The organism is SAR324 cluster bacterium, from assembly GCA_015232315.1.
GTDB lineage: Bacteria > SAR324 > SAR324 > SAR324 > NAC60-12 > JADFZZ01.
This window is the reverse complement of the sequence record JADFZZ010000021.1, coordinates 1-57,671: the sequence shown is the minus strand read 5'-3', so window position 1 is coordinate 57,671 and position 57,671 is coordinate 1. Positions and strand designations below refer to the sequence as shown.

The window sequence follows — 57,671 nt, the reverse complement described above, 5'->3', positions numbered from 1 at the left end:
GGGGTGATGGGATCCAGCATTTCAGTGCCCGTCGGCAAGCACATTTCATTGAGGTCGATGAGCAGTTTTCTGGCAAGGCGCAAACCTTTGTCAATGTTGTAGGTTTCATTCAGATCAGGGTCATTGATCAGGCCTTTCCAGCCTACCGTGGTTCTTGGTTTTTCAAAATATACCCGCATCACTACAAAAATTCGGTCCTGAATGTGATCAGCCAGTTTTTTCAAACGTTTGGCATAATCCATCGCGGCATCCACGTCATGGATGGAACAGGGGCCGATGACCGCCAGCAAACGTCGGTCTTTACCATCAAGGATATTTTCAACGATTTCTCGCGAGGTTATGACCGTGGAATTAGCGGTCTCACTCATCAGAACTGAAGCTTTTAAATGTGTTGGCGTGATGATGGGTTCTGTGCCTGTAACGTGCAAATCACTTGTTGGTCTCATGTGGATTTTCCTGATAAAACGTGAATCAAGAACTATGTTAAAGGAACTTGGTAGTTTGGGAAGGAACGTGAACAAGGAAGGAAAAAATGGTCGGAGCGACTGGATTTGACAAAACAAAAAATATCTTCCACAAAACCATTGATTTCGTTCAATTTATCCAAAATTTAGTTTAAAACTGTTCCTATAATGTTTACTACTTTGTTACATAAAACAAGGTAATTTTTATGTTTTCATTTGTCACGTTTCTTTTCAGCAAAAGGAAAGATTCACAAAAACATCTTGATTACCAAAATCAAAGAATCTACTATTTGTATAACACTGTATAACTTTTGTTAAAGGATTATTTATGATTGCCTTGCGTCTTGATTCAACCATCGAAGCACAAATATCCGCTTTGGCGGTAGCCAAAGGTAAAACGAAAAGCTCCATCGTTCGAGATGCTATTCTAAGAATGCTGGAAGATGAAGAAGATTTAGCCTTAGTGGAAAAAGCAACATCTCAACAAAAAACCACAAAATCATTAGCGGAATTAAGGAAAGAACTTGGGTTGGAAAATTAAAATCGGAACCGTTGCCGAAAAGCAAATCAGAAAAATGGATCGTTCCACCCAAAAACGGATTTTGGATTTTCTCAGTGAACGAATAGAAGATTGCAAAAATCCACGCCACTTTGGAGAACCGTTAAAAGGTGACAAAAGCGGATATTGGCGTTATAGGATTGGTGATTATCGGGTTCTTTGTGAAATTTTTGATGAAAAACTCATTGTATTAGTCATTGCGGTAGGACATAGGAGAGAAGTTTATAAAAAAAGTTGAATCATCTCATACAAAAGGTTTCTCAACCATTTTTAAATATCTTACCCCCGTAATATCTTTTGTTTGCCTGACAAAATCCTGAATATTCAACCTTGAAAAATCTCCCATAGCACAGATTCCGTCGTGCTCAGGGGATATTACCAATAAATCTGTTTGTGTTCCAATCAAGTTAGTCAATGTATGAATGAAAAAGGATTCTTTTCCTTGAATGATATGAGCTGACACTTTTCTATAAGAAGCCTTTTGGTAAAAAAAAAGTTATTTTTTAGATTCTTCATCAATTGTCATAAAGATGGTATAAAGGGGGTATTTCCAACCTACTCCCTACGAGGTACTATGTATCCCAGCGACGTTACCGATGCCGAATGGTCCGTGATCGAACCCTTTCTCCGTCCCAAGGATGGTCGGGGGTCTTCCCATATTCACAGCCGACGAACGATTATCAATGCCATCTTTTATATCAACAAAACGGGTTGTCAATGGGAGTATCTTCCTCATGATTTTCCGCCTTGGCAAACGGTCTATGACCACTATCGCAAGTGGTGTCGGAATGGAACATGGCAAAAAATCCTGGATGCTCTCAACTCCCTTGCCCGTCAAAAACAAGGGCGTTCCGCCACACCTTCCTATGGAATCGTCGATTCCCAAAGTGTGAAAACCCCATATGATAGCGACGATCGTGGCATTGACGGCGGGAAAAAAGTGAAAGGCCGCAAACGCCATATCTGTGTCAACATTCTGGGAAACCTGCTCCATATCATCGTACATGCCGCCAATAAATCCGACACGGTGGAGGGATGCCGTGTCTTCCAGGAAGCGCTGGAACGTTATCCTTCGCTTGACGCTTTTTCCGCCGATGGCGGCTACCAGGGAACCTCCGTGGACTTTGTCCGGGAACAACTGGGAAAACGCCTTGATATTTCCAAAACCGTCAAGGATCAACCCAAAAACTCCAACGATGGGAAAATGACCATTTTACCCAAACGTTGGATTGTTGAACGAACTCTCGCCTGGTTTGGAGGATTCCGACGACTTGCTAAAGACTTTGAAATTCTTATTGAAACTGCTGAAAACATGGTACGAATTGCCATGATTCGGCTTACTGTCAGAAAATATATCTAATTTTTACAAAAAGGTTTCTGAAAGCTGAACGCTTACAAAAAAACTGAAAACTGAACGCTGAGAACTTACCACTGTCGAGATGAGGAATGCTATGTCTGAATGGCAATTACCCCGAGGATATCAAGGTTTGATATTTGATTGCGATGGCACCCTGGTTGACTCAATGCCCTTGCATTACCAGGCGTGGAATACTGTTATGACTCGTCACCAGTTGGAATTCACTGAAACCCGATTTTATCAATGGGCCGGTGTTCCCGTAGATGAGATCATTCGGCGTCTGGCTGTTGAACAGGGAAAAACCGTGGATATCGGTGCTCTTGCCGCGGAACGGGATGCCTGTTTCCACAGTCTGCCTGCCAGTGAATTGCGCCCGGTAACATTTGTGGTTGACATTGTGCGCTGTTTTTATGGAAAACGCCCCATGGCCGTTGCGACAGGCAGCACCAAAGAATCCGCAGAAGCTTCCTTGCGGGCAATCGGAATTCTGGCCTTCTTTGACGCGGTGATCAGTTCACGGGGCACGTGTCCTCCCAAACCCGCACCGGACGTGTTTCTGATAGCGGCAAAACAGCTTGGGATTGCCCCTGAAAAATGCGTGGCGTTTGAAGATGCGGAGGCCGGACTGCAAGCGGCCCGTTCCGCGGGGATGCATGTGGTGGATGTTCGTCCCTGGATTCAGCGATAGGATGAACGAACATGTTGAACTCCGGATCAACAGCCAAATTGACCCTTCAGCATTAAAAACCGTGCTCCCTTGAAAAGAGCCTCTTTTCCATAACATTCGCAGAGAGTTTCACATGAGAATACATCATTTGAATTGCGGTACCATGTGTGTGCGTGGACGTTTTCTGGTCAATGATTCAGGCGGCTTGTTCGCCAAAGCCCACCTGGTTTGTCATTGTCTGCTCATTGAAAGTGACGAAGGATTGATTCTGGTGGATACCGGCATCGGAATGCAGGATATTCTGAAGCCCGAAAAACGAATTGGCCGATTGAATCTCAAAATGCTGCTACCCGCGCTGAAACCTGAAGAATCCGCCTTGAAACAGGTGGAGACTCTCGGTTTTAAGGCCAGTGATGTCAGGCATATCATTGTGACCCATCTGGATCTCGATCACATCGGTGGTATTGCGGATTTCCCCCAGGCGCAGATTCACATTTTCAAAACAGAATATGAGACGGGCGTTGTCTCACCGGGACTCATGCAGTTATTGCGTTATCGGCGCCTTCAGTGGAATCATCATCCTGTGTGGGACCCCCGTTCGTTGCATGGGGAACAGTGGTTCGGACTGGAAGCGGTTCAGGCCCTTCAGGATAAGTTGCCCGAAATCCTGATCGTTCCCCTTGCCGGTCACACTCCGGGACATTCAGGAATTGCGGTCAAGACAGACAATGGTTGGTTGTTCCATTGCGGCGATGCTTATTTTTATCATGCGGAGGTTTCCGTAACGCATCCCCACTGCACACCGGTTCTGACGATACTCCAGCAATTCAACGTGATGGACCGTGACACACGAAGGGCCAATGTGGAACGGTTGAGACAATTAAAACAGGAACATCCCGGAGAAGTGGATCTGTTTTGTTCGCATGATCCGAGCGATTTTGAGCGTCTTCAACACAAAAATTCACAGTAAACCGCTATTGCGCAGAGAGAATTCTATGAGCCTGACCCCTGAAGAATTACAGCACATTAAAAACGTTGAAAATGATAACAAGACCCTGCAGAAAATCATTGAAGGCATGGAAATGATTTACGGGAACATGCATGAAAAGACAAATGACGAAGTGGATGTCAACAAAATCGTATTTCAAAAATTTATCAAGCTTCTGGATGACCATGAAAAAGAGTGGTTTGCTCATGCGATTGTAGGAGTCGTCTGTGCTGATGGCAAGATCACGCCGAATGAAATCACTTATTTGAAATATCTGCTCGCCTTCATTGAAGACAAAGCCATGCTGAACCGCATCATGTCGTTCATCCAGAGAAAGGAAAAACCCAAACTGGAAATTCTTAAAACCAGCCGAACCAAAGCCTCTCAACTGATCATGTATCTGGCTTCAGTGGTGATCACGGATGACCGCTTGACACGCGAAGAAGTGGACTATTTCAGATATGTGGGCAGTCGGCTGGGCTTTGATCCAATCTTTTCTACAGAATTGATCAAATGGGGACAGGAATTCATCAAACTCAACCAGTTGAAAAACAAACTCATCAAACTTTCGCTCGATATGACACCCGTGTATAAACATGTGTAGAAACCCTTAAAAAACGGGGTTGATCCTATTTGGGACCACAAATCTTATACCAGGCCTATCATCAACTTGACATTGAATTGGGAATTGAGGATTTGGAAGAAATACATATCCCGTATCAAGCGTTAAAAGCATCTGATGTACCTTTACTTTAGGGAGAACCTGCTATGCTTCCAGCAATATTGATTTTAGGCGGATTGGCTTATGCCGGATATTCCGCCTACAAAGAAGGCGAAAACCCAACCTCCAAGCCCATTCTGGTTTCTGAAAAACTCTCTTTATCCGATTCCGGAGAACAAGAACCGAACATTCCAATCATTCCGGAATCTTCAAAGGTTCTGTCCCATAAGGAGACTGAGGAGGAACTCGATCATTATATAAAAGTCGCTGGCGTTACTTTGGGAACAGCAACACTGGGCGCATTGGTTTATACGCCCATCAATCTGATTACCCTGCCCTTGCTCATCTATGTCAGCCTGCCCATATTCAAAGACACCTTTCATAATCTGATACATGAAAAACGGATTCGAGCCAGTGCGGTGGACAGCATTGCCATCGTAGGAACCTTTGCTACCGGATATTACTGGATTGGATCACTGGCATCCATTGCCTTTTTTTTAAGCAACAAACTGTTGCTCAAAACAGAGGATATGTCCAAAAAACAAATGATAAATATTTTTGGTCAGCAGCCTCAATTTGTCTGGTTGTTCAAGGAAGGGACAGAGATCGAAATTCCGTTTGAAACCCTGAAGTCGGGAGATATCATTATCCTTCAGGCTGGTGAAATGATTCCGATTGACGGGATCGTGGTGCAGGGCTTTGCTTCGGTCGATCAACATATTCTGACAGGAGAGTCTCAACCGGTAGAAAAAGTATCCGGTGATTCCGTGCTTGCCGCCACGATGGTGATTAGCGGAAAAATTCAGGTAAAGGTGGTTCATGAAGCCAGTGAAACCTCGGCGGCCAAGATCGGCAGGATTTTACAGAATACGGCTGATTTCAAGTCCTCTGTGGAAGCCAGAACCATCCAGTTCGCGGATATGCTGGCAGGTCCAACCATTGCGATGGGTGGGGTGACATGGGCGATGATGGGACCGATCAGTGCCACAGCCATGGTCAGTTGTAACTTTATGGAGACCACCCGAATGACGGTTCCCCTGGGAGTATTGAATTATCTGAGACTTGCGTCCGAGCAGGGGATTCTGGTGAAGGATGGACGCTGTCTGGAATTATTAAAGGACGTGGATACGGTTGTGTTTGACAAGACGGGAACCCTGACCCTGGAGGAGCCTCAAGTGGGTCAGATTTACCTCCTGAATGATGAACCGGAAGAAGTGATTCTGCAATATGCGGCGGCGGCAGAACATAAACAGTCACACCCCATTGCCAAAGCCATTGTCAAACAGGCTAAGGCGTGCCAGATCATGATACCGGAGATTGAGGATGCTCTTTATGAAATCGGGTACGGCATTAAGGTGAAAGTGGGAACCGCTCAGATTCATGTGGGAAGTGAGCGTTTTATGACGAACGAAGCGATCTCACTCTCTCCCGGCGCACTGGTTCAGAAAATCCGACAAACGGCTGAAGACAATGGTTACGGACTGGTGTATGTGGCCTGCAACCAGCAATTGATTGGCATTCTGGAACTCCATGTTTCCTTACGTCCTGAAGCACAATCTGTGATCGGGCGACTCAAGGAACTGGGACTCGCCACCTATATTATCTCCGGAGATCATGAAGCACCTACCCGCAAACTGGCTCAGGAGCTAGGCATTGAGCATTATTTTTCAGAAGTATTGCCCCAGGATAAAGCAAAAATTATTCAGGAACTTCAACTACAGGGAAAATCAATATGTTTTATAGGGGATGGCATCAATGACACAGTCGCCTTAAAAACGGCTAATGTGTCGGTTTCCATTCAGGGTGCATCGACTGCGGCCCTGGATACTGCCGGTATCGTTTTGATGGATCATACGCTGAAACATGTTCCGACTCTGTTTGAACTGGCTACGGAAATGGCTGACAATACACGTCATGGTTTTTTAACCGCCATCATTCCCGGTGCCATCGGAATTACCGGAATATTCCTGTTTAACTTCAAAATTCTGGCTTCGGTGATTTTGTTTATAACCAGTGTGGGCGCAGGATCTGTCAATGCGATGCTTCCTCTCATGAAGAATCGTCAGAAATCATCAGAGCTCCTGGTGGAGGAAGATTCCCATTCCGCGTGACGCCTGGGACTGAAACCCGGAACCTCTTCGCCAATACCCACAAGTCATCCTCTTTAGAAATTCTTTGCTGGAAAATCCTTCTGAACATTGGTCAGTACCCCTAACATGCACTGACCAACTCAGGATGACATGATTTCAAAAAGAATCTTAACCCGTGCAATTTAAATATGAGGTGACTCGTTAAAAATATTTTTCCATGCCACCGGCCCGAACGGTATCCAGGGTAAAACAATGAAAACCGCCACTCACCAGTTGGCGATGGCGATGGCGTACCGGAATGGTGGTAAATTTGTGTTTGTCAAGCAACTTGATTAATTCAGGGTACAAGGAATTAACAATCATTTTATCGCCATCCACTGAAAATACATTGGCATCAATCAGATTACTGGATAACACCAAATCATCGTCATCGTATTGGGGAAAGTTTTTCATATCGGGCTCAGGGATATACAGAATATCCCATTTCTGCAGGGCCGCAGGCAATTTTTTGACATCCTGGGGGTAGCGCATTAACAGAGTGCCTGGCCGTAGAGGGATCACGGTGGTATCAATATGATTGTCAGTGATTTTATCCAGTTTGTGCATCCTGATTTTTCCTTCAAAATGTCGTTGAAGCCACTGAAAACCCAATTCATGGTTGTAGTTGGAAACATCAACGATCCAGTCCTCACCAAAACGCATACATTGAGCGCCATCGAACAGCAATTCGTATCCTATATCGTAGGGAGAAGACGGCTGTGGGTAATCACGGGCAAGGTTATTAATATCATAAGCGTTCTTAATACCCTCTTCAGGATGCGCCACATAGGATAAATCAAACGATTTTTCCAGCATCATCGGTCTGGGCATCAGTGTCCATTTGGAACCGGCCTTGAAATACTCGTAAAAAACAGGTTTGAGCAAATCATTTTCAAAATATCTGGAACGTAGCATCGGAGCGGTTTCAATGATTTCATTACCAGCGATAATCGCCTGATCACGGATATTCAGTGCGGCCAACGCGGTTGATTCCCAGTAAGGCGTGCGAATGACAGAGGCTTCAGGCAATTGTGCAGGACGGTGTACTTTGACTCCCAGTTGTTCAAAAACCGCGACCAGATTATTGAGATCCTCCTCCAATTCCTCGACATATTGTTGCTTGAGTACGCGTGTGCCTTCGAGAGGGAATTTGGGATTGATCAGATCATGATAAAATAATTTGAAGGACTGATCAATCGGCGGCAATGTGTAGTTATAGGCCGAACCTACAATGACTTCCTTTAAGGGGGACCATTCATTATAACTGTTGACAGCAACACTCATTTGTTAACTCCTCTTTGCATTATTAAAAAATCAAGGGTGATCATCACTTTATTAATATTACGCAATTAATTCTTTGCATTGCGTAAGGCAATTTCAAATTTATCAAGTGTCTCGGCAATATCCTCGGTGGTATGGGCGTCACACACATACCAGGTTTGCTGGGGATCAGAATCAGTCATGATACCGGCATTGACCAATTCCATGAGGAGTTTCTCTGATAACTCCAGATTGGTATCCACCACCTGACGCCAATCCGTGGGATTGTTTGTGGACAACGTCAATCCAAATAAAGCGGGCACTCCATGGATATGATGCGGGATACTGTGGCGGGAAAGAATTTCGCCCAGTCCATCCATGAGTTGCCGGCCAATCTGATTGAGATGACCAAATACATCATGAGTCTGCATATATTCCAGGGTTGCGTCAGCGGCGGAAGTGACCACGACGTTTCCGTTGTAGGTTCCCGCATGAACGACTTTGCCAGGCGCCAGTGCCATCATGATCTTGCGTTTTCCGCCCACGGCAGAGACAGGATATCCATTGGCCATTGCTTTGGCATAGGTGACAATATCCGGAATCACGCCAAAATATTCACTGGCGCCACCAGGTGCAATCCGAAATCCAGTTTTGACTTCATCAAAAATGAGGACAATGCCATATTGATCACATTGTGTGCGTAAAAATTCCAGAAATCCTGGCGCAGGCATTAAACCTCCGGCATTAGCCAGGATGGGTTCAACAATAATAGCCGCAATGGCATCACCTTTTTCCTGCAATAAGGCGGTGATCCCTTCGCGATCATTCCATACGGCGGGCAGGAGCAACTGCGCCAGCAGATCGGGCACACCCAAACTGGTTTTATGGGGAATTGGCCGGTTGCGGTTGCCTACCTGACTTTTCATGCTGTCCGGAGTGGTCCATAACATGTAATCGTAATCGCCATGATAGGCACCTTCAAATTTTACCACCAGGTCTCGTCCGGTGTAACCACGGGCAAGGCGTAACGCATGCCGTGTCGCATCGGAACCGGTGTTGTCCAGTCGTACCATGTCAACAAACGGGCACATAGCGATAATGCGTTCCGCGACACTGACTTCATAGGGTTGGGTCGCCGCAAATGTAACCCCCTGCTGGATCGCTTCCATGACTCGCTGATTGACGTAAGGATGAGCGTGTCCCAGAATGACAGGCCCAAACCCCAGACGGTAATCAATATAACGATTGCCATCGAAATCATACACATACGCTCCATTTCCACGTTGCAATACCGGGGTATAATCGCCCCAGTAACGATGACTGGAACTGACACCATAAGGAATAACTTTTTGCGCACGTTCGAAAAAAGCACGCGATTTTGGTGATTTATTCAGCATGTAGATCCACGAGAAGAGGTTGTTAGGGAGCGCTCAAAAAGCCCTGCCGTACAAAATAATTCAAATAGGTTGACAACAAATCCGGTGTTACCGCAGAGCAACGTATAGAACTGTTGCTTAATCCAAGGTGAGTATTATCATGATTAAAGTTCTGACATAAAGAAGAAAATTCCAGGTAGGTTTTGCCCTCAACGCTTTCCGTAAAAATGGGCAACATCGTTCCCAAAGCGTTTTCCTTTGAATCCAGTGACAGGTTTTCAAGTTGATCAATCCATTGAGCATAATTGATCATTTGCAGAGGATATCCCAATTGGTTGAAGAACCGGTATAATTCAAAAAAAGAAGGCGGTTGAGGATTCACAACATGAAAACAGTAGCCATTTTCCGGAGTCTGTTGTGATAAATGGACTATCACCTGAGCTACATAATCAACCGGAGTCATATCCAGTGGAGTGGTCAATTCAGGGATGCGTTTTTGTACCACAAACTGTTTGAGCAGTTTGCACATCATGTCGTTGATATTGGATACGCCGGAACGGCTGTGTCCTGTCAACATCCCCAAACGATAGATACTCACAGCAAGCCCTTTTTCCCGAGCCTGATGCAACAGTTTTTCAGCAACCCATTTACTTTGAGCATAACCGCCGTAAATACGGGCACATTCCTGAATATCAATATTTTCAGGAATCGGCTGTTGTCGATGAAAAAATCCCTGAGCTTCAAAAATGGCTGTGCTGGAAATATAGTGCAAGGTTTTGCAACGTGAATGCGTGGAAAACTTAATAATCTCCTGTGTTCCCTGAACATTGATGGCGTGAAGTACCGGATAAGGGTATAACATGTTAATATTTGCCGCGGCATGATAAACACTGTCAATCAGTTCAGTCAGATGCTTCCATTGTTTTCGGGTTACCCCCAAAAGGGGTTTGGCCATATCACCACACACCACATGCAGTCGTTTGTGGAAATCTGTTGAAAGGGATAACTCACGCTGTTTCTGACTGTCGAGCAAACGTTGTAACGCCTGTGAGGGGTCCTTGCCCCGCACCAGACAATAAATATCAGCATCGGTTTTCTCCAGCAATTCCTGTAACAGGAATGAACCCAGAAATCCCGTCGCACCTGTTAATAAAATATTTTTTGGCTTATTCAGTTCTGTAACTGCCGGAAGCTGAGATTGAAGCGGACAGATAGCATAGCCCTGTAGTTCATTGACTGACAAAGCGGTATGGCTTGGATGCGGGGCCTTATGCTGTAATAAGTTGGCCAGATCGGCAATGTTGAGTTCTTGTAGCAAATCAGCCAGTGGGACATCCGTTCCCAGTTGATTCTTTATCGTGCTGAATAATGTAATCAGCAAAAAGGAATCTCCTCCCAGTGAAAAAAAATCATCATGGATTCCGATCTGTTCAATGTTCAACACGTTTTGCCAGATTGTAGTCAAGGTTTCTTCCAGGGGGGTACGTGCCGATTCAAAACTGTGATCCACTTCCGGACGCACCTGCATAAAAGGTGGTGGTAAGTCACCACGGTTGACTTTGCCGGTTGGCGTCATAGGCAGGCCGTCCAAGAGAATAAACATTGCCGGAATCATGTATTGAGGTAAACGTTGTTCCAGATGTTCATGCAATTGCTGGGTGGATAGTATTTTGTTTTTGTGTAACACCACATAGGCCAGCAGTCGTTTATGACCGGAATCATCTTGATGTGCCACTACCACTGCCTGATCTATATCTTTATGTTGCAGTAAAATCGCTTCAATCTCCCCCAACTCCACGCTGAATCCACGAATTTTCACCGCATGATCAGATCGTCCTAATAATTCTATCTGTCCATCGGTGCCGTATCGGGCTCTGTCGCAGGTTTTATAAAGGCGTCCGATATCTGGTGTGTTGATAAATCGAGCCTCATTCAGTTCCGGCCGATGCAGATAACCACGTGCCAGTCCATCTCCCGCCACATAAAGTTCACCTGTTTCATCCCTGCCTACCGGAGATAACCGCGAATCCAGAATATGGATCTGTATATTATCAATCGCTTTTCCAATGCAGGGGAGTAAGGGCCAATCTTGCGGATCACCTGTCAGATCCAGTGCGGTAACATCCTGACACTCCGTTGCGCCATAGTGATGATGCAACCGGGCACCGGTACGTGTAAAGAGTTCCCGAATTGCCGGAGTAATCTGCAATTGTTCTCCAGCGGTAATCACCTCACGCAATTGCACAGGGTAGTGATCACTGTCGTGTGCGATAATAGACAATTGTTGCAGGGCCGTAAATGGCAAATAGAGTTTTTCTATGGCGTGGGTGCAGATAAAATCCAATAATGCGGATGGATTGCGTCTGACAGAATCGTCTATGATAAACAAACTGCCACCTGAACACCAGGTCGCGAAAATCTCCTGAAAAGAAATGTCAAAATTCAGAGGTGCGAATTGCAATTGACGTGCGGGAGTCACACGATTTTTAAGATGCCAGTGGATTAAATTGGACAACGGTTTGTGTTCCATCAGCACCCCTTTGGGTTTTCCTGTGGAACCTGATGTGTATAAACAATAGGCAAGTTGGTCGTCACGGAAGGTGATATCGGGAGGCGTTGAAGGGAATGACGCAATGATCTCCCAGTTCAATGCCAGATGAATTTTTTGCAGTTCAGAATTGAGGGTTTTTAACGATGAAATCAGATGATCGGTGGCATCATTCAGGAGCACAATATTCAGTTGACTGTCTTCCAGCATGTCTTCCAGACGTTTGCGTGGATAAGCAGGATCTAACGGCACATAAGCCGCTCCGGCCTTTAGAATTCCAAGCATGGCCTCCGTCAACAGGATCGAACGGGGCAGACATAAACCGATCAACTGCTCAGGTTGGATCTTCAGACTCAGTAAATAATGAGCGAGTTGATTAGAACGACGCTCAAGCTGTTCATAGTTGAGTATCTGATTACGGTGATAAACGGCAATATTGTGCGGATTTTTGGAAGCCTGTGTACGAACAAGCTCTATAAAATCAGTCATTGAAGTCTGAGAAAAATTCATGCGAAACCCGGAAGCGATGCCGTTAATAACTTGAGGCGGAAGGATTGTCTGTGTGTTGCAGTTGATGGGATTCAGGGCCTTGTAACGCAGGCGAAAACACACACACCAGACGCATTGTCTTAGTCGCTCGAAGATAATGAATATCGTGTTGATTTGGCGCATACATTGTGCCGGTCTTGATCGGGTAAATTTTACCATCCACCTCAACTTCCCCTTCGCCTTCAATGCAATAACAAGCTTCAACGTGATTACGATATTGCAATCTTGATTCTGAACCCGCCAGAACGACAGTATCCGTCAACGTGAAACCCATTCCGTCACTGGCAATGAGAAATCTTCGGCTTTGTCCATTCCCCCAGGCAACATCACGGTCAGTCTGTTCAATATCGGATAACGTGCGAATAATCATATACTTGCTCCTTTCTTCCAATCGTTACGAATATTTTGTGGTTCCCTACCGCTGGTGGGGAAGCCTCCTTAAAAAAGTCCTAACACTCTCCAATTCAGGCTAATTCTTGCGGAATAAACATCTAATTTCTTATTGATAACCTTGAATTCAAGGGAATTATGAAAAGGGTTATCGCTCCAAAGAGCGTAGGCTTTTTTAGCCTGCTCTTGCACAGATAAAGGAAGTTTTTCAAAGGATTTTTTAAATTGAGATGAGCGATAAGATTTTATCTGTTCCATCCACCCTTCTCTGTTTTCTCTGCGCTGTGTTCAATATCCACTTGAGCAACCATAGCTTCCAACCATGCTTGAGATTGCTCACTTTCGACTAAGTTCGCCCATTCCTGGCTATTCACTTCATTAGCTTTTGATTCAAGCATTTTTTCAAATTCTTGAATCAATCCTTGTACTATCTCACTGGGTAATGTTTCAGGTATGTGAATGGTCGCTGTATTCATAAATGCTCCTTTGTGATACCGCGGTGTTTGCATTCATCGAGAATGGTCTCCAGGGATTCCTCGATCCGGTGGTTGTATCCAATCAACGACATCCACCGTTCGGATTCCGGTGGTTGTATCCAATCAACGACATCCACCGTTCGGATTGTGGTCCGTCGTAATGAATGACCAAATTGTCATTTAAAAGCGATACTGGAAAGGTATGGGTTCCGCGACTCCACCATATCATCAACGTGGCCAGGGACAAATCGGATATTGGAGGCCGTAACTTCTTGTGTGTCCGCTTATCTTTCATAATTATCTCTCAATTGCCAGTGTTTTCTCCCGGCTATTCACTTTCATGATATCCCTTCAGGCGCGAATTCATTGCCGGTCAATTTCCGTATTACAGGATAGTGACAATGAAAATGGCCACAAACCTTCTAAAAATTGAATTGGATCAAATTATGGTTTCATTTCACACGTAAAAAAAGGAACACAAATCGCTGGATTGTTACAGAACAGTGATGGTAATTCAGCTCTTGTCAGGGCATCTCTCTGAGAGATCCTTTAAGGAAAACGGAATAATTCAGAATGGTGAAAGATTTTTGATCTGATACTTAGCAGAAGTGTTTCACGAAAATCAAAGCAAAATATAGGGATTCTATGAGACCAATAATTGAACGTGTGCTGTATTTAAAGAACATCCAGGTTTTTTCCGGAATTTCTGATGAAATGCTGGGAGAAATGGCAATCCGGTTTGAAGAATTGAAGGTTTACTCGGAAGAAGTGTTGATCCGGAATGGTGATACCATGACAAACCTGTTTCTGGTTCTCTCAGGACAGATCGGTATATACGGACAGGAAAAATGTCTGGAGGTGCTGGACCGTGGCGCATACGTAGGACAATTGGCGATTCTGGCTCCTCACGAAAGCAAAATAACCATGATAGCGCATGAAGATAGCGAATTGCTGACTTTAAACGCTGTCGCGTTTCTGGATTTCGCCAATGAATATGTGGAGGTTGGACTGAATATTATCACTATCCTTTGTGAATGCATTCAGGGTTCCAGAAAAATTATGAAAACCTTTTAATCTCTGGATTTTTGTTGCTGTAAATTTTCTGGTGACGGCAACCGATTCAAGCCATCGCACGGTGTCATTCCGTGCTTGACACGGAATCCATCGGCGCACTCATGGATCCCCGTTTTCACGGGGATGACATCGTGGAGGGCCACAGGATTTCATCACCAAATTATTTACAGCAGGGGATTCTTCGTTACGTTTACCCCCTGGTTTTCCTGAAAAATATTGTGATTGTATGAATCTGACAAATCTGTTTGGCAAAGAGAATCAGAAAGAAAAAATCAAATTGTTGAGTTTGTCCGCGATCGCGGGGATCTCCGGTGGCGGACTGGTGATTGTTATTAATGATTCCACAAGAGACCTGCAGTGGGATGTATCTGATATTTATTTTCTAGGAGTGTATCTGGTATGTTCCATCATTTATGTAAGCAGTAAATGGTTTGCGCTGAACAGGAATACGCGATTAATTCATTTTACGATGCAGCAAGTGAGACAACGCATCGGGAACGCGTTACGCCAGTCGGAACTGTCTGAGTTGGAACGGTATCAGATTTCAGATCTCTACATGACCATGACCAAGGACGCACGGTCCATTTCCCGGGCCGCGCGTTATCATATCAATCTGCTACAGACCTATACGCTTGTGGGATTCTGTTTCCTGTATGTTGTCCATCTTTCCTCTTCTGTCGCGATCGCGGTGTTCATTACTTTTCTCATGGGTCTGGGGGTTTACTCAGGAAGTCGATATTTGATAGCGGGTGAGCAGAAATCCATGTCAGACACCGAATCCCGCTTCTTTCATGTGATGGGGCAGTTGCTGGATGGCTTTAAGGAACTCAAATTAAGCGAAAAAAAAAGTAATTTCTTTTTTTCCAATGAATTGATGCCCCTGGCCAAGCAACTAAAAAATCAGGGAATAAATTCTTCACGGTTATTCGGTAAAACTGAATTATTTCTGGATGGCGCCTTTTTTATGTTTCTGGCTACAGAAATTTTCATTTTTTCCATATTTCTGCCATTACAGACTGTAACTGAAATCATGACAGCGATTGTCATGTGCTGGGGGCCTGTCAGAATGTTCAATACGTCCTTGCCCTTTATCACAACGGGCGATGCCGCACTGGATCGGTTGTATAAGCTGGATGAAATGTTACGCAATCAGAAACCCGAACTGTCGGACTATGTCTCTATCCGTCCCAAAATCAATCCTGAGATCCATTCACTGCGTCTGGAGAATGTTCAGTTTCAATATCCGGAAGAGGAAGGCTTTGTCATCGGACCAGTCAATATGACATTGAGATCGGGTCATATCACCTTTCTGGTTGGGGGGAATGGCAGTGGAAAATCGACGCTTGTTAAAATCATCACCGGACTTTATGAACCATCCGCAGGACAGATTTTCTTGAATGAATCCATCGTCTCTTTGCGCGATTATCGCTATTTATCATCCTGTATTTTTTCGGATTATCATTTGTTTGAAGGGTTATACGGCATTGAAAATATTCAGGCAGAACAGATCTATTCGCTGTTGGATGAGATGGCTCTCAACAACAAAACGGATTGGGGAAATGGAAAATTTTCTAATATAAAGCTCTCCGCCGGGCAAAGAAAAAGACTCGCGATGATTGGGGCATTGCTTGAGGATATGCCTATTGTGATTTTTGATGAATGGGCCGCGGAACAGGATCATAAATTTCGTTTGTACTTTTATGAAACACTGCTTCCTCGCTTAAAACAGCAAAACAAAGTGATTCTTGTCATTAGTCATGATGATCGTTTCTTTCATCTTGCCGATACAATATTAACCATGGAGCAAGGGCAAATCAGCAATGGAACTCCTTCGTTTACTTCAGGAACATAATCCTGAAAAATTTCGTTTATTGATAGGATCCTCCATTCTCACCGGGGGATTGATGAGTTGGCTGTTTTCTTTTCTGGCTGGTTCTATCGCCTATTATGAAAATCAGGAAATATCCATACGCCCGAATCTGTTCATTATAGGCTGGATATTGTGGATGGTCAGCTATCGTTTTCAACAGAACCAGCTTCTTCAAATGGTTCACGAAATTCTTGAAAAAATACGCAACGGAATACTGGATCATTTACGAAAAATCTCTTTGCGGGATTTTGAGAAAATTGAAAAATCCCAGATCAACAATGTGTTAACCTATGATATGGATGTTATTCTTGATGCCTCCCATGTATTAGCTTATCTGCTCACCGATTTTGTGATCTTTCTGGGGGTTCTGATTTTTCTGGCCTGGATCTCGTTCAAGGTCGCGCTGATCACTGCCCTTATTATGCTGGTTTGTATCGTTGTTTATTATCTGCATCAGACAAGTATTCAAACCTTTATTGAGAAAGGCCGAGAGCAGGAACGCCAACTCTTCAACGCGATTCAGCATCAGATTTTCGGTTTTAAGGAACTGCGCATGAATGACGCGAAAAATGATGATTACTATCATCTTGAATTGTGTCGTGAACTGGATCAAATGAGGGATGTCAAAATAAAGGTAGGAACCGAATTTGACAAGAATTACCTCTTTACCCTCCTGTTCTGGAATTTTCTGATCATCATTGTGGTGTATGTATTGCCCACGTTCGGCGTTATCACCAAAGAGGTCATGATCGCCGCGGTCGCTATTGTTTTATATATTCCCTTATGGCGTTTGATGGAGGCTGTGCCGCTGGTAACCACTGCAAACCTTTCTGTGCGGAAGATCCTTGAGTTGGAAGATGAAATTATGGACTTACGACAGGAATCCTTGACCGGCACTGAAGCGTTTGTTCAGGAAGAGTTGACTGAGATCCGGTTTGAAGAGATCCAGTTTGAATATCTTGATGCTCAGAAGAAACACCTGTTCACCCTGGGGCCGATAAACCTGACCTTTCAACCGGGCAATATTTATTTCATCACTGGCGGCAATGGCAGCGGAAAATCTACGTTAGTGAAAGTGCTCACGGGATTATATACGCCAGGTAAGGGCGCTGTTTACAGAAACACCCATCTCATACCCGCGGGAGTTCAGCGCGAATGGATTTCCGCGGTATTTTCTGATTATCATCTGTTTGACAGGGTTTATTCTGACCAGCCCGTAAATACCGATCAAATGAAAGAATTGTTGTCTAAAATGCACCTGGATCATAAAACTGAATTTCACGAAGATAAATTTTCAAATTACAGTTTATCTTCAGGCCAGCGACGTCGACTGGCCTTGATACTGGCCTTGATTGAAGAAAAACCGGTCTATGTGTTCGATGAATGGGCCGCCGATCAGGATCCCGTGTTTCGGGATGCGTTTTATCATGAATTTCTTCCACAGTTAAAAGCCAGGGGGAAGATCGTGATTGTGGTTTCACATGATGATCATTATTATGATCTCGCAGATCAACAGATCAGGATGGAAGAAGGAAAGTTGGTGACATGAAATGGCTCGATAAATTGATTCATCCAGAAGAACAATCCACAACACTGTTACTCGTATTGTTCTCTTTTATGTTCATGGGAGTGCCCTGGATCTATACAGGCACAGCCGCACAAACCCTGTTTATTGTCCGTTATGGCGCGGATAAACTGCCACTGGTTTATGCCTCGCTTGCGATTGTCATCCCGCTCACCGGCTGGATTTTTTTACGCCTCAGAAGGAGTTTTTCGGTGCGGACCCTGCTGATGTTATGGATTGGTGGGTTTGCGTTCATGACATTGCTGGTTTTCGGGTTGGTGACGCTCCGTGTTGAGAAATGGACTGTTTTTGTCGCGCTGGTCTGGTTTGAGGTAGAGTTTGTGATGGGATATTTACTCTACTGGGAATTACTTGTTCCAAAAATTTTTAATGTCCGTCAAATCAAAAATCTGCGTCCCATATTGGAAACAGGCGAAATCATCGCGATCATTATGGGCGGACTCAGCATACCATGGCTATTGAAAATCATGGGTACGCCGTATCTGTTTCTATTATCCTTTGTAGGCATCATGATTGGCTGGGGCCTCTCAATTTACCTTCTGAACAGCCACCAGACTCAGCAAATCAAAATCATAAAAAAAGTATCTTATCCGAGCAGAACAGTTCGTGAACTCTTCCGGGATACTTACATTCAAACAGTATTTGCCGTATTGAGTCTGTCTATTATCAGCTATTATCTGATTGATCTTTCTTTCTTCAAAAGAGCTCAGAATCAATTCATATATCCTCCTGATTTCGCGGTTTTCCTCGCTTATTTCATGGCCTCCATTGGCGCTGTCAATCTGTTGTATCATGTGTGGACAACAAAGTGGCCCGCACAATTGAATCTGTTTGTGAAATTGGCAGTGTTGCCCATTTCACTGGTCATCGGGTCCGGAGTGGTAGTATTCCTGGGCTTATTATCCGCGGGTGAAAATCTGATTTTCGTGTTGATTTGTACCATCCGGTTTATGGAGAGATTTCTGCATAGTTCTTTATTCAAACCTTCTTCAGAAAAATTATTTGAGTTTTTATCCCCCGGAGATCGCGATCAAACCCAAACCCTTGCGGAAACAATTGTCATAAGGTTTGCCGCTGGCCTTACAGGAATTGTTTTAATTGCGGTTTCTTACTATTTTTCTCTCATGGTGTATGCCCTGCTGACAGCCGCCCTGGTCATTTCGGTGCTATGGTTAGGCGGGATTTATGATTTGAGCAAAAAATATCAGAAATTATTGAAAGAATCATTTCAGCATCATGGGATTATTGATTCTGAGCTGAAAGACGCCTCCAATATTCAATATCTGAAGGAAATATTGCCTGATTCATTACCAAGTCAAATTGTTCTGATTCTGGGTGCGTTGGGAAATATTAAAGATCCTGAATTAGAATCTTTTCTAAAACACTATCTATCTCATTCTGATCCTGATGTTCGCTTGGAAGTGATCAGACTGATCCAACAATTCGCTGTTACAGGATTGCTCTGGGATCTGGAGTCACTGCTAGACACAGAACCTGAACCGAATGTCAGGGGCGTCATCTTGGAAACAATGGCTATTCTGGGTGATTCCACCAACATGGAGACCTTCAATAAGGTTTTGTCTGCCCTGACTGATTCTTCAGTACACGTCAGAAAAGGGGCTTTTATCGGATTACTCAAAAGCGGCGGCCTGACAGGTGCTGTAGCCGCCGGGGAAAAGTTGAACCAGTTGATTGTGTCCGCGAATCCGTCGGACCGGAAATTTGTGTGTAAAATTCTGGAGAAAGTGGGGATTTCAGGCTACTATCACACCCTGTTGATTTTATTGAAAGATCCGGATATCAACGTTCGGAAATCCGCAATTAGAGCGGCAGGAACCATGGGCCATGAAAAATTATGGCCTGTGGTCATTGACTCGCTGGAAATTCCAGCTTTGTATCATTCTGCGACCAGAGCATTGATCAATGGTGGTAAAACCGTGGTTCCGCTCCTTAAAGAACGGTTTTATAGTCCCGATCAATCGGAAGCACTGCTTTCCAAGTTGGTGTTCCTGTTCGGGAAAATGAAAGATGAGCAGAGTTTGCGAATACTCGTGGAAAATTTTGATTATCCCGATGAAGATGTTCGTCATCATATCTATGAATCCCTGCAAAAACGGGAATACTCTCTACCCAGGAAGAAAATCACTGAGATTCAGGATCGGATTAAGGATGAAGTGAAGGACGCTGTCTGGACATTGGCCGCAATCCGTGACATTGGCGATATCCTTTCTGGAAAATTGCTGGTCAATGCGTTACGGAATGAAATCAGGAAAAATGTTGAACGTATTTTTCTGCTGATGAGCTTCATTTATCCCAGACAAAAAATAAAATCGACTTTCGAGTTGTACCTTTCAGGGAAAGACAACAGGGAGGTCATCCATAGTCTGGCTGTGTTGTTGCCGAAATCCTTGGAAAAAATGTTATTTCCACTGCTGGAGGAGCTGGACGATGAAACCAGGCTGACTCAATTGCGGGCAATATTTCCTACTGAGACTTTGGGGAGAGAAGAACGTTTGCGTGAAATCATTCAACGGTCCGATCAGTATACGGCGTCCTGGACAAAAGCCTGTGCTCTTTATATGATAGGAGACATGCAATTGACACACTTAGGCAATGATATTGTACACGCGTTGAAGGCAAACCATGATATCCAGCAGGAAACAGCGATCTGGGCTCTTGCACGATGCAAGCCCACGGCCCTGGCAGAATATGTTGTGCCTTTACTGGATAACTCGACAGGCCTGGTTTTCAGAATGGCCAGAGATGCCCTGGAAAAAATCACTTTCATGGATTATCTGCGAACTCCGGAATATGTGGCCGCCTATGACTCAGCAAGTGTGGATTGGTTTGTTGAAATTCTGCTTGATGCCGCAGAGCTAAAGGCTAGAAGACTGAAAGCCGCACAGGCCTTAGGCTCTGTTTCCAAACGTAGCCAGCGTGAACTCCTCTTAAAGGGTTCTTCGGTTACGGATGGGACAATACGTTCTGAGATACTGCGTGCCTTGCAACGAACACCTCTGCTCAACCAGGAAATTATAAGAGAACATCTGGAGTCATGGATAAAAATTGAAATAAATGACTTAAAACTTGTGCTTACCGCCTATAAAGATCTCAAAATCGATGATTCGATGTTGGAACTTCGGCGATCCCTGGCAAAGGATGTCACCTATAACCGCACCAGAATTTTTATATTACTGGGAATTGCGGAACCGGACAGTCGCATGAGGGATTGGGAATTTCAGAGTTATCGTTTTCCGAACATTTCATTATCAAAAACAGATAAGAATGACGTGGCAGTCGTATTACGAAAATATTCTGATTTGACTGAGTTTGAATGGCTTGAAGGCGTTTTACTGGAATTTGAATTGGACCTACTGATAAAAAAAATGAAACAATCTTTTCCCAAAAGACAAGCCTCCCAGAAATGGATTCGTCAGATTGCGTTTGACACTCAAAACACTTTTCGTTCCTGGACACGCAGTCTGGCGTTGAAACACCTTGTCAATGAACAACAGACTGATGATATCGCTGACATCCAACAACTTGCCAGAGATTCTGATTCGTTAATTCAGGAAACAGCAATTTGGGGACTATCTGTTCTGGATCCGGATTTGTATAAGCGGGAAATGAAGGAATGGGCCCAGTCCTCCAGTCAGCACCTGATTCGTCTGGCAATTCAAATCTCTCATGAGCAGGAAATACCGGAATGAATGACACCCCGAAATTGCTGAAAATCGATAAAATTGAATGGTTGAAACAAATTCCTCTGTTTCAATGGATTCCAGAGGAATATCTGGTCACAATCAGTGAATTTCTGCATCTGTTAATAATTGAAGCGGAAACCATGGTGACAGAAAAAGACCGAATGAACACAAAACTGTTTATGTTGATTGATGGTCGGTGTCAGATCGGCCTTGAAAATGAATATGGAATCCTGCAAAAGGGTGAGTATTGGGGGTGCTTCGAATTGCTCACCCCCCAACCTGCGAAATATACGATTTTATGCTTGGAAAAATGTACGTTACTGTATCTGGAAAGTGACGATTTTTATCGTTTCCTGCAAGACAATGAAAAACCGTTACAGGATGTGATGTTCTATCTTGGCGAAACACTGCGACGACTCGAGAATGAAGCGGGAGTTTCTTTTGAAAAAAAAATATTGTAACTAAACCAAACCAAGTTAGAAATGCGTAGTTTTTTTCAAGATTTCTCGCCTTCGGTTCGAAATAACACGTTCAGCACGAGAGGTCAGGAACCAGATTAATGTTAAAAAACTTTTGATCGGGTAATTAGAATGCTCAAAACAAATCTTGGGTAGCAGACTCACTTTTTTTAACCTGTGCCATACGAATCCGAAGTTGAAATAAATATTATAAAATCAATGTTGAAATTGGAGTAAAAATTTGTCATGGTGCACTTAATCCGGCTTCCAGAAAACCGGATGCTCATCTGTGTTTTGAATTGAACCCTTTTCTGTTTTCAGCAGTTACGGAAACAGGATTTTTAATATGATGACCTACGAAAAGGAGTTATATGGCTGATAATAATGAAGCGAAAAAATCGAGAACCACATCCAAAACACCGGTTTCTTCCGAAACAGAAACAAATTCGACGGAAACCTCAACCAAGGAAAAGGTGTCCTCAGAAAAAGAAATGAAGGCCGATCTGATCATTCATCGCAATGTTCTCTGGTCGATGGGTGGCGGGGCCATTCCTCTACCTCTTGTAGACATTGTGGCAGTGAGCGCAGTGCAGATAAAAATGCTGTCAGAAATTTCAGCGTTATATGAGGTTTCTTTTAATAAAAATACTGGAAAGAATTTGACTGCGGCACTTATTGGCGGAATTGGAACCGATGCCTTGGGAAAAATCAGCTTTAGCATGTTAAAAGTTTTTCCAGTTTGGGGAACAGCCGTGGGAATTGTTTCTTTTCCAATGTTTGCTGGAGCCTCCACCTATGCGGTTGGTCGGGTATTTGTCCGACATTTTGAATCAGGAGGAGATTTTCTGAATTTTGATCCTGAAAAATACAAAGGCTACTACAAGGATATGTTGGAAAAAGGGAAAACTTTAGTGAAAAAATTAAAACCAAACAAAAAAGAATCCGCGGAGGAGAAGGCCGCAACTCCAGATACCACCAAGCCTGAAGCGTCTGCTGTATGAGCACAGGCGTAAAGTTATGGTTGAAAAATAATCGGGATAACCTGTTTTTTACAGGTATCCTGATTGGATCTGTTTGTTTGTTCCTGCTGGCCTATTTGTTTCAATTTGTCTTTGTAACAGTTGGTTCCGGCGAAGGGGGGGTGTTATACCGTAGATTTCTCGGCGGAACAGACATGACAACGGTGTATGGTGAAGGCACCCATGTCATATTTCCCCTGAACGTCATGCACGTTTATGACACGCGTGTTCAGGAGCGTCGCATTACGACCTCTGTGTTGAGCTCAGATGGTTTGACCATCATTCTGGAGGTTTCAGTCAGATTTTATCTGGAATACGAACAACTCCCCAAACTTCATAAAAAGGTTGGTCCGGAATATGAGGATAAAATTGTGAATCCTGTCACCATTTCATCTGTCAGAGAAATAATTGGACAATATCGGCCTGAAGAGTTGTATAAAAGCCGAATTGATGAATTTCAAAATGACATGCTCATTGAAGCCGTCGAACAAAATAGCGATATGCCGATCGTGTTTGTTGATATCATTATCAGGAATATCCGACTGCCCGACCTCATCAATACAGCCATTGAAACCAAATTACGGTATGAACAGCAGTTTCTGCAATATCAGTTTCTGTTGGAAAAAGAACGGCAGGAATTGAAGCGACTGGAAATTGAAGCTACCGGAATTTCCAGGTTTCAGGAAATTGTGACCAGCACACTGAGTGACCGATACCTCAAATGGAAAGGCATCCAGGCCACACTCAAACTGGCGAGTTCTACCAACAGCAAAGTGATTATTGTTGGAAATGATGGAAAATCGCTCCCTATCATTTTAAGTGCCGAAAATGACCAACAACCGCAGACCAAGACTGTTCCGGATGCTAAAAAAAATGACAACAACACAGATTCCCCTACTGTTCCCGCCAAAGTTGTTCCGTTGCCTAAACCGGACAATACAAAAAAAGCCGCATCAGGGAATTAACGTGTATAACCTATGAAAAATATGCGCGATTTTTTGTGTTTAAGCACATTTATTCTGATAGGGCTGACAGGTATATCAGGAAACAGTCAGATTCATGCGAATGAAACGATTACTGTGAGCGAGATTCTGGAGCAAACCCGGACGATCATCAAGGAGCGGGAACAATGCTTTACGAGTCATGGCGATCTGAATACCCGATTGAGGGATTGCAGGAAGCAATATATGAGAAATATTTTGCTGACGGCGCAGAAAGGCAAAGGAAAACCTCAATTGGGCAAATTTCTTATTTGTTTACGGGAATGCCCGATTGAACTGGCTTTATGCAGAGGTGACCTCGAGCTGGAACTTCACTCTGAACCTTGTGTGAAAGTAGAAACAGAGTGTGTCAAAAAGTGTTTGATTGATTATTACTGGTAGTCTGTGGGAAAAATATTTATTGATCAAAAATTATTCCGAATCGCAATTGCCTTTTGCTGTGCGATAATTCCTGTTTTTACTGGAAATTATCTGTTGTTCGCTCAAGAACAATCAGAATCAATCCCCCCGAAAGTCTATACGATAGCCTATTTTGAAAGTGGCCCTTTAAGTAACTATAAAGCCTTGCTTCAAGTCATCTTTTATGGATTGATGGAAGAGGGGTGGCTTACTCGTACAAAAATTCCAAAATTGGGAAATCCCGTGGATACCCAAGCTTTATGGAAGTGGGCCTCGGCAAATTTGTCCAATGAGAAAATCCGTTTTGCTCCAGACTTTTTTTATTCCTCTCAATGGAAAGAAGAGCAGAAACAACAGGAAATCAAAAAAATTGAAGCACTGAGTCAAAGCACTCAAAAACCAGATTTACTGATTGTGATGGGGCCGGAGGCCGCTCTGGCGCTGACAAATACCGATCCACAAATTCCATTACTGGTGTTGGAAAGCCCGCATGCAAGAAATCTTGGTATTGTAAAAGGCAACAATTTCAGTGAAAGGGACAATGTCTTCTCACTTGATTTGGGGGCTTTCACTGCAAAGAAAGTAACTTTTTTTCATGATTTATATAAATTTAAAACAATGGGGATGATTTATGAAGACTCGCCAACTGGCCGCATTTCAGCCGGATTGAAAGAGATTGAGGATGTTTCTCTGGAGTATGGGTTTCGCATTGTTCCCTGTCATATTCCCAATGCGACCATTCATATCACTCTGGCTAAAACAAAAATGTATGATTGTGTGCTTGAGCTCGCTTCAAAAGAAATCCAAAGCATGTATTTCACGGAACACCGGGGAATCGCTATTGATAACATTGGCAGTTTGGTGAATATTCTCCATAAACAGGGAATTCCTACTTTTTCAGATCAGGGTTCAGAACTGGTGAAATATGGGGTATTGATGACGCTGGAACCATATCGTCCCATAGAATTGGGCGGTATTTACGCAAAAATTATTATACAGGCGATTGATGGAGTTCCCTTGAGAAATATTTCACAACAATATGATTTTCATGAAATCATTGCGTTGAATCGTGCTGTTTCAGAAACGTACGATTTTGAAATTCCATTTGATGTGCTGTCGATTGCTGATACGATTTACCGCACTATTTTACAGCCCTGATTTTCTGATTCAAAGGAGAATATATGACATTAAAATTTGTAATTTTGCTAGGTGGTTGGATATTGTTAAGCGGTTTGGTGGGCTTTTACGGCAGAAAAAGCAAAATCGGCTTCTTGGGAATTTTTCTGCTGAGTCTGGTGCTTACGCCCCCCTTGATGGCGTTTTTCTTTTATTTGTTTCAGCCCAAAAAATCAGGACAACAACTTACCATTTCACAACAAGATTAAAATCAGCGACATCACTTAAAATGTCGGCATCGTTTTTCTTCAAGAAGATCCGCAAGAATTGCCAGGCGTTTGCATTTTCCTGTGGATATTCCAAACCACGTTCCCCATTCTCAAAATTTTTTTATTCACCCGTTGTAGCGTTTACAACCATTCCTTTATTCAGGAGATTTATATGAAACAAATACAATTTAGAATAATCACCTTCATTTCGATTTTTATCTTACTTATCGGAAGTTGTAGTGCGAATACACCAACAACCCCAACAGTCACTCCACAAAATTCCATGATTCCCGCTTTTGATCCTGAAAAGTGGAACATCGTTGAAATGATGCCCTTTTTACCTTTTGCTTCTACAGTGGAGGATTTTCAGGGGGGAAAAAGTCTGCTTCTTCAAAATGGATTGGCTATATTAAAAAATGAGGGACTCGCAAATGGAACAATTGAATTCGATCTAGCCTTCCCTTCGATTAGTTTAGCCACTGGAAGAACAATGGGGGGACTTATCTTCCGTGCCCAGGATTCAGAAAATTTCGAACATTTTTATCTTCGTGGACACCAATCCGGAAATCCGGATGCCAGTCAATATCAGACCTTTTTCAATGGGTTGCAAAGCTGGCAATTATATTCACCTGAAAAGGGATATGGTTCAAACAATCAATATCCCTTGAATGAATTTGTGCATGTCAAAATTCTCCTGGCGGATGATAAAGCTGAAATGTATATCCAGGACATGGCGACACCAGCCATAGCCGTAACATTAAAACGCGAAAGCGCACCAGGTGGCGTTATGTTATGGGCACTAGGACTACCTGTACGTTTCGCCAATTTCAGTTTTACAAAGGGTATGCCCATCCTTAAAGCAACTACCTTCAAAGAAGAAACCAGGCTTGAGGGAGCCGTGGCCTCCTGGTCGGTTTCCAAGGCTTTCCCTCAAAAATTTCTGGAAAATAAAATTGCTCTTGAAAATGCGGATAAACAAGGCCTCAGTTGGAAAACATACGACAGCGAAGGTTCCGGTTTAATCAATCTCGCCAAAGTCCAGGGGCTTGTAAAAGACAACGATACGGTTTTCGCAAAAATAGTCATTTCCGCCAAAACCGCCCAAATCAAAAAACTGAAGTTTGGATTCAACGATGAGGTGAAGGTCTATCTGAATGACCAGTTGCTCTTTTCCGGCAACAATAAAGAGAGTTCAAGAGATTATAGATTTTTAGGAACGATGGGATTGTTCTACGAATTGTATCTCCCACTCAAGGAAGGAAATAATGAACTGTGTTTAGCCGTTACTGAAGATAAAATGCTGTTCAATGGCTGGGGACTTCAAGCCCAATTTGAAAACATGGAAGGAATTTCAATAAAAGCTGAATAATAAACGACTTCACTTTGAAGAGTACGAAGTTTCCCACCCTTCTTCGGCTCTTCAGGGCTGAGTCGTAACAATGTCAAAGTCGTTATTTTCCAGCAGGGTGTAAACAGGATTTCTCCCCTTTTAACTCCTCTAAATTTTGGGGTGAACAATCGAGAAGCGCGTTATTTTCAAGACGAAGCCTTACCAGATTTTTCAGGCCTTTCAATCCACTCACATCGCTTAGCTGGTTATGATCAAGGTCAAGATGCTTGAGGTTTGTTAATGATTTCAATGGACTCACATCCTTCAGTTGATTGAGCGTGAGATAAAGACTGGTCAGCTTGTTCAACCCCTGCAAGGCGCTCACATCGCTGAGCTGGTTTCCACTGAGGATAACTATTTTCAATTCTGATAATTCCTTCAAGGGACTCACATCCTTCAATTGATTTCTACCAAGATCGAGATCCGTGATGTCTTTCAGTCCCTTCAACGGACTCACATCGACCAGTTGGTTACGGCTCAAAAACAGTTTTTTCAGCTTTATCAGCGGTTTCAAAGGACTTACATCGCTCAGTTGATTGAAGTCAAGATCCAGCGAAGTAAGTTGAGTCATTCCTTTTAATGGTTCCAAATCCGCCACCTGATTCAATTGTAAATTGAGTGTCGTCATCTGGGTAAGTTCTTTTAATGAAGTGATATCCTTGATTTGATTTTTGTGAAGATCCAGTTTGCTGAGTTGCGTCAGGCCTTGTAATGGGCTGATATCCTTGATTTGATTGCTGTGAAGATTCAACAGTGTGAGTTGCGTCAATCCTTGCAATGGGGTGACATCGGTCAGGTTCATGTTTGACAGATCCAGTGTCGTTAATTGTGTCAGATCCTTTAATGCGCTCACATCACGGATGGTGTTGCTCCCAAGGTAAAGGTTCTTGAGATTTACCAATGTTTTTAGCGCACTCATCTCCTGAAGGGCATTCCCTGTTAGTGAAAGTTCTGTGAGATTTTTCAAATTTTTCAAATCACTCACCTCTGTCAGTTGATTGAAAGTGATTCGAAGTTGGGTGAGATGGGTTAATTCTTTTAAGGCACTCACCTCCTTGATTTTATTCATCCCAAGGGAAAGTTCTCTGAGTTGGGTCATGTTTTTAAGGGCGCTTACATCAACGAGCTGATTTCCTGAAAGGGAAAGTTTTTTGAGATGAGTCAAATCTTTTAACGGATTCACATCGGTGAGTTGATTGTAGGAGAGATCAAGCTCTTCGAGCGCTTCTAACCCACGGAGATCCTCCCCATGGGAGAGTTGATTGTAGGAGAGATCAAGGACTTTAAGTTGTTTCAATCCTTTCAAAACACTTAGATCCCTCAGTTTTTTTTTGCGCAGATTCAGTTGGGTAAGCGTTTTGAGTTCTGTATAAATCTTGTCACAAGATTCCGTTGAATTTACTGAGGCAAGGGCACTTGTTAAAGCTTCTATTGTCTTTTTCTGTGTGTCATCCTGACTCTGGCAAACTTGAAGAAACTCCTTTAGGTGCCTATCCTGGAAACAACTTGCAGTCAACAGCGTTACAAGAACTCCTAACAGGGTTAAGGTTCTCATTATTTATCCCTTCGAGGAACAAGTACATTGAAGGTCTGGTAAGCATCTTTGAGGATTTTTGACAAACACGCTTACCAGAAGCATACGAAATGAAGAGGGTTATCCAGTTTGAAAGGTACTGAACCATGGATTCCCTCCATCCCAGGTCACTACCTTATCGGTGGACGTAGATTCTCAATATCTACAACATTATTTGCATCAGCCCATTCATAATAGGCGCTTTTCATCTCCTCAAATTTTGCGATAATTTCTGGATCTGTAGAAGTGGAAAGATCATTCACTTCTGAAGGATCATCTTTTAGATTATACAAATGAAATGCCGTTTTCATTTCAAAGAGGTCTTGAGAAAGCTTCCAATCTCCTTTGCGGAAACCTTTAACCCCATTTAGTTCCATTCCAAATATCCGATTCTCATCACATTGGTAGGAACCATCAAAAACTCCGGTCAATGATTTTCCCTGCATAGGAGAATTGGGCTGACCCATATAGTGGTCAGGATACTTATCAAGAACACCTGCTGCTTCTAGAATAGTAGGGGCTAGATCCTGCATCATGAGGATACATTTGTTGATATTGCCTGACACCGTTGCTTTGGGAGAAAAGATCATTGCGGGAACATGCATTCCCCCGTCATAGGTCGTTACTTTATGTTTGTTAAACGGCGTACTGGCAACCTGTGTCCAGCCATAGCTATAATCTATATAGGAAGTTGCGCTCCCCATATTGTCATAGTCCTCTAATCCAGTGAAATTCGCTTTTCGGTAGGTAATGTTACCCGCAGTAATATAGCCGGCTCCATTATCGGACACCATGATAATCATGGTATTCTCATATTCCCCGATGTCCTTGAGTTTTTGAATCAATCTTCCGATCTCTGTATCGAGAATTTCGAGCATTGCCGCATTAATCGCATAGCGCTTCGCCTCAATCTTTTGTTGCTCAGGGGTTAGTTGATCCCAGGGTTTGAGTTGATAATCATCGATCAATCCCAGTTCGAAGTAGAAATTGGTACTGTCCGAGGCTTCCCATCTGGGTGGGAGTTCGGCATTGGAATCAAGAATTCCAAGGGCTTTCTGCTTTTCAAAACGAGCGGCACGAATGACATCCCAGCCTTTTGAATAGGTATCAATATATTTTGCAATGGTTTCTGCGGGTGCCTGTAAAGGAAAGTGTGGAGCAAAATAAGCGAGATTGAGATAAAAAGGTTTCGTGAGTTCCCGGTTATCTATCAGTTCCATCGCTTTGTCCGTATACCACTGGGTGGCATAAGTATTAGGCGGAAATCCATTTTTGGGATAGGGTACCCCGTTTTTATTATAACCGTTGGTGCGTCCCAACGCCGCATGTTTTCCGGGTGGGAAAGTGCTTATGTTGTCTCCATACGCATTTGAAACCCAGTGGGAATCCCCACTGTAAATCAGTAATGCGTCTGTTTCTGTAAATCCACGCTTTGAAGCATCCAGATCCGGTTTTTCGCCCTCATCCCACTTGCCTACCATCATGGTATGATAACCTTGACCTTGAAGCACTTCAGGAAAGGTAATCGCTTCTTTCCTCAGGTATCCTTCATAGCCGGGTTGACCATGTTGCCCGGGATGAGGCTCAGTATATCCTTCAAGATTTCCCTGACCCACCAGATGATTATCCTTGCCGGTAAAGAACATTGCACGCGATGGTCCAGAGGTTGGCGCTGTATAAAAATTAGAGAGCACTGTTCCCTTTTCCGCAAGCGCGTCAATATTCGGTGTCGGAACCTCTCCGCCAAAAGGACCTAACTCTGAAAACCCCATGTCATCCACCACAATAGTGACAATATTCATTCTATTATCTGTTTTTTCTGTTTTTTCAGAGTCCGCACATGAGGTAATCATGGTTGAGGCTGCAAAAACTGTTGCTATCAGCATCTTTGCCAGGATTTTATTACGTTTTTTCCTCATTTTTAATATGTTCCTGCTTTTTGTCATAATCGTCCCTTCTTCTATGATTGATGATATGTATGATTCTGAGTTATAAAGTCTGAATATCACCCTGACTGCTCATGGTTTCAGACTTTATGGCTACCTGATATTGGCATTACAAGATTTTGCCATTATGGTCAAACGATAGTTTAAGCCCTAAAGAAGAAAACCAATTAGTTTAATTTAAAGCAAATGTATGAATAAAATGGAAAGATTCCAGTTTATTCTGCCTATCGTTTTAGCTCAAGAGTTGTAAGTTTTCAGTTATCAGCCTTCAGCTTTTCGTAAGTCATTGAAATTAAAATTTTTATGAACATCAAACTTTCGAAGCAACTTTTGGGCTTATATAAAAAATATAATAATTTCAATCAGTTCAAAAAAGCTGAGAACTTAAAGCTGAGAACTTACCACTGTCGAGATTTTAGTAATACTGATGATACAAGGAAGCAAACTTTTTGAAATGGTTATGAGCTTGTTTAAAGAAATATTTATAAGATTCGCAAAAATGATTATGTCCCTGGTCTTTGGGATCATGGCGACGGTCTTTAATACAACCTCCATAACATAAACGCAACCATTGACATTGCTGACATTCCCTCACATAAACGGCTTTTTGCGCACCAAAAGCAATGTGAGCTGGTGAATGAAAGGCTTCTTTTAAGGAGATCTCATGTAAATTCCCCAGTTTTGTATTTTCTGACACAAGGAAATCACAAGAATACAAATCCCCATTATGCTCCACCACTAAATAGTCGTTACAAACTTTGTGCATGACGCAATGATCAGGAACCAGTCCGATATAGGCGGCAAGCACTGAGTCGAAAAAACGGATGGAAGTTTTTTGTTTAAGTGTTTTAAAATCAAAGTCATTGATCCAGCAAGTCATCAATTCATATAGAAAATAGCCATAATCTTGCGCTGTGACTGAAAAGGATGCGGCAATCTCAGGATTTTGAGGATCACGCTCAACAACTGGACTGAATTGCATAAACAAGAATCCGTTTTCAGCAAAAAAATCGTAGATTTCCTTTGCGTGTTTCACTGAATAATCCGTAACGGTTGCCAATACGTTCACAGGCACTTCATGTTTAAGAAGCATCTGCGCCTTTTCAAATACAGGCTGAAAAGTTCCCTTGCTTTTATGATCTTTGCGGTAGTGATCATGAATATGTTGAGGGCCATCCAGGGAAATACCAACCAGAAAATTTTCCTGGCGCAGAAATTGTGCCCAAGCTTCATTCAACAAAAGCCCGTTGGTTTGCAAAGAGTTTTGGTAGGGTCTGTTTTGGGCATAATGTTTCTGAATTCTTGTCACGTTTTTAAAAAACTCCAGGCCAAGCACGGTTGGTTCGCCCCCCTGCCAGACAAAAACAGGAGAATCTGTGCAGTCAAACATCCCTTTGATCAAGGTTTCCAGGGTAGTATCATTCATACGGTGTGTGGAGGCCGCCCCCGCATACAGAGAATGTTTATCCAGGTAAAAACAGTAATCACACTTAATGTTACAAAAGGACCCCATCGGTTTGATTAAAATACTTCGTAATTCAGGCATTATCAGAATTCTCTTCAAGAACGTTATTTTTTTAAGGCAAAAACCACTTCAAATTTCTGTTTTAATGTGGCGTGATAATAGGTCCCTATCAGGAGATTTCGTTGTGGTTCATAATCAAGAGTATAGGACGATCCCTGATAGCCTTCATCCTGAAATTTGATGAATATTTTTTCTCTGGAAGAATCCTTGAAAATTCGTGATTCCGCGATGTGAATTGAGCGTGGATTGTAATAGGCGGCATCTAACTGGCCATTTGGATGAACCTTTTTAATCTCTAAAACATAGCGTCCATCTATACGGAACCATCGTCCGATAAGTTTTTCCTGATCAATGGTGGCGGGATACGTGATCGGTGGCGGACTCTGGTGAGTTTCTTTTCTTTTTTCAACCCTGTCAATGTTGACTTTTGTAGGACTGGATGCTGTTTCCGGCCTGTAATAATTGAGTACAGTCGCAACCGCAATCATCATAACAACACCGATTACAATCCATAAACGCGTATGGTTCATTACAATAAGTTCTCCCACATCAAAAGGCTTAGGAACGATCAAAAAATAACATAGGAAACTTTCTGGTTACGAACGGGACGTTCGTAACCGTTCCATGCCCCACCTCCGGTGGAGGCGAAGCAGAGCTTCGCCTGAGGGATAACGTGCCCCACGGGACGTAGGGCACGAGCAAACTTTTACAACTTATTCTTAGGCCATTTCTTAGAGCCATTTGTTTCAAAAAACTTGTAACGATTGAATATTTTTGATTTATCCGAGGACAGGCAGGATATGTAATGTTGACGTTATATGTCAATCTCTAAAAGAGAAGAATGAACTTGATTCACCTTCTGAAATAATAATATTAAACCCAGTTGAGACTGTCTGATAAGGGATCTCGAAGAAAAATAATTCTCACCTGCGGTTTTATGATAAACAGGTCCCTGATCCCAAACACGATCATATGAGAGAAAACAAATGCTTCCTTCACAAATGAGTCAGGGCAGGGTATTGGTGAATTCTTTACCCAAAAGTGGAACGCACCTGTTGACTAAGGCCATTCACATTCTCGGGTATGCGGAACACGCGGCCAACCGTGGTTATATAAAAAGGCTGGTTGATTCTACAGGGCTGGGGACACCCAGATATTTTAATTATAGAGAGTCGCATAAATCATTAAAAATAGGGAAATTCGATCCGGATGCGGTTGAAGATAACATCGGGATAGGCGCCTTTAGCCCCTACTATGTGAATCAGGTAACTTTTCGGTTCTGGCTCAATAACGTACAAAAGGGTCGATATATCCAGGGACATATTCCCTGGACACCCGGGATTACTCCTGTGATTACGGATTTGGCTTATCATCATTTGGTGATCATACGTGATCCCCGTGCTGTTGTGGCCTCCCTGCTTCCTTTCATTTTAGACGCATGGAAAACAGGAATGGGGTCACATTTTCTGGAAGCTGATTTTAAGACAATGTCTCCAATGCAACGCTTGAATTTTATTTTGGAAGGAGGATATGCGCCCCTCGCAAAAGTTGAAATAAAAAGCTTTGCCGAAGTTTACCGCTCTATGTTGGCCTGGCGCAATCAACCCAACTCGTTATTCATGCGTTTTGAGGATCTCGTTGGCGAGCAAGGCGGAGGGGATATTGATCAACAAAAAATTACTGTAGAAAAAATCGCGTCCTTTTTAAGGATTCCCTTTGATAAAGAGGTTGAAAACCGTTTGAAAACAGTTTATGACACTTCATCACGAACGTTTAGAACTGGAAAAATTGATGGATGGAAAACATCAATGGACTCAGAAATTGTAGATCACCTGAATAAATCTTGTGAAGCGCTTTGCAACGAAGCCGGATATCAACTGACATAAGGAAAGATTGAGATATGATTGAAAATATAATTGACAAACTGAAACAGATTATTGCGGATGATTTGGATGTAAACCTCAAACAGGAAGAAATTGATGAGAATGTTTCTTTATTTGAAGAAGGACTTGGACTGGATTCTGTTGTGATTATGGAATTTGTGAATTTAATCGAAGCTCACTTTGATTTTCAGTTTTCAGAAAATGAATTGAACCTGGAACCCTTCAAAAATTTGAAGACCCTCGCTGACTTTATTTCCTCCAAAACCATTGTACAACAATAGGAAGGTTCTTAATATGAGCAAAGAAAAACAACAGATACAAACTGCCAGAAAAGGGTTTATCACTAATTTGGAATCATCTCGAAGAGGTTTTGTTACGAATTATCCCCATTTTCAACATTGGAAAAAAGTGAAGGCGGATAAAATATTGACAGGCAAGCCACTCAATATTTATGTGCACCTTCCCTTTTGTGCCCAGCAATGTTCTTATTGTTATTATCGGACGGTTACAGGAGGCCGAAAATCCGAGATGGAACAATATGTCAATGCACTCTGCAAGGAAATTGAACTTGCGTCACAGCAGTTTAATTTAAAAGAAAGACAGGTGATCTCGATTTATTTTGGTGGTGGAACACCGACCCTGATGGACGGGGATTTATTGACCCAGATCATCGAGACGCTTCAAAACAATCTCAACATCGTGAACAACTTCGAATTTACCGTTGAAGGTGAACCTGTAACGTTAACGCAGAATAAAGCGGATATCCTGAAAAAAATCGGAGTAACCCGTATCAGTCTCGGCGTTCAATCCCTCTGTGATGATATCATTAAGTTATCCAATCGGAAGGATACCGCCCAAAAAGTATTGACTGCCATTGATATCGCAAAAAGTACCAATGCTGTTCTTAATATTGACCTGATGAGTGGTTTGGCGGGCGAAACCATGGACACATGGACTCAAACGATCCAAAAGGCTCTGAGTCTGGATATAGAAAGCATCACCGTTTATAAAACAGAACTCTATGCCAATACGCAATATTACAAGGATGTTCGTAACGAAAAACTGGAACTGCCTTCTGATGAGCAGGAACTGGAGTTTATGCGTTATGCTCTGGAACAATTTGAACAGGCACAATATTTACCATGGTGTTTTTTTACATTTACCAAAAAAGGACGCTATAAACATGTCCATGCGCCCAGTATTTGGAAAGGCGATGATTATTTCCCCTTTGGAGCGTCAGCGTTTGGTCGTCTTGGAAATTGGCTGTTTCAAAATACCAACGAATTGGAAACCTATGTCTCGATTGTGGAAGCCGGAGAAATTCCAATTCAACGGGGACACCATTTGACCAGTTTGGATGAAATGGTACGGGATGTTGTGCTGGGAATGAAATTAATCAATCTGGATTTGAAAAAATTCTCTCAAAAATATGGTTTTAAACTGGAATCCTTGTGTGGGTCCGCCCTCACTCAACTGGAAACAGATGGTTTTATTTCCATTTCAAAAGATGAAATCCAACTGACGGCTAAAGGCATTCTTCATGGCGATTATGTGGGCAAAAGCATTGGCAAGTCGTTGATAGCGATTGCGGATCAAACTTCTACTCTATGACATAACCGGCGGCCTAAACCCTATGTTAATATCCTACACCCACAAATTTATTTTTTTTCATGTCGCCAAAGTCGCCGGACTGAGCATCAAGGAGGCCTTGAAAGATTATGCTCAGGAGCCTGAAAAATTCAAAGTCCGGCGCCCCGCGAAAATCATAAATGGCAAACCTAACCCCTTCTATGAAATGTGGGATTCTTTTATGACTCACGTCAAAGCCGGGGATGCGCAGAAAGAATTGCCCGCGGAGATCTTCAACCAGTTTTATAAATTTGCTTTTGTCAGAAATCCCTGGGACTGGCAGGTCTCCATGTATCATTTTATCATGAAAGAAACCAACCACATCAACCATGAACTTGTTAAGTCCATGAGCGGTTTTGGTGACTATCTCAAGTGGATTGTCAGCTCGCCTAAAAATCCCTATGCCAAAGGCGCTACTACCTTCCAAAACGATATGCTGATTGATCAGGACGGGAAAATCATTGTTGATTTTGTAGGTCGATATGAATCCCTGACTCAAGATTTCCAGAAAATTTGCCAGCGACTTCAGATCAACGCGACTCTGCCGTTGATCAACCAGTCCGCACACAGAGACTACAGGCAGTATTACGATGCTGAAACAAAAAAAATGGTAGAAGACTATTTTAAGACTGATATTGAACTGTTTGGTTACACCTTTAATAATCAGTGACTTCCTAAACTTTTAAAGTGAATATTTTTAGCATGTTGAGTGTCTTTGGTTCTCCAGGTTCTCTTTTTTTAAACATGGAAGCATAATGAGAACTTCAAGAGCTATTGGCCATGATACAACATTGGAAAAAGTATTAAATCAAAGGACACTCTCATGCAGATAAAACGCATCCTGACCATGGCTGAAGAGTTTTCAAAGAACTCTCTGGAAAACAGCCAGATTGATTTAGATAGGTTGAGCCCATTTCAAAGAATTTTATTGATTGCGGACGGGACGTTAACCAACATTTTAGAAGCGTTTTTAAACGAACCCATCGGTGTTGTTAAATTATCAGAGGAAATCCTCTTGGCCACAACGAGTATTTCGCCTTTAGAAATCAACAAAGACACTGAAATTATGCAACGGAAGATCCTGCTTCAGGGGAAAACAAGCTGTAGTCATTGGCTTTATGCGGAATCCACCATAGTTCTTGAACGGGTTGAAGAAAAATTTAGAGCACAACTCATCCATTCTCATGTCCCCATTGGCAAACTTTGGAAAGAACACAAAACAGAAACATTTAAAGAAATCATTTCATATGATCTGCATGATGCCGGAGACTTTTCAGCTTATTTCAAAGTTAAAAAAACAGACAAACTGCTCTCTCGTACCTATCGGGTTTTTTCGAATCATCAACCCGTTATGATGATTACAGAAAAATTTCCTGAAAGCTCCTTCTAGTCCAGCAAGAGTCATACACGGAACATGAGTTAATAACACAGGAAGTAGGTTTGTTTTATTGTGAATGGGGAAATATGAAAATGAAGTTCATTGGCCAATTTGCAGACACTTTAGACTCGCGGTCAAACATGCTGATGGATGGAGTGTCTCAATGCACGTATCACGAAATTCCGGGCATCTTTGACAAAATCGAAACCTGTTTGACAGAAAAAAATATTAACCATAGCGCTTGTCTGGCTTTTGAATGTGAAAATTCTTTACCGGGCGCACTGGTTCTTTTGTACCTGTTGGAAAAAGGCTACAGCTTTCTGTTAATTCCTCAAACCTCCCTTAAATTGTCCCTTCCCGGGTTCTGTCACTATCGGCTTAGAACCGAAAGTGTTCCTGCTCAGACACAAACTGATTATTTAAATCCTGAACGATTTTTACGCGTTATTCCCAATGAAGGAAAAAACGGAACAACTCATGCCGGTGTCCAAAAACTTTATATGCGTACTTCAGGAAGCACAGGCTCCCCTAAAATGGCGGTTCATGCGCATACGAAACTACAGGAAAATGTACTCAATTGTGTGCGAAGACTGGAGCTTGACAGCAATGATCGAATCGCGATCCCGGTTCCTGTTTTTCATATGTATGGTTTGGGTGCCGCCTTTTTGCCGGCAGTCGCCGTTAACGCGTCCATTGACCTGCAAAAGGGCGCGAATATTCTTCGATACCTGCAACGGGAAAAGGAATTTAACCCCAATGTCGTTTTCATGACTCCTATTTTCTGCGAAACTTTAGTGAAAGGCCGCAAGTCTCCAAGAACCTATAAACTAACCGTCACTGCGGGAGATCGGTTCAGAGGTGAGGTTTTCAGCCAGTATGAAGCGCTTTGCGGTCGTTTGGTCCAGTTGTATGGCAGTACCGAAATGGGCGCGATAGCGGCATCCAGCCCTGATACATCCTTCGAATTTCGTGCGAAAACAGCAGGAACACCAATGCCGAATGTTCAAATGCGTATGGAAAAAATTGCGGAATCCACAGACATTGGCGAGCTTTGGTGCCGCCATCAATCTGGTTTTGAAGGATACGTTGATGAAAATGGAGGCCCCATTGATTTGGGACAGGAACTGCGGGAAGGCTGGTTCAGGACAAAGGATTTTGGTAGAATCTGGCAGGAACAGCAGATAGAAGTTCTGGGAAGATGTGATCATAGTGTTAATCGGGATGGACTGCTGGTGTTCTTTGCTGATGTGGAAAAAGCCCTTGAAACAATTGCTGGAATAGATTCAGCGGTTGTGGTTTCCAAAGGAGAAAGCCAACGTGGAAAAAACCTTGTAGCCTATTGTGTCCTTTCCAAAAACCTTGAAATGACGGAAAAAAATATTCGAACCGAATGTTTTGACCTTTTATCCAGAAATGCCATTCCAGATCAAATTATTCTGGTCAAATCCTTACCACTGCTGGCAAATGGTAAAGTGGATCGACAACAGCTTATTCATTCCTGAATAAAAGATTCCCCCACATTCTATGCGATTGACGCTTAACCCTCTTCAAACGATTGAGCATGACGATGGTAACTAATAACATGAACGAACTGGAAACGATTGCGATCGCTTTGTCCGACGAACATTCGGTTGAGGAATGTGCCATACAAATTCGACAGACAAACACTGCTGAGCGGCAAATCATCGCGTTTGTGGTTTTAAATCGTCCGTTTGCGCCGGAACGACTGCATTCCTATTTACAAACCCGATTAGCGGCAGAACTGTTGCCAGCGGCTTATGTCCCTTTATCGGCCCTGCCCTTGACAGATGATGGTCAGTTGGATGATGCCGCACTTTCCTGTTTGCCGATTCTGGATGACGAGGTGGCTCAACAATGGGAACAACGAATTCAGGCGTTACCAGAAATCAATCAGGTCGCTGTGGTAATGCAGGAAAAAATCGAGAAGCTGTCAGCGTTGCCTTTATCCGGGTTGCTTCCCGATTGGAAAACCATCTCCGGCAATGCGCCGGTAACAAGCGTGTCCGGCAAATCAAAAGTTTCACAGGCCGTTTCCGACTCAAAAAAACTGGCCCTCAGTTATAGCGGGCCCTTGACGCTGGAAGCGGATGCCCCCAAACGCCTGTCGGACATTCTTGAACGAGCGGCACAAAACTCAGAACACGGTGTCGTGTATGTTCAGTCTGATGGTTCGGAGCAATTTCAATCCTATCCTGATTTATTGGGAGAAGCGCGAAGAATTTTAACAGGTTTAAGAAAACAGGGGCTAAAGCCACAGGATAAGGTTATTTTTCAAATCGAACCCGGGCAGGATTTTATTCCCGCTTTCTGGGGCTGTATCCTGGGCGGTTTTATCCCGGTTCCCATCTCCATCGCGCCAACCTACAAACAAATCAATAATGTCGTTACCAAAATACACCATGCCTGGCAGATGCTGGAACACCCCCTGGTGCTGACTGACAAGGGCTTGGTACAAAATGTTCGATCGCTGTCAACCCTCCTGAACATAAAAGATTTCAGGGTTGAAACCGTGGATCACCTGAAAAACAACGAACCCGCTCAGGATATTCATGAAAGTCAGCCCGATGATTTGACCTTGTTGCTCTTAACTTCCGGCAGTACCGGAATGCCCAAGGCCGTGATGCTGAACCATCGTAATCTGTTAAGTATGTCAGCAGGCACTGTGCAAATGAATCGTTTTTCAAGTCAGGATGTGACGTTGAACTGGATGCCGCTCGATCATGTGGGTGCCATTGTTTTTCTTGGCATTGTGGCCGTGGATTCAGGGTGTAAACAAATTCATGTTCCGACTGATTTTATTCTGAAAAATCCCCTCCATTGGCTGGAGTTGATCGAACGCCACCGGGCCTCTGTTTCGTGGGCACCCAATTTCGCGTTTTCCTTGATCAATGAACGTGCCGGGGAAATCAGTCAGCGGCAATGGGATTTATCCTCGATGAGGTTTCTGGTCAACGCCGGTGAGCAGATTGTCGCGAAAACAGCCCGGAAATTTTTAAAACTGCTCCAGTCCTACGGGATGCCCAGCCATGCGCTGCGCCCGGCTTTTGGCATGTCGGAAACCTGTTCAGGGATCACCTGGTCTGAAGGTTTTACATTAGAAAACTCCTCAGATGATACTTCCTTTGTTGAATTGGGGAGACCTATTCCCGGTGCCTCGCTTCGAATTGTTGACGATAATAATCAAATAGTGTCAGAAGGGACAATCGGTCGCTTTCAGGTCAAAGGCCCCTCGGTGACTGTGGGATATTATAAAAATCCTGAGCGTAACCGGGAACAATTCACTGAAGATGGTTGGTTTAATACGGGGGATCTTGGTTATTTACAGGAGGGTCATTTAATTTTGACCGGACGCGATAAGGACGACATCATCATCAACGGCGTCAATTTTTATAGCCATGAAATTGAGGCGGTCGTTGAGGAACTGGAGCACCTTGAAATTTCCTATACGGCGGCTTGCGCGGTACACCTGCCTGGTGATCACAGCGACAAATTGGCCATCTTTTTTGTCTCTCCGCTTGAAGAACCTCATTTTTTGACAACCCTGATTAAAAAAATTCGCGGGACCGTAGCTCAGAAAGTCGGTATCCGTCCGGATTATCTCATTCCGGTAAAAAAGGAGACGATTCCTAAAACTGCCATTGGTAAAATTCAACGTTCACAACTGAGTCAGCGTTTTCAGTCTGGAGAATTTGACCTCATTCTTCATCAATTCGGGTTCGACACGCCGAACTCTTTGCCTGACTGGTTCTACCATAAAATCTGGCGGAAGAAATCGCCTGCGGCCTTAACGCGTCCACTACGAAACGGTCAATTTTTAATATTTGCGGATACGATCGGACTGGGAAAAGCACTAAGCCTTGAATTGACAAAATTGAATCAGCCCGTGGTCACTGTCGATGTGGGCACTGAATTCACTAAAATTGATAACCGACACTATAGGATTGCTCCCGATCAACCGGATCATTATCGGCGTTTGATGGAAGCGTTGACCGCTGATGACTTCAAGGTGGATCAACTCTTACATTTGTGGACTTATGATAAAAATCCGGGAAATGAGGAGACCCTCGATGCGTTCAAACAGGGTCTGTCAATTGGGGTCTACAGTTTACTGAACATGGTACAGGCTTTGGGCAGGAACAATCATGAGCAGACATTGGATATACTGGTTGTTTCCAATAATGCCCAGAACGTCTTTTCTGAGGAAAACATAGCTTTTGAAAAAGCTCCTATGTTGGGACTCATTAAAACGATTTCGCAGGAACGACCGGATTTGGATTGTCACCATGTGGATTTTTCCAGCATAGATTCTGATAAAACCGGAACAGAAAACCAGATTCAGGAACATGTGGCCCACATTCTGCGGGAGATTCGCGAATTATCCGCCGAACCTGAAGTGGCGTTTCGCAACAACCAGCGTTGGATAACGCGTTTAGAAAAACGACCACTACTCGACCTTGCCCCTCAAACACTTCCTTTTAAAAAAGAGGGAACCTATCTGATAAGTGGAGGCTTGGGCGGTATTGGTGTCGAAATCGCCAAATACCTGTTAACCCATTATAACGCCCGCTTATTATTGATAGGGCGTACCCGGTTGCCTGAAAAAGATACCTGGGCGTCTCATATTACCGGATCAGATGATGTTTCAGAACGTATCAAGGCCTATCAGACCCTGGAACCGCTTGGAGGAACAATCATTTATCAAGCCGTTGATGTTTGTGAGCTTGAATCCTTGCAACAGGCACTGGCCCACGCAAAAGCACAATGGAATTGTGAACTCGATGGGATCATCCACCTGGCCGGAACTTACCATGAACAAACCCTGATGGAGGAAACCCCTGAGAGTTTTTCAGCCCTGCTGAGTCCCAAAGTGCTGGGAACATGGAATCTCCACCAACTCATCAAGCATCAGCCTGGGAGTCTTTTCATCAACTTTTCCTCCGTGAATAGTTTCTTTGGCGGCGCGGCGGTGGGTGCTTTTTCTGCGGCAAGTCGCTTTCTCGAGAGTTTTTCTCATTATCAAAACTATCAATGTCACCTGCGAAGTTATTGCTTTCACTGGAGCTTATGGGGCGACACAGGAATGAATCGTCATTCACGGATGAAAGATACCCTTCGTGCTCACGGATATTACCCCATTACCGCCAAACAAGGATTGGTTTCATTACTGATCGGGCTACGCTATCAACAATCGCAACTGTTCATTGGTTTAGACGGCAATACTCCCCACCTTCGCCGTTACATGGAGTCAGACACTATATCCGTGCAGAAACTAACCGGGTATTTCACAACCACTGGCAACGACTTCTCAAAATCCCAATTACCCACGACGGTACCGGACCGTTTCCAAACACCAACGGAATGCCATTTTGTCCAATTACCTCAAATGCCGTTAACAGAGGACGGTGCTATTGACAGAATTCAACTGGCCCACAACAACGTTTCCGGCAAACCCAAAGGGCAAGCCGTCCCAGGCTCTTCCCTTGAACAGCAGATTGCTCAAATCTGGCAAACGGTTTTAGGGGTACCTGAAGTGGGAGTGCATGAGAATTTCTTTGAATTGGGCGGACATTCTTTATTATTGGTTCAAACTCAAACTCAATTAGAGGAAAAACTCGGCATACAACTCTCTATTGTGGACATGTTCAATTACCCGACCATTGCGACCCTGGCCAGTCATTTGAGTCAATCCCAATCCCTCCAAAAACACACAGCGGCTCAGCAAGGCTACGCAAGAGCACAGATTCGTGCGAATCGTGCGGCAATTAATGATTCTGATATCGCTGTGATTGGCATGGCCTGCCGTTTTCCGGGTGCGGAAAATCTGGATGAATTCTGGCAAAATCTGAAAAATGGAGTTGAATCCATTGACTTTTTTACCGCGGAAGAAGTCATCGCTTCCGGGGTAGACCCGGACCTGGTCCACAATCCCGATTATGTCAGGGCCAATCCCATCCTGTCCGATATTGAATCCTTCGACGCTGGGTTTTTTGGTTTTAACGCCAGAGAAGTTGAATTGATGGATCCTCAACAGCGCCTGCTCCTGGAATGTTCCTGGGAATGTATGGAAGATGCCGGTTATAATCCGATCACTTATGAGGGGTTGGTAGGCGTCTATGCGGGTGCGGCGATGAATACTTATTTAATGAATAATATTTATCCCAATCGACACAAACTGGATACCCATGATGATCTCAGTGTGATGACTTTGGACTCCATGGGCGGTTTCCAGTTGATGGTCGCCAACGACAAGGATTATCTGACCACCCGTGTCTCCTATAAGCTCAATTTGCGTGGCCCCAGCGTCAATCTTCAGACCGCCTGTTCGACCTCGCTGTTGACCATTCATGCCGGTGTTCAAAGCCTGCAAACAGGGGAGTGTGATATAGTGTTAGCCGGGGGTGTTTCCATCCAGGTTCCACAAAAAATCGGACATTTATATCAAGAGGGAATGATCGTGACTCCCGATGGACATTGTCGGGCGTTTGACGCGCGTGCGGAAGGAACCATATTTGGAAGCGGCGCTGGCATGGTGGCCCTGAAACGCCTGAAAGAGGCCCTTGCGGACGGTGATCAAATTTATGGAGTCATTAAAGGTTCTGCCGTCAATAATGATGGCGGGATGAAACTCGGATATCTGGCGCCCAGTGGCGAGGGACAGGCCAAAGTGGCCGCTGAAGCGATGGCGATAGCCAACATCACCGCGGATACCGTGACTTATGTGGAAACACATGGAACCGGTACCATCATGGGAGATCCCATTGAAGTGGGCGGACTCACTCAAGCCTTTCGAATGACTACGGATAAAACAGGTTTTTGTGCCATTGGTTCTGTTAAAACCAATGTGGGACACCTTCAAATCGCTTCTGGAATCGTGGGTTTTATTAAAACAGTGCTGATGCTACAGCACCGGCAGATTCCGCCCAGTCTTCATTTTGAAAATCCGAATCCAAATATTGATTTCGCCAAGAGTCCTTTTTATGTCAGCACGAAACTCAGTGCTTGGGAAACCAATGGAATTCCGCGCCGGGCCGGGGTTAATTCCCTGGGTATCGGCGGCGCCAATGTTCATGTGATCCTGGAAGAAGCTCCAGCGATGGCCCCCGTCCATAACACACTGGAACGTCCACAGCATCTACTGACACTTTCCGCAAAAAGTGAGGCGGCATTACAAGATTTAGTAAGACGTTACGACACCTTTTTAGCCACTCATCCAGAGACATCCTTAGCGAATCTTTGTTTTACCGCAAATACAGGGCGAGTCCATTTTGATCAGCGCCTTGCTGTGGTAGCTAAATCCTCTCAGGAATTTCGCACCGCGCTTGCCGACGTGAAAACCTCAACGGTTCGGTCTCCAAGTCCCCCTATCGCTTTTTTATTTACCGGACAGGGATCTCAATATGTGGAAATGGGGCGGCAACTTTATGAAACACAACCTACTTTCCGTAAAACTCTGGATCGTTGCGACGAGATTTTACGCGATTATCTGGAACAGCCGTTGTTAGAAGTGCTTTATCCGTCCCACAAAGCGGAACAGGGAAAAGAAACCTCACCCCTGGATGAGACCGCTTACACCCAACCTGCCTTGTTTGCCCTCGAATATGCTCTTGCGGAATTGTGGCAATCCTGGGGGATTAAACCGGATTATGTGATGGGCCACAGTGTTGGTGAATATGTCGCGGCCTGTGTGGCGGGAGTCTTTAGTTTGGAGGATGGCCTGAAATTGATCGCGGAACGAGGGCGTTTGATGCAGGCATTGCCCGGAAACGGTGAGATGGTGGCGGTATTCGCGGATAAAGAAAAAGTTGCCACCGCCATTAAGCCTTACCCCCGGCAGGTTTCGATTGCTGCCCTCAATGGCCCTGAAAATATTGTGATTTCAGGCCAGAGGGAGGCCCTTGCGACCATTATCGCAAAATTGGAAACTGAGGGGCTCAAGACAAACCCCTTAACGGTTTCTCATGCGTTCCACTCGCCTCTGATCGAACCCATGGTACCGGCGTTTTCCAAGGTTGTTGAGGAGGTTACGTTATCATTACCCGGAATCAACCTGATTTCTAATCTGACCGGTGAAGTGGCTTCCGCGGAAATAACCACACCGGAGTATTGGTGTCAGCATATCACTCAGCCTGTCAATTTTGCCCAAAGCATGGCCACGTTGCACAAGCAGGGTTGTGAGGTGTTTGTGGAAATAGGGCCGAAACCCGTCTTATTGGGTATGGGACATTCCTGTTTGCCTGAAGACGTGGGGGTGTGGCTTCCCAGTTTGCGTAAAGGCGCTGAGGATTGGCAACAACTTCTGCAAAGTTTAGGTGAGTTGTATGGACTTGGAGCGGCAATAGACTGGACAGCTTTTGACCATGACTATCAACGTCGCCGGGTGGCTTTGCCAACTTATCCTTTCCAGCGTCAGCGTTATTGGATCGACAGACCTACAGAGCGTCTGGAACCTTCACACTCTGCCAACACTCAACTGCATCCGTTGCTGGATAAACAGATCATCTCGCCCTTTCTGGAAAGTACGGTGTTTGAAACCTTCTTTCATCGGGATAAATTATCTTTTTTGGCGGATCACCTGATTTATAATAAAATGGTGGTTTCAGGATCTTGTTATATTTCCATGATACTGGAAGCCGCGGAAATTACTTTTGGAGTTAAAAACTGTGTCCTGGAGGATGTCCTTTTTGAGCAACCCCTGATCATTCCTGACGAAGGCTGTACGGTTCAGTTAGCCTTCATTCCTGAGGAACCTAATAAATCCTCTTTTAAACTCATCAGTTCCGGAAAAAATAAGGATCGTTGGCTCACTCATGTTTCCGGAAAAATTCTGACAGAACCACGCTTTGACGATGTAAAACCGGGCTCCGGATTTTTGACAAAATTATTGGACCGCTGTTCCAAGGCAATCCCGGTTGACGACTTTTTCCAAAGTCAACGTAAGCGTCAGATTGACCTGGGTCCAGCGTATCAATGGATCGAATCCATCCGTCAGGGGAATCGTGAAGCGATTTGCCGATTGATCCCACCCGCAGCCTTGTCTGGATTAGCCAAATATCAACTGCATCCGGGGTTGATCGATGGCGGTTTCGAATTATCCTTATTGGCCATGGACAGAACGCTAGAGGAAACTTTTGTTCCGTTCCGCATAGAAAAAGTTCTGTTTTATCAAAATTCCAGGCAACAGCCCTTATGGGGACACTGTCAATTACAGCCTGATTCAGGAAACGACAGCCTCCTTGGGGATATCCGGCTCTTTGATGAGCAGGGCAATCCGGCGATAGAATTTTTGGGCTTTGAGGGACGTAAAGCCGATCCTCGTGCTATGCAACGTCAGCAAAGGCCCTTGACCTTTTGTGTGCCTGAATGGGTTCCCTCGCCTTTGGCTCCAGACTCTAAGTCTATGCCTTCCGCCGCCACCGTTATCCTCATTTATCCTGCGGATGTGGCTCAGGAAATCAGGGATTTATCCCGTTACCTGGCAGAGGCGCATCGTGATGCGACGGTGTATGAGATACTCCTGGGGAAAGAGGGGGAAAGCAGTCCTGCGTTTTCAAGGCAGGGAGTGCTTCAACGGACTCAAATTCAGACGAATGATCCCTCGGCCATAGGCCATCTGCTGGAAAAAATTGAGGCGCCGGACGTGATTTATTTTTTTGCTGGAATTTATGATCCCCTGGATAAGGATCCGGAGGTGCTGAAACAAAGTCAGGAAGAAAGCGTCTTTTCTCTGTTCCGACTGGTTCAGGCTCTGAACAGAAAAGAAACTGTCCGGGACCGTATAAAAATTACTGTCATCACGACGAATGCCTGGCAGGTTTATTCACAAAAATCCCTCAATCCTTATGTCGCCTCCGTTACAGGATTCTCAAAAAGTGTGGCAAGAGAATTTCCGGATCTGGAAACCCGTTGTGTGGATGTCAGTCTGGCGGATCTGCAAAACTCCCTGTCAAAAACCGGGGACCTGATTGTCATGGAATCCTCACGGAAGGATGCTGAAGAAATCGCCCTCCGTGACGGAATCCGTTATGTCAAAAAACTACTGCCGATCTCACTGTCCGAGATACAGAAAACTCCTTTTAAACAGCAGGGCGTGTATCTGATTGTGGGTGGCGCAGGCGGCATCGGACTCGCCTTGAGTGAATATCTGGCCAGTGCGGTGCAGGCCCGTCTGATTTGGGTGGGCCGAAGCAAAATGGATGATGCTCTGGCAGATAAAATCGCCCGGATAGAAAAAGCGGGTGGTAAAGTACTCTACATTCAGGCCGATGTGACAAACCCGCAAAGTATGAGGCAGGCCTTGGAACAAGCCAAATCATCGTTTGGCCCGATCAACGGAGCCATTCATTCCGCTCTTGTTCTGCGAGACAGTTCTGTCATGAACATGAATGAGGAAATCCTTGCGCAAGTGCTTGCGCCAAAGGTCAACGGCAGTGTTTTTCTGCACAGGGCACTGGCTGGAGAAGCTTTGGATTTTATGATGTTCTTTTCATCTATCCAGTCGTTTCTGGGAAATCAGGGACAAAGTAATTATGCCGCGGCCAGCACCTTTGAAGATTCCTTCGCGCAGTATCTGAAACAGAAAATGTCTTATCCGGTTAAGGTCATCAATTGGGGATATTGGGGCAACGTGGGTGTTGTGGCCAGTGAAAAATACAGGGAAAAACTTTCAGCGCAAGGGATCTACTCCATTGAAGTTCAGGAGGGGATGCAGGCCATCGAAAGGGCACTGGAAAATCCCTTCAATCAACTTGCTGTTGTGAAAGCGGAGAATAACGCCTTAACCGCAATGGGGATTGAACTGAAAAAACAGTCCCATCTGTACCCTGAAGCGATCCCCTCCGTGGTTGAAAATTTTTCTGAGCAAATCCAGGGATTGCCCGAGCAGATCAAAAAACTCCAAACGTTTGAAGTGGCCTTGGGGGAATTGGAAGCATTCAGCCGTGAATTGCTGTTAGCGGCTTATCAGAGAATGGGAGTGTTCAAAACCCCAGATGAACGCTATACAAGGACGGAACTGAGACAACACCTCGGAATACAACCGGACTATGACCGCTTGTTTGACGCGCATCTGGACATTCTGACCCGGGCAGGTGTTATTGAAAAACAGGGCGAACATATCATCACCGCACAAGAAACCGGGAAATTTCAATTGCGGATCAAGGAGGATTTACTCCGGCAGTTTCCGTCAATTCAACCCCACCTCAGGCTTCTTGGGGAATGTATAGCGCATTATCCGGCGATCCTGAGGGGGGAGACTCCCGCAACGAATATCATGTTCCCCGATTCATCGCCGGAACTTGTGGAAGGGATATACAAAAAAAATGTTACCGCGGATTATTTTAATACACGGGTCGCCGAAAGTTTACGTCTGTATGTGGAAAAAAGACTTTCTTTGACGAAAGGAAATGAAGCACCAATCCGAATACTGGAAATCGGCGCTGGAACAGGTGGAACCACCTCCCTGGTGTTGGAGGCGGTCAAGGCCTACAGTCCCCATATCCATTATGTCTATACGGATATTTCCCCCACGTTGACCCAATACGGCAAAAAACTATTGGGTGAACAATATCCTTTTATGACGTTTAGTGTTTTGGATATTGAAAAGGATCTTCAAAATCAGGGCTACAAGCCTGACGATTTTGATATTGTCCTGGCGGCAAATGTACTTCATGCCACCAAACGCATCAGGAACACGTTGACCCAGATCAAATCACTTTTGAAAAGGAACGGGGTCTTGATCATTAATGAACTGTCCAAAGCGCCTGATTTTGTCACCTTAACTTTCGGTTTGTTGAAAGGCTGGTGGTTGTATGAAGATGAGGAAATCCGCCTGGGCGGGGGGCCGTTGTTGAATTTCAGGTTGTGGAACAGGGTGCTTGAGGAAGAAGGCTATGCGAAGATCACGAACCTTGGAGATCCGGGACTGGGAGAGTTGCATGAACCCCACCAAATCGTGATCGCTGAAAGCAACGGTGTGGTGGCCTATCAAAAGCAAACACCTTCTTCCATAACAACGAAAGAACGTAGTCCTTCTTCGCCTTCGTCTGACAACTTTCCCGCGTTATCTCCGCAAACGGATGTCGGGAAAAAATCCCTGAAGCTGACCATTGAAGAAAAAGTTACAGCGTGTGTGAACAGTACGCTGGGACTGGTCAACGATTCTGTAGCCCGGGAAAAATCGTTTTTGGACTATGGCGTGGATTCGCTGATGAGCATTGAGATTATTAATAAAATCAATAAAATATTTGGCATTAAACTGAAAACGACGGCCCTTTATAATTATGGCAATGTCCAGCAACTGTCTGACCACATTTACGTCGAATACGCAAAAAAGTTTCCCGAGGTTCAACCGGAGGAACAACAGCGGATCGGAGAAACCCCGGATCGTTCCGTCAACGATGAGGCCATTCAGGAACGAACTGTTCAGGATACCGATCTGATCCCCGTATCCCGTGAAGGCAACATGCCCCTCTCTTTTTCACAACAGAGGTATTGGCTGCACCAGACATCAAACCCTGACGGCTGTTTTCATAATTTTCCCCGCTGGTTTCGGCTCACGGGAAAGCTGGACTTTAAGATCTTACAACAAAGTTTGAATGAAATTGTACATCGCCATGAAATATTGCGGACTACGTTTCCTCTGGTTGAAGGTTCTCCGGTTCAGTCCATCGCTCCAACTTCCACCATCAATATCACAATCACAGATTTGCGGGGAATGTCTGAACAGGCACAGACTGAAGAAGTGAAACGATTGGCGGATGAGGACATTCAACGCCGCGCCTTTGATCTGGTCACAGGCCCCTTGTTGCGTGTCACGTTGATCAGGCTGGCGGAAGAATCTCATATTCTGTTGCTTTGCGTCCATCACATCGTCATGGATGTCTGGTCCATGGAAATCTTTCTGAAAGAGCTGACTATCTTCTATAAAGCCATCATATCCGGTGCCTCTGTATCCTTGCCGGGTCTGCCGATACAGTATGCGGATTACGCGGTCTGGCAGCAACAGTCTTTCAGCGGAGAGGCCCTTGAAACAAAACTCAATTATTGGCGGAATTGGTTAGGCTGGGGAGAACCGCCGCTGTTGGAACTTCCTGCCGATAGACCTCGTCAACCGGTTCCGGCTTTCCGGGCAGGCACGGAGCTTTATGAACTGCCTTCGGAGCTGGTTAAAAATCTAAAAAACCTGAACAAACAGACGGGAACCACTTTATTCACGTCGATCTTGTCCGCACTGACCACGTTGCTCTATCGCTACAGTGGTTGTCAGGATATTGTGGTGGGATCTCCCTTTGCGAATCGTAACCAGTCTGAACTGGAACATCTGATCGGGATGATTGGAAGCACGTTGCTGTTGCGTCTGGATTTCAGTGAAAATCCCGGTTTTTCTGACTTGTTGCGTCAGGCCCAACAGGTTGTGAATGAGGCTATCTCCAACCAGGATTTACCCTTTGAGCAAATGTCAAAAATCCTGCAACCGGAGCGGAAGGTTGATACGCCTTTATTCAGAATACTGCTCAGTTTCTTCCCGATGGAACCGTCCGAACAATTCCTTTTACCCGATCTGACCATCAGTTCCATGCCGTTGGATGAACTGGTGACAAGACCGGATTTAGCACTGCTGATTTGGGAAAAGAAGACGCCAACCGGAAATACACTCCGGGGATGGTGGCGCTACAGAAAAGATCTCTTTGACGCGGAAACCGTGATCAGGATCATAGAAAATTTTCAATCCGTTTTGGAGGAAATGGTACTCAACCCTGATCAATCCGTGAGTTCATTTCCAATGTTGATGTAGTCCATTCATATTTCTTTCGTTTCAAGGAAATCCATTATGAAACACTCGGAATCTCATGTTTTTTTCAGTAAAAAACCTCGTCCTTTCGCGGAACGCGGTGAAGGCGTTTATATTTATGACACCGATGGCAAACGTTATCTGGATGGTATTGGCGGAACCCATGTGGTTTCCATTGGACATGGTGTTCCTGAAATCGCGGAGGCCATGGCGGAGCAATCACGTAAAATCGCGTTTGTGAACAAAATGCAATTTGCCCACGAATCGCAGGAACAGCTTGCGGATGTCATTATTGACATGGCTCCGGAAGGCATGGATCGGGTGGCTTTTGCCACGGGTGGCTCCGTCGCGAATGAACTCGCACTGCTGATCGCCAGACACTATCATATTGAACAGGGAAATAGCCAAAAATGGAAGATCATTGGCCGTTGGCATAGTTATCACGGACGGACGGTCGCGGCCTTATCCATGTCCGGGAGCGTGTTTGTGCAACGGGATGTGATGGCGCCTTACGAGTTGAATTTTCCGCATATTCACGCCCCTCATTGTTATCAGTGTCCGTTTCAACTCACCCACCCGGATTGTGCTCTCGCCTGTGCTGATGAATTGGCAACCACGATCGAAAAGGAAGGCCCCGACACGGTCGCCGCTTTTATCGCTGAACCGATTATTGGCGGAGCAGGGAGCGGGATTGTCCCGCCTCCTGGGTATTATGAAAGAATCAGGGAAATCTGTGATCAATACGATGTTTTGTTTATTTCCGAAGAAGTGGTTACCGGATTTGGACGAACGGGCAAAAATTTTGGCATTGAACACTGGAACGCAATCCCCGATATCATTACAGGCGCAAAAGGCCTGAGCAGTGGTTACGCACCCATTGGAGCCACTATTGTGCATAAACGGATATGGGAACTATTTGTTAAAAACAATAAAGATACCATTCCCGCCTGGGTAACCTACTCCGGACATCCTGTCAGTTGTGCCACGGCCCTGGCTGTTCAGAACTACATCGTGCGACATAATCTGATTGAGCGTTGCGCCTCCATGGGGCTTTATCTGAAAAAAGAACTGGAAAAACTGGCTGGGCGAGAGCCTCTCATTGGTAATGTCCGTGGTAAGGGTCTGCTGATCGGGATTGAATTTGTTCAGGATCAAACAACGCATCAACCGTTTCCCCGTTCCATGAAACTCACCGAACAAGTGGTTCAGAAAGCTCTCGATAACGGGCTGATTCTCAGAGGTCGGTTTGGTACAGGAACAGGCAAGGATGGGGATCACATATTGATTTCCCCCCCATTTGTCATTACAGAGAGTGAATGTGATGAGTTGGTCGCCACTTTGGAATCCAGCATCGCTCAGGTGAAACGTTCCATGACCGGAATCGCATGATCGATTTGGAAACGGAAGCTGTTTTAGACACCAACATTCAGTTTCAAGGGCCTTTAGCCAAAAACTGGCAGAATCCCCCTTCGGTTTTTTTGACAGGTGCTTCAGGTTTTATTGGCGCCTATTTGTTGCAGGTGCTCCTCAATGAAACACAGGCCGATATTTATTGTCTGGTTCGTTGTCGTGATTCTGACGAAGGAAAACAGCGTTTAACCAGGCAGTTGCAGTTTTACCAACTGTGGAACGAGAGGTACCATTCCCGGATCATTCCTGTCGTTGGGGATTTGTCTCAACCCTTCTTAGGGCTTTCAGAATCTCAGTTTGGTGATTTATCCCGTTGTATTGAGGTGATTTATCATAATGGCGCGCAAGTGAACGCGGCGCGTCCTTACGCTGATTTGAAAAAGCCAAATGTGCTGGGCACACAGGAAGTGCTTCGTTTAGCAGGCATGACCCAAACAAAACCGGTTCATTTCATTTCCAGTATTGCCGTATTTTTCAGTCCTGCTCACCATAACGCGGATATCACTGAAACGGCTATTCCTGATGGAAAAACTTTGAGTGGTGGCTACCGACAAAGTAAATGGGTTGCGGAACAACTGGTATTGACCGCGCAAAAGAGAGGGTTGCCTGCCACCCTTCATCGAGTCGGAAGAGTCTGGGGACATACTCAAACCGGGATTATGGGGAATCTCAATGATTCCTTGTGTGGTCTGCTGAAAAGCTGTATTCAAATGGGCACCTTTCCTATCGCGGATGTCGAAGTCAATGTTGCGCCTGTGGACTATATCAGTCAGGCCATCTGTCGTTTATCAAACCAACAGGAATCGTTTGGAAAGGTATTTCATTTATTGAACGCGCAGTCCATTTCCTGGAAAGTATTTTTTGAACATGTACGGACTCTGGGTTATTCACTGGAAGAAGTCAGCGAAAAAGATTGGACCGTCCAATTAAAAAAACGTGCTTCAGCCAAGCCGAAAGAGGAGCTATATTCCCGAATATTGCTGATGCTTAGACTCTCAGCTTTTTTTTCTGAAAACAAACCCCGATTTCAAGATGGCCTCACGCAGGAAGGGTTAGCGGGTTCCGGTATTCATTGCCCCCCCCTGGATGTGAATTTGCTGTCCACCTATTTTTCATATTTTCACAAGAGCGGGTATATTCACAAAGGAGAATTATGATTTTTGAAGCGATCGCTTTGGGCGGAATCTTATATGTGGGTTATCAGGAATACATAAAAAGTATGGAGGAAGGTGAACTTCCTGTCAAAACGAATGACTCGCCTGAAATCAAAACCGGCATTCAGGATAAAGTCACGCAAATGTTTAAAGAGGATTCTCAACAAATTCAAAAATCAGAGACAAAGTATGAGCTGATCCATAAAAATGCTGAAAAGAAAAAAATGTATGACTTTCTGGCGATCTGGTCCGCCTTTGGACTTTGCCTTGCCGGGTTTGTCTACCCTGGTGTTGCCGTGCTCAGTCTTCCTTTCATTATGTACGCCAGTCAGGAGACCTTCAAAAAAAGCTATGAACTGATCAAACAGAAAAAAGTCCATGTCAGCACACTCATGAGTATTACCATCGCGGGATGTGTCATCACAGGAAAATTTTTTGCGGCAAGCCTGATTCTTGTTGTCATCAGGGCCGCAATGAGGCTTATGGAAAAAGTGGTTCAAACATCCAAACAGGCATTGTTCGATGTTGTTTATCAACAGCCCGAAAAAGTCTGGATTGTGGTGAATCAGGTTGAAACTGAAATACCGTTCAACGATCTTGGTGTGGATGATATTGTCGTGGTTCAGGCAGGTGAAGTGATTCCCGCGGATGGGATTATTGTTGAGGGCATCGCGAGCATTGATGAACATATTCTGACAGGCGAGGCACGGCCCATTGAAAAAGAACAGGGAGATGGAGTTTTTGCGGCAACAGTTATTTTATCAGGGAAAATCTATATTAAAGTGGAAAAAGCCGGTCAGGATTGTACCGTGGCAAAAATCACCAATATTCTGAACAATACCATTGACTATAAATCAACACAGCAATTACGAGCGCAAACCCTTTCGGATAATTTGGTGAAACCCGCCTTAATCGCCGGAGGGGTTGCCTTACCGATCGTTGGCTTCAGTGGCGCGCTCGCTGTCATTTATACGCACCCCAAAAATAAAATGATGGTCATTGCCCCTACAACCATCCTGAATTATACCAACATTGCATCCCAGCAGGGAATTCTGATTAAGGATGGACGCACTTTTGAGTTACTGCAACAGGTGGATACGATCGTGTTTGATAAAACAGGCACCTTGACTGAGGAACAGCCGCATATCGGCCAGATTCATTGTTGCTCGCATTTCAGCGAAGAGGAGGTGCTGGTTTATGCCGGTGCCGCTGAATCCAAACAAACCCATCCCCTGGCTAAAGCCATTCTGAAAGAGGTTAAAAAACGCCAGTTAAGCATACCGTCCTTCGATGAAAGTCAGTTCAAGGCTGGTTATGGAGTCCTTGTGGTTGTGGATGGAAAAACGGTGCATGTGGGCAGTCAACGGTTTATGGAAATGTCCGGTATGACCATTCCCGGAATTTTGGCGAAACAACAGCAAATCAGTCATGAAGAAGGCGATTCCCTGGTCATGGTCGCTGTGGATCACCAGGTCATAGGGGGAATTGAACTGCTGACAACAATACGTGAGGAAGCAAGAAAAGTGATCCGTCAACTCAAACGACGCAAGAATATCAAATCCATGTATATTATCTCGGGTGATCATGAAATTCCCACGAAAAAATTAGCGCGGGAACTGGGAATTGATCACTATTTTGCGCAGTGCCTGCCGGAAAAGAAAGCGGATCTTATTGAACAACTGCAAAAGGAAGGTCATTTTATCTGTTATATCGGAGACGGCATTAATGATTCAATCGCACTGAAAAAAGCACAAGTTTCGATCTCCATGCGCGGCGCCTCTACCATTGCCACAGACACAGCGCAGATTATTTTATTGGATAGCGGGTTACATCATCTGGAACTCGTATTCAAGATTGCCGATGAATTTCATTCCAATATGAACACAACGTTCGCGATTATGCTCACTCCCGCGCTTCTTGGCTTATGTGGTGTCTTTTTAATGGGTTTTGGAATTTCTCAGGTTATTTTCCTGAATTTGACGGGTTTACTGCTCGCGGCGGGGAATTCAATGCGACCCTTGTTACAAACCCCGGGAAAAAACAACCTGAAATTACTCAATTCACTCACGGAAAAGGAAACATAAAATGGTGACATCCGTCTCTTCTGAGCCAAGAACCCTAAGTGATCTCATCATTGACTACCTGGAACAGTTTGGCGTGGAATATGTCTTTGGCGTACCGGGAGGACACAATTCCGCTTTTTATGAAGCCCTGGCTCGTAGTGAGAGACGGGGCGGCATTCGAGCTATCCTCAGTCGGCATGAGACCGGTGCCGCTTTTATGGCGGCGGGCTATTCCCGTGAAACGGGTAAACTTGGCGTTTGCTGTGCGACAACCGGTCCCGGGGCGACCAATTTAATCACCGGCGTTGCCGCGGCTTATGCCGATCATGATCCGTTGCTGGTCATTACCGCCCAAACCCTGTTGCCTCGTTTTGGTCAAGCGGCATTTCAGGAATCCTCACCGGATATTATGGACACCTCCGCGATGTTGGGAAAATGTACCCGTTACAACACGATTGTGACACATCCCCGGCAACTGGAACACAAATTAACGACTGCCTTGACAAGGGCCTTGCAATCCCCCCGGGGGCCTGCCCATATCAGTATACCCGTTGATATTTTTCGTGCTCCGGCTCCTGAAAAATGTTCCTATCCGAATTTTTCACAGCTATTGTCAGTCCCCTCCTCTTCTGTCGATTTGGCCGCGCTGGATTCTCTTTATCAAATAGTGAGCGACGGATTCACACAAGGCAAACGAATCGTCCTGTTCGTAGGACAAGGATGTGCTGGCGCCAGTCAGGAAATCATGGCTTTTGCGGAACGGATCAACGCGCCTGTGTTGACAACACAGGGAGGCAAAACCTGGATCAATCCTTATCATCCTTTAGCCTGTGGAGTATTTGGCTTCGCGGGTCATGAAACCGCCCGCCGGGTTTTGGCGGATGAATCTGTCGATTTGATTCTTGCCGTGGGAACCTCTTTGGGACAGTGGGAAACTTCAGCGTGGGATACAGCGTTATTGAATGATAAATTGATCCATATTCACTTTGACAGCACGTACTTTGTACGCTCTCCTATGGCACGTTTGCATGTTCAGGGGAGCATCAAAACGATCTTTCAGGATTTAGTGACACGCCTTGATACGTTGCGGCATAGTGGGAAAAGCCCACTTTCGACCACAAAATTGAACACGAACGTTCCTTCTCCTGAGCGCCATGGGGATTACCTGCCTCCTCAGATTGAGGTAAAAGAGCCTGAAAGCTATCAAGCTTCAGACTCCGCTGTTGTCAAACCTCAATTTTTGATTCGTAAGCTGTTACAAAATTTTCCGCCGGAAACCCGATTTCTGGTGGATATTGGCAATTGGCTGGCCTGGACCATCCATTATTTATTTCCGCCACATCCTGAGAATTATCGTTTATCCGTGGAAACCGCGGCCATGGGATGGGGAATTGGGAGCGCGGTTGGAACCGCGTTTGGCGTTCCGCCTAAAACTCCGGTCCTGTGTTTGACGGGAGATGGCTGTTTCCTGATGAATGGACAAGAAATCACTGTCGCCGTCGCAGAGCGCTTGCCCGTGATTTTCGTCATCCTGAATGACCGCTCTTACGGAATGGTTAAACATCGACATCGCCAGACAGGAACAGAGTCCCTTGAGTTTGCTCTGCCGCCTGTGGATTTCAGTCTCATGGCCAAAGCCATGGGTGCTGTGGGGTATTCCATTCACCGGCCTGAAGATTTGGAACAGTTGGATTATCAGGCGATTTATTCCCATCAGGGACCAACCGTCTTGGATGTTTATATTGATCCTGAAGAAATCCCGCCTCTGGGAATGTTTTAAAGCTGTGCCACCCTGTGTTCTATGCACGGCTTTCTCATAAAAAATTAACTTGCTTTAAGAATTTTTTGAACATCTCCGGTAAATCAGCAAAGGATTCCAGGGTTTGTCGCATGTTGTTAACCTTTATTTTACGAAAAAGATACAAAGCCAA

At 44.4% G+C, this 57,671-nt stretch carries 40 protein-coding genes (1 of these 40 running past the window's edge); 29 read left to right on the top strand and 11 right to left on the bottom strand.

All coding sequences use genetic code 11. From position 1 onward, the window contains the following. Positions 1-446, bottom strand: the 5' portion of a protein-coding gene (locus HQM11_13905) for a 3-deoxy-7-phosphoheptulonate synthase (GenBank protein ID MBF0352122.1). It extends 592 nt beyond the left edge of the window; only the first 446 of its 1,038 coding nucleotides appear in the window; the start codon lies at positions 444-446; its stop codon lies off the left edge, out of view. A gap of 346 nt (positions 447-792) precedes the next feature. Here HQM11_13905 and HQM11_13900 point away from each other — a divergent pair, with 346 nt between their 5' ends. The 7 genes from HQM11_13900 (at position 793) to HQM11_13870 (ending at position 6,867) form a co-directional block, all read left to right on the top strand. After that, entirely contained in the window at positions 793-1,005 is a 213-nt protein-coding gene (locus tag HQM11_13900) for a CopG family transcriptional regulator (protein ID MBF0352121.1), read from the top strand. Further along, complete coding sequence (locus tag HQM11_13895; protein ID MBF0352120.1) at positions 989-1,261, top strand: type II toxin-antitoxin system RelE/ParE family toxin; 273 nt, start codon at positions 989-991, stop codon at positions 1,259-1,261. The genes HQM11_13900 and HQM11_13895 overlap by 17 nt, the downstream gene beginning before the upstream one ends. 336 nt (positions 1,262-1,597) lie before the next feature. Continuing rightward, positions 1,598-2,383: an IS5 family transposase gene (locus tag HQM11_13890; protein ID MBF0352119.1), complete on the top strand. Its 786-nt coding sequence runs from the start codon at positions 1,598-1,600 to the stop codon at positions 2,381-2,383. A 91-nt stretch (positions 2,384-2,474) separates the two neighbouring features. Next, complete coding sequence (locus HQM11_13885; protein MBF0352118.1) at positions 2,475-3,068, top strand: HAD-IA family hydrolase; 594 nt, start codon at positions 2,475-2,477, stop codon at positions 3,066-3,068. Between the two features lie 112 nt (positions 3,069-3,180). Beyond that, entirely contained in the window at positions 3,181-4,017 is an 837-nt protein-coding gene (locus HQM11_13880) for an MBL fold metallo-hydrolase (GenBank protein ID MBF0352117.1), read from the top strand. 25 nt (positions 4,018-4,042) lie between these two features. After that, positions 4,043-4,639 (top strand): hypothetical protein, encoded by a 597-nt coding sequence (locus tag HQM11_13875; protein MBF0352116.1) that lies wholly within the window; start codon positions 4,043-4,045, stop codon positions 4,637-4,639. 164 nt (positions 4,640-4,803) lie between these two features. Continuing rightward, positions 4,804-6,867, top strand: coding sequence for a heavy metal translocating P-type ATPase (locus HQM11_13870; GenBank protein ID MBF0352115.1), 2,064 nt, complete (start codon positions 4,804-4,806; stop codon positions 6,865-6,867). A gap of 180 nt (positions 6,868-7,047) precedes the next feature. Here the strand turns inward: HQM11_13870 and HQM11_13865 are convergent, their stop codons facing one another. The 6 genes from HQM11_13865 to HQM11_13840 form a co-directional block, all read right to left on the bottom strand. Further along, positions 7,048-8,169: a glycine amidinotransferase gene (locus tag HQM11_13865; GenBank protein MBF0352114.1), complete on the bottom strand. Its 1,122-nt coding sequence runs from the start codon at positions 8,167-8,169 to the stop codon at positions 7,048-7,050. A 65-nt stretch (positions 8,170-8,234) separates the two neighbouring features. Further along, positions 8,235-9,542 (bottom strand): glutamate-1-semialdehyde 2,1-aminomutase, encoded by a 1,308-nt coding sequence (locus HQM11_13860; GenBank protein ID MBF0352113.1) that lies wholly within the window; start codon positions 9,540-9,542, stop codon positions 8,235-8,237. Positions 9,543-9,564: 22 nt separating this feature from the next. Next, complete coding sequence (locus HQM11_13855) at positions 9,565-12,558, bottom strand: amino acid adenylation domain-containing protein (protein ID MBF0352112.1); 2,994 nt, start codon at positions 12,556-12,558, stop codon at positions 9,565-9,567. A 43-nt stretch (positions 12,559-12,601) separates the two neighbouring features. Next, a complete protein-coding gene (locus tag HQM11_13850) occupies positions 12,602-12,988 on the bottom strand; it encodes an ectoine synthase (GenBank protein ID MBF0352111.1) in 387 nt (128 codons plus the stop codon). Positions 12,989-13,056: 68 nt separating this feature from the next. Further along, on the bottom strand, positions 13,057-13,266 hold the full coding sequence (locus tag HQM11_13845) for a hypothetical protein (protein ID MBF0352110.1): 210 nt from the start codon (positions 13,264-13,266) through the stop codon (positions 13,057-13,059). After that, the gene (locus HQM11_13840; protein ID MBF0352109.1) at positions 13,254-13,484 is read right to left on the bottom strand and encodes a hypothetical protein; all 231 of its coding nucleotides are present in this window, start codon (positions 13,482-13,484) and stop codon (positions 13,254-13,256) included. Before HQM11_13840 ends, HQM11_13845 begins: the two co-directional genes overlap by 13 nt. A 645-nt stretch (positions 13,485-14,129) precedes the next feature. Between HQM11_13840 and HQM11_13835 the strand changes: the two genes are divergently transcribed. The 11 genes from HQM11_13835 to HQM11_13785 all read left to right on the top strand — a co-directional run bounded on the left by HQM11_13835 (position 14,130) and on the right by HQM11_13785 (position 27,348). Next, positions 14,130-14,558 (top strand): cyclic nucleotide-binding domain-containing protein, encoded by a 429-nt coding sequence (locus tag HQM11_13835; protein ID MBF0352108.1) that lies wholly within the window; start codon positions 14,130-14,132, stop codon positions 14,556-14,558. Positions 14,559-14,784: 226 nt separating this feature from the next. Beyond that, complete coding sequence (locus tag HQM11_13830) at positions 14,785-16,410, top strand: cyclic peptide export ABC transporter (GenBank protein MBF0352107.1); 1,626 nt, start codon at positions 14,785-14,787, stop codon at positions 16,408-16,410. Beyond that, positions 16,379-17,977 carry a cyclic peptide export ABC transporter gene (locus tag HQM11_13825; GenBank protein ID MBF0352106.1) on the top strand — a complete coding sequence of 533 codons (1,599 nt, stop codon included), beginning with the start codon at positions 16,379-16,381 and terminating at the stop codon, positions 17,975-17,977. The genes HQM11_13830 and HQM11_13825 overlap by 32 nt, the downstream gene beginning before the upstream one ends. Then, on the top strand, positions 17,974-21,723 hold the full coding sequence (locus HQM11_13820) for a HEAT repeat domain-containing protein (protein MBF0352105.1): 3,750 nt from the start codon (positions 17,974-17,976) through the stop codon (positions 21,721-21,723). Before HQM11_13825 ends, HQM11_13820 begins: the two co-directional genes overlap by 4 nt. After that, positions 21,720-22,178, top strand: a complete 459-nt coding sequence (locus HQM11_13815; GenBank protein MBF0352104.1) for a cyclic nucleotide-binding domain-containing protein — start codon at positions 21,720-21,722, stop codon at positions 22,176-22,178. Before HQM11_13820 ends, HQM11_13815 begins: the two co-directional genes overlap by 4 nt. Positions 22,179-22,546: 368 nt before the next feature. Beyond that, positions 22,547-23,176, top strand: coding sequence for a DUF697 domain-containing protein (locus HQM11_13810; protein MBF0352103.1), 630 nt, complete (start codon positions 22,547-22,549; stop codon positions 23,174-23,176). Continuing rightward, positions 23,173-24,159, top strand: coding sequence for a prohibitin family protein (locus tag HQM11_13805; GenBank protein ID MBF0352102.1), 987 nt, complete (start codon positions 23,173-23,175; stop codon positions 24,157-24,159). Before HQM11_13810 ends, HQM11_13805 begins: the two co-directional genes overlap by 4 nt. A 21-nt stretch (positions 24,160-24,180) precedes the next feature. Further along, positions 24,181-24,576, top strand: coding sequence for a hypothetical protein (locus tag HQM11_13800; GenBank protein ID MBF0352101.1), 396 nt, complete (start codon positions 24,181-24,183; stop codon positions 24,574-24,576). A 3-nt stretch (positions 24,577-24,579) separates the two neighbouring features. Further along, positions 24,580-25,752: a hypothetical protein gene (locus HQM11_13795; protein MBF0352100.1), complete on the top strand. Its 1,173-nt coding sequence runs from the start codon at positions 24,580-24,582 to the stop codon at positions 25,750-25,752. 23 nt (positions 25,753-25,775) lie between these two features. Next, positions 25,776-25,979: a hypothetical protein gene (locus tag HQM11_13790; GenBank protein MBF0352099.1), complete on the top strand. Its 204-nt coding sequence runs from the start codon at positions 25,776-25,778 to the stop codon at positions 25,977-25,979. A 172-nt stretch (positions 25,980-26,151) separates the two neighbouring features. Then, positions 26,152-27,348, top strand: coding sequence for a hypothetical protein (locus HQM11_13785; protein ID MBF0352098.1), 1,197 nt, complete (start codon positions 26,152-26,154; stop codon positions 27,346-27,348). Between the two features lie 82 nt (positions 27,349-27,430). Here the strand turns inward: HQM11_13785 and HQM11_13780 are convergent, their stop codons facing one another. From HQM11_13780 to HQM11_13765, 4 genes are all read right to left on the bottom strand, one after another. Further along, entirely contained in the window at positions 27,431-28,924 is a 1,494-nt protein-coding gene (locus HQM11_13780; protein MBF0352097.1) for a leucine-rich repeat domain-containing protein, read from the bottom strand. Between the two features lie 149 nt (positions 28,925-29,073). Then, positions 29,074-30,951, bottom strand: coding sequence for an arylsulfatase (locus HQM11_13775; GenBank protein ID MBF0352096.1), 1,878 nt, complete (start codon positions 30,949-30,951; stop codon positions 29,074-29,076). Positions 30,952-31,303: 352 nt separating this feature from the next. Beyond that, positions 31,304-32,434 carry an anaerobic sulfatase maturase gene (locus HQM11_13770; GenBank protein ID MBF0352095.1) on the bottom strand — a complete coding sequence of 377 codons (1,131 nt, stop codon included), beginning with the start codon at positions 32,432-32,434 and terminating at the stop codon, positions 31,304-31,306. 23 nt (positions 32,435-32,457) lie between these two features. After that, positions 32,458-32,943 carry a hypothetical protein gene (locus tag HQM11_13765; protein ID MBF0352094.1) on the bottom strand — a complete coding sequence of 162 codons (486 nt, stop codon included), beginning with the start codon at positions 32,941-32,943 and terminating at the stop codon, positions 32,458-32,460. A 456-nt stretch (positions 32,944-33,399) separates the two neighbouring features. Here HQM11_13765 and HQM11_13760 point away from each other — a divergent pair, with 456 nt between their 5' ends. From HQM11_13760 to HQM11_13710, 11 genes are all read left to right on the top strand, one after another. After that, on the top strand, positions 33,400-34,299 hold the full coding sequence (locus HQM11_13760; GenBank protein ID MBF0352093.1) for a sulfotransferase domain-containing protein: 900 nt from the start codon (positions 33,400-33,402) through the stop codon (positions 34,297-34,299). 14 nt (positions 34,300-34,313) lie between these two features. Further along, positions 34,314-34,577, top strand: a complete 264-nt coding sequence (locus HQM11_13755) for an acyl carrier protein (protein MBF0352092.1) — start codon at positions 34,314-34,316, stop codon at positions 34,575-34,577. Between the two features lie 13 nt (positions 34,578-34,590). Further along, positions 34,591-35,907 carry a radical SAM family heme chaperone HemW gene (hemW, locus tag HQM11_13750; GenBank protein MBF0352091.1) on the top strand — a complete coding sequence of 439 codons (1,317 nt, stop codon included), beginning with the start codon at positions 34,591-34,593 and terminating at the stop codon, positions 35,905-35,907. Positions 35,908-35,929: 22 nt separating this feature from the next. Then, the gene (locus HQM11_13745; GenBank protein MBF0352090.1) at positions 35,930-36,595 is read left to right on the top strand and encodes a sulfotransferase family 2 domain-containing protein; all 666 of its coding nucleotides are present in this window, start codon (positions 35,930-35,932) and stop codon (positions 36,593-36,595) included. Between the two features lie 153 nt (positions 36,596-36,748). After that, positions 36,749-37,315, top strand: a complete 567-nt coding sequence (locus tag HQM11_13740) for a DUF98 domain-containing protein (GenBank protein ID MBF0352089.1) — start codon at positions 36,749-36,751, stop codon at positions 37,313-37,315. Positions 37,316-37,389: 74 nt separating this feature from the next. After that, positions 37,390-38,805: a long-chain fatty acid--CoA ligase gene (locus HQM11_13735; GenBank protein ID MBF0352088.1), complete on the top strand. Its 1,416-nt coding sequence runs from the start codon at positions 37,390-37,392 to the stop codon at positions 38,803-38,805. 59 nt (positions 38,806-38,864) lie between these two features. Continuing rightward, complete coding sequence (locus HQM11_13730) at positions 38,865-51,116, top strand: SDR family NAD(P)-dependent oxidoreductase (GenBank protein MBF0352087.1); 12,252 nt, start codon at positions 38,865-38,867, stop codon at positions 51,114-51,116. A gap of 36 nt (positions 51,117-51,152) precedes the next feature. Then, positions 51,153-52,502: an aminotransferase class III-fold pyridoxal phosphate-dependent enzyme gene (locus HQM11_13725; GenBank protein MBF0352086.1), complete on the top strand. Its 1,350-nt coding sequence runs from the start codon at positions 51,153-51,155 to the stop codon at positions 52,500-52,502. Beyond that, positions 52,499-53,680, top strand: a complete 1,182-nt coding sequence (locus tag HQM11_13720; GenBank protein MBF0352085.1) for a thioester reductase domain-containing protein — start codon at positions 52,499-52,501, stop codon at positions 53,678-53,680. The genes HQM11_13725 and HQM11_13720 overlap by 4 nt, the downstream gene beginning before the upstream one ends. Next, the gene (locus HQM11_13715; protein ID MBF0352084.1) at positions 53,677-55,761 is read left to right on the top strand and encodes a heavy metal translocating P-type ATPase; all 2,085 of its coding nucleotides are present in this window, start codon (positions 53,677-53,679) and stop codon (positions 55,759-55,761) included. Before HQM11_13720 ends, HQM11_13715 begins: the two co-directional genes overlap by 4 nt. A gap of 1 nt (position 55,762) precedes the next feature. Then, entirely contained in the window at positions 55,763-57,520 is a 1,758-nt protein-coding gene (locus HQM11_13710; GenBank protein MBF0352083.1) for a thiamine pyrophosphate-binding protein, read from the top strand. Positions 57,521-57,671 lie beyond the last annotated feature (151 nt).

Excerpts from the sequence above, each read along its gene's own strand:
- HQM11_13860 (MBF0352113.1), bottom strand. The coding sequence starts at position 9,542 with ATGCTGAATAAATCACCAAAATCGCGTGCTTTTTTCGAACGTGCGCAA.
- HQM11_13710 (MBF0352083.1), top strand. The coding sequence starts at position 55,763 with ATGGTGACATCCGTCTCTTCTGAGCCAAGAACCCTAAGTGATCTCATC.
- HQM11_13780 (MBF0352097.1), bottom strand. The coding sequence starts at position 28,924 with ATGAGAACCTTAACCCTGTTAGGAGTTCTTGTAACGCTGTTGACTGCA.
- HQM11_13805 (MBF0352102.1), top strand. The coding sequence starts at position 23,173 with ATGAGCACAGGCGTAAAGTTATGGTTGAAAAATAATCGGGATAACCTG.
- HQM11_13845 (MBF0352110.1), bottom strand. The coding sequence starts at position 13,266 with ATGGAACAGATAAAATCTTATCGCTCATCTCAATTTAAAAAATCCTTT.
- HQM11_13740 (MBF0352089.1), top strand. The coding sequence starts at position 36,749 with ATGCAGATAAAACGCATCCTGACCATGGCTGAAGAGTTTTCAAAGAAC.
- HQM11_13870 (MBF0352115.1), top strand. The coding sequence starts at position 4,804 with ATGCTTCCAGCAATATTGATTTTAGGCGGATTGGCTTATGCCGGATAT.
- HQM11_13810 (MBF0352103.1), top strand. The coding sequence starts at position 22,547 with ATGGCTGATAATAATGAAGCGAAAAAATCGAGAACCACATCCAAAACA.
- HQM11_13715 (MBF0352084.1), top strand. The coding sequence starts at position 53,677 with ATGATTTTTGAAGCGATCGCTTTGGGCGGAATCTTATATGTGGGTTAT.
- HQM11_13720 (MBF0352085.1), top strand. The coding sequence starts at position 52,499 with ATGATCGATTTGGAAACGGAAGCTGTTTTAGACACCAACATTCAGTTT.
- HQM11_13865 (MBF0352114.1), bottom strand. The coding sequence starts at position 8,169 with ATGAGTGTTGCTGTCAACAGTTATAATGAATGGTCCCCCTTAAAGGAA.
- HQM11_13825 (MBF0352106.1), top strand. The coding sequence starts at position 16,379 with ATGGAACTCCTTCGTTTACTTCAGGAACATAATCCTGAAAAATTTCGT.
- HQM11_13875 (MBF0352116.1), top strand. The coding sequence starts at position 4,043 with ATGAGCCTGACCCCTGAAGAATTACAGCACATTAAAAACGTTGAAAAT.
- HQM11_13890 (MBF0352119.1), top strand. The coding sequence starts at position 1,598 with ATGTATCCCAGCGACGTTACCGATGCCGAATGGTCCGTGATCGAACCC.
- HQM11_13815 (MBF0352104.1), top strand. The coding sequence starts at position 21,720 with ATGAATGACACCCCGAAATTGCTGAAAATCGATAAAATTGAATGGTTG.
- HQM11_13770 (MBF0352095.1), bottom strand. The coding sequence starts at position 32,434 with ATGCCTGAATTACGAAGTATTTTAATCAAACCGATGGGGTCCTTTTGT.
- HQM11_13820 (MBF0352105.1), top strand. The coding sequence starts at position 17,974 with ATGAAATGGCTCGATAAATTGATTCATCCAGAAGAACAATCCACAACA.
- HQM11_13850 (MBF0352111.1), bottom strand. The coding sequence starts at position 12,988 with ATGATTATTCGCACGTTATCCGATATTGAACAGACTGACCGTGATGTT.
- HQM11_13880 (MBF0352117.1), top strand. The coding sequence starts at position 3,181 with ATGAGAATACATCATTTGAATTGCGGTACCATGTGTGTGCGTGGACGT.
- HQM11_13760 (MBF0352093.1), top strand. The coding sequence starts at position 33,400 with ATGCTTCCTTCACAAATGAGTCAGGGCAGGGTATTGGTGAATTCTTTA.
- HQM11_13885 (MBF0352118.1), top strand. The coding sequence starts at position 2,475 with ATGTCTGAATGGCAATTACCCCGAGGATATCAAGGTTTGATATTTGAT.
- HQM11_13900 (MBF0352121.1), top strand. The coding sequence starts at position 793 with ATGATTGCCTTGCGTCTTGATTCAACCATCGAAGCACAAATATCCGCT.
- HQM11_13830 (MBF0352107.1), top strand. The coding sequence starts at position 14,785 with ATGAATCTGACAAATCTGTTTGGCAAAGAGAATCAGAAAGAAAAAATC.
- hemW (MBF0352091.1), top strand. The coding sequence starts at position 34,591 with ATGAGCAAAGAAAAACAACAGATACAAACTGCCAGAAAAGGGTTTATC.
- HQM11_13835 (MBF0352108.1), top strand. The coding sequence starts at position 14,130 with ATGAGACCAATAATTGAACGTGTGCTGTATTTAAAGAACATCCAGGTT.
- HQM11_13745 (MBF0352090.1), top strand. The coding sequence starts at position 35,930 with ATGTTAATATCCTACACCCACAAATTTATTTTTTTTCATGTCGCCAAA.
- HQM11_13855 (MBF0352112.1), bottom strand. The coding sequence starts at position 12,558 with ATGACTGATTTTATAGAGCTTGTTCGTACACAGGCTTCCAAAAATCCG.
- HQM11_13800 (MBF0352101.1), top strand. The coding sequence starts at position 24,181 with ATGCGCGATTTTTTGTGTTTAAGCACATTTATTCTGATAGGGCTGACA.
- HQM11_13765 (MBF0352094.1), bottom strand. The coding sequence starts at position 32,943 with ATGAACCATACGCGTTTATGGATTGTAATCGGTGTTGTTATGATGATT.
- HQM11_13725 (MBF0352086.1), top strand. The coding sequence starts at position 51,153 with ATGAAACACTCGGAATCTCATGTTTTTTTCAGTAAAAAACCTCGTCCT.
- HQM11_13730 (MBF0352087.1), top strand. The coding sequence starts at position 38,865 with ATGACGATGGTAACTAATAACATGAACGAACTGGAAACGATTGCGATC.
- HQM11_13785 (MBF0352098.1), top strand. The coding sequence starts at position 26,152 with ATGAAACAAATACAATTTAGAATAATCACCTTCATTTCGATTTTTATC.
- HQM11_13790 (MBF0352099.1), top strand. The coding sequence starts at position 25,776 with ATGACATTAAAATTTGTAATTTTGCTAGGTGGTTGGATATTGTTAAGC.
- HQM11_13735 (MBF0352088.1), top strand. The coding sequence starts at position 37,390 with ATGAAAATGAAGTTCATTGGCCAATTTGCAGACACTTTAGACTCGCGG.
- HQM11_13840 (MBF0352109.1), bottom strand. The coding sequence starts at position 13,484 with ATGAATACAGCGACCATTCACATACCTGAAACATTACCCAGTGAGATA.
- HQM11_13755 (MBF0352092.1), top strand. The coding sequence starts at position 34,314 with ATGATTGAAAATATAATTGACAAACTGAAACAGATTATTGCGGATGAT.